59 protein-coding genes (1 of these 59 cut by a window edge) are annotated in these 55723 nt (G+C 63.1%); 26 read left to right on the forward strand and 33 right to left on the reverse strand.

The annotated features are described in order from the left end of the window. Positions 1-290: 290 nt before the first annotated feature. Both NKJ15_RS28770 and rplS read right to left on the reverse strand, forming a co-directional pair. Complete coding sequence (locus NKJ15_RS28770) at positions 291-1088, reverse strand: transporter substrate-binding domain-containing protein (RefSeq protein WP_031212709.1); 798 nt, start codon at positions 1086-1088, stop codon at positions 291-293. 262 nt (positions 1089-1350) lie between these two features. Then, on the reverse strand, positions 1351-1890 hold the full coding sequence (rplS, locus tag NKJ15_RS28775) for a 50S ribosomal protein L19 (protein WP_254817835.1): 540 nt from the start codon (positions 1888-1890) through the stop codon (positions 1351-1353). A 367-nt stretch (positions 1891-2257) separates the two neighbouring features. On the opposite strand from rplS, the gene NKJ15_RS28780 reads away from it, so the two are divergent. Next, positions 2258-3010: a sulfite exporter TauE/SafE family protein gene (locus NKJ15_RS28780; RefSeq protein ID WP_352819188.1), complete on the forward strand. Its 753-nt coding sequence runs from the start codon at positions 2258-2260 to the stop codon at positions 3008-3010. Here NKJ15_RS28780 and trmD read toward each other — a convergent pair. Together trmD and rimM are read right to left on the reverse strand one after the other, a co-directional pair. Next, positions 2992-3690 (reverse strand): tRNA (guanosine(37)-N1)-methyltransferase TrmD, encoded by a 699-nt coding sequence (gene trmD, locus NKJ15_RS28785; RefSeq protein ID WP_352685327.1) that lies wholly within the window; start codon positions 3688-3690, stop codon positions 2992-2994. The two genes, NKJ15_RS28780 and trmD, sit on opposite strands and share 19 nt — an antisense overlap. Continuing rightward, positions 3687-4286, reverse strand: coding sequence for a ribosome maturation factor RimM (gene rimM / locus NKJ15_RS28790; protein ID WP_352819189.1), 600 nt, complete (start codon positions 4284-4286; stop codon positions 3687-3689). Before rimM ends, trmD begins: the two co-directional genes overlap by 4 nt. A 115-nt stretch (positions 4287-4401) precedes the next feature. Between rimM and NKJ15_RS28795 the strand changes: the two genes are divergently transcribed. Then, positions 4402-5340, forward strand: coding sequence for a tyrosine recombinase XerC (locus NKJ15_RS28795; protein ID WP_352685329.1), 939 nt, complete (start codon positions 4402-4404; stop codon positions 5338-5340). An 85-nt stretch (positions 5341-5425) separates the two neighbouring features. Beyond that, positions 5426-6493, forward strand: coding sequence for a TraB/GumN family protein (locus tag NKJ15_RS28800; protein ID WP_352767378.1), 1068 nt, complete (start codon positions 5426-5428; stop codon positions 6491-6493). A 927-nt stretch (positions 6494-7420) separates the two neighbouring features. Here the strand turns inward: NKJ15_RS28800 and lpdA are convergent. From lpdA to mdh, 11 genes are all read right to left on the reverse strand, one after another. Next, entirely contained in the window at positions 7421-8827 is a 1407-nt protein-coding gene (gene lpdA, locus NKJ15_RS28805; protein WP_352819190.1) for a dihydrolipoyl dehydrogenase, read from the reverse strand. Between the two features lie 18 nt (positions 8828-8845). Beyond that, positions 8846-9601: an SDR family oxidoreductase gene (locus NKJ15_RS28810; protein WP_352819191.1), complete on the reverse strand. Its 756-nt coding sequence runs from the start codon at positions 9599-9601 to the stop codon at positions 8846-8848. Continuing rightward, a complete protein-coding gene (locus NKJ15_RS28815; RefSeq protein ID WP_352819192.1) occupies positions 9598-10125 on the reverse strand; it encodes a hypothetical protein in 528 nt (175 codons plus the stop codon). The genes NKJ15_RS28810 and NKJ15_RS28815 overlap by 4 nt, the downstream gene beginning before the upstream one ends. Positions 10126-10148: 23 nt before the next feature. Then, on the reverse strand, positions 10149-11450 hold the full coding sequence (gene odhB / locus NKJ15_RS28820; RefSeq protein ID WP_352470805.1) for a 2-oxoglutarate dehydrogenase complex dihydrolipoyllysine-residue succinyltransferase: 1302 nt from the start codon (positions 11448-11450) through the stop codon (positions 10149-10151). A 29-nt stretch (positions 11451-11479) separates the two neighbouring features. Then, positions 11480-14467 (reverse strand): 2-oxoglutarate dehydrogenase E1 component, encoded by a 2988-nt coding sequence (locus NKJ15_RS28825; protein WP_352470806.1) that lies wholly within the window; start codon positions 14465-14467, stop codon positions 11480-11482. A gap of 126 nt (positions 14468-14593) precedes the next feature. Continuing rightward, a complete protein-coding gene (gene sucD, locus NKJ15_RS28830) occupies positions 14594-15496 on the reverse strand; it encodes a succinate--CoA ligase subunit alpha (RefSeq protein WP_352450172.1) in 903 nt (300 codons plus the stop codon). A 12-nt stretch (positions 15497-15508) separates the two neighbouring features. Continuing rightward, positions 15509-16006, reverse strand: a complete 498-nt coding sequence (locus NKJ15_RS28835) for a DUF1579 family protein (RefSeq protein ID WP_352767366.1) — start codon at positions 16004-16006, stop codon at positions 15509-15511. 2 nt (positions 16007-16008) lie between these two features. Then, positions 16009-16380, reverse strand: coding sequence for a cupin domain-containing protein (locus NKJ15_RS28840; protein ID WP_352819194.1), 372 nt, complete (start codon positions 16378-16380; stop codon positions 16009-16011). A 55-nt stretch (positions 16381-16435) separates the two neighbouring features. Further along, a complete protein-coding gene (locus NKJ15_RS28845) occupies positions 16436-16996 on the reverse strand; it encodes a hypothetical protein (RefSeq protein ID WP_352819196.1) in 561 nt (186 codons plus the stop codon). Between the two features lie 10 nt (positions 16997-17006). After that, positions 17007-18200 (reverse strand): ADP-forming succinate--CoA ligase subunit beta, encoded by a 1194-nt coding sequence (gene sucC, locus NKJ15_RS28850; protein WP_352819198.1) that lies wholly within the window; start codon positions 18198-18200, stop codon positions 17007-17009. A 41-nt stretch (positions 18201-18241) separates the two neighbouring features. Next, entirely contained in the window at positions 18242-19210 is a 969-nt protein-coding gene (mdh, locus tag NKJ15_RS28855; protein WP_352456335.1) for a malate dehydrogenase, read from the reverse strand. Positions 19211-19442: 232 nt separating this feature from the next. Between mdh and NKJ15_RS28860 the strand changes: the two genes are divergently transcribed. Continuing rightward, complete coding sequence (locus NKJ15_RS28860) at positions 19443-19868, forward strand: GNAT family N-acetyltransferase (RefSeq protein WP_352819200.1); 426 nt, start codon at positions 19443-19445, stop codon at positions 19866-19868. A 34-nt stretch (positions 19869-19902) separates the two neighbouring features. Here the strand turns inward: NKJ15_RS28860 and zapE are convergent, their stop codons facing one another. Beyond that, positions 19903-21105 (reverse strand): cell division protein ZapE, encoded by a 1203-nt coding sequence (gene zapE / locus NKJ15_RS28865; RefSeq protein WP_352819202.1) that lies wholly within the window; start codon positions 21103-21105, stop codon positions 19903-19905. Positions 21106-21248: 143 nt separating this feature from the next. After that, a complete protein-coding gene (locus NKJ15_RS28870) occupies positions 21249-21788 on the reverse strand; it encodes a protease inhibitor Inh/omp19 family protein (protein WP_352450179.1) in 540 nt (179 codons plus the stop codon). 305 nt (positions 21789-22093) lie between these two features. On the opposite strand from NKJ15_RS28870, the gene NKJ15_RS28875 reads away from it, so the two are divergent. The 8 genes from NKJ15_RS28875 (at position 22094) to NKJ15_RS28910 (ending at position 29207) form a co-directional block, all read left to right on the forward strand. Further along, the gene (locus tag NKJ15_RS28875) at positions 22094-23104 is read left to right on the forward strand and encodes an MBL fold metallo-hydrolase (protein ID WP_352819204.1); all 1011 of its coding nucleotides are present in this window, start codon (positions 22094-22096) and stop codon (positions 23102-23104) included. Positions 23105-23174: 70 nt separating this feature from the next. Next, positions 23175-23336, forward strand: coding sequence for a DUF1328 family protein (locus NKJ15_RS28880; protein WP_031195454.1), 162 nt, complete (start codon positions 23175-23177; stop codon positions 23334-23336). Positions 23337-23410: 74 nt separating this feature from the next. Then, entirely contained in the window at positions 23411-24295 is an 885-nt protein-coding gene (gene dapF, locus NKJ15_RS28885; RefSeq protein ID WP_352819206.1) for a diaminopimelate epimerase, read from the forward strand. After that, a complete protein-coding gene (gene mtaB / locus NKJ15_RS28890; RefSeq protein ID WP_352615477.1) occupies positions 24295-25596 on the forward strand; it encodes a tRNA (N(6)-L-threonylcarbamoyladenosine(37)-C(2))-methylthiotransferase MtaB in 1302 nt (433 codons plus the stop codon). Before dapF ends, mtaB begins: the two co-directional genes overlap by 1 nt. 11 nt (positions 25597-25607) lie before the next feature. Further along, on the forward strand, positions 25608-27197 hold the full coding sequence (gene ftsY / locus NKJ15_RS28895; protein WP_352819208.1) for a signal recognition particle-docking protein FtsY: 1590 nt from the start codon (positions 25608-25610) through the stop codon (positions 27195-27197). A gap of 60 nt (positions 27198-27257) precedes the next feature. Next, entirely contained in the window at positions 27258-27923 is a 666-nt protein-coding gene (locus NKJ15_RS28900) for a septation protein A (RefSeq protein WP_352770463.1), read from the forward strand. Positions 27924-28013: 90 nt separating this feature from the next. After that, entirely contained in the window at positions 28014-28634 is a 621-nt protein-coding gene (locus NKJ15_RS28905; RefSeq protein WP_352819210.1) for a pyridoxamine 5'-phosphate oxidase family protein, read from the forward strand. 39 nt (positions 28635-28673) lie between these two features. Next, entirely contained in the window at positions 28674-29207 is a 534-nt protein-coding gene (locus NKJ15_RS28910) for an NADPH-dependent FMN reductase (protein ID WP_352819211.1), read from the forward strand. A gap of 107 nt (positions 29208-29314) precedes the next feature. On the opposite strand, the gene NKJ15_RS28915 is transcribed toward NKJ15_RS28910, so the two are convergent. After that, positions 29315-29524, reverse strand: coding sequence for a tautomerase family protein (locus NKJ15_RS28915; protein ID WP_352540817.1), 210 nt, complete (start codon positions 29522-29524; stop codon positions 29315-29317). Between the two features lie 32 nt (positions 29525-29556). Beyond that, positions 29557-30474, reverse strand: coding sequence for an SMP-30/gluconolactonase/LRE family protein (locus tag NKJ15_RS28920; RefSeq protein ID WP_352819212.1), 918 nt, complete (start codon positions 30472-30474; stop codon positions 29557-29559). A gap of 264 nt (positions 30475-30738) precedes the next feature. On the opposite strand from NKJ15_RS28920, the gene NKJ15_RS28925 reads away from it, so the two are divergent. Then, entirely contained in the window at positions 30739-30906 is a 168-nt protein-coding gene (locus NKJ15_RS28925; RefSeq protein WP_023721879.1) for a hypothetical protein, read from the forward strand. A gap of 16 nt (positions 30907-30922) precedes the next feature. Here the strand turns inward: NKJ15_RS28925 and NKJ15_RS28930 are convergent, their stop codons facing one another. The 6 genes from NKJ15_RS28930 to ccmA form a co-directional block, all read right to left on the reverse strand. Beyond that, positions 30923-31966, reverse strand: a complete 1044-nt coding sequence (locus NKJ15_RS28930) for a DUF2332 domain-containing protein (RefSeq protein WP_352491646.1) — start codon at positions 31964-31966, stop codon at positions 30923-30925. Between the two features lie 15 nt (positions 31967-31981). Continuing rightward, positions 31982-32557 (reverse strand): DsbE family thiol:disulfide interchange protein, encoded by a 576-nt coding sequence (locus NKJ15_RS28935; protein WP_352491647.1) that lies wholly within the window; start codon positions 32555-32557, stop codon positions 31982-31984. Next, positions 32554-32721 carry a heme exporter protein CcmD gene (gene ccmD, locus NKJ15_RS28940; protein ID WP_352456348.1) on the reverse strand — a complete coding sequence of 56 codons (168 nt, stop codon included), beginning with the start codon at positions 32719-32721 and terminating at the stop codon, positions 32554-32556. Before ccmD ends, NKJ15_RS28935 begins: the two co-directional genes overlap by 4 nt. Positions 32722-32823: 102 nt before the next feature. Next, entirely contained in the window at positions 32824-33201 is a 378-nt protein-coding gene (locus tag NKJ15_RS28945; protein WP_352470823.1) for an Imm50 family immunity protein, read from the reverse strand. Beyond that, positions 33201-33866, reverse strand: coding sequence for a heme exporter protein CcmB (gene ccmB / locus NKJ15_RS28950; protein ID WP_352470824.1), 666 nt, complete (start codon positions 33864-33866; stop codon positions 33201-33203). Before ccmB ends, NKJ15_RS28945 begins: the two co-directional genes overlap by 1 nt. Positions 33867-33903: 37 nt before the next feature. Further along, entirely contained in the window at positions 33904-34503 is a 600-nt protein-coding gene (ccmA, locus tag NKJ15_RS28955) for a heme ABC exporter ATP-binding protein CcmA (protein WP_352540815.1), read from the reverse strand. 282 nt (positions 34504-34785) lie between these two features. Between ccmA and acnA the strand changes: the two genes are divergently transcribed. Next, positions 34786-37476 carry an aconitate hydratase AcnA gene (gene acnA, locus NKJ15_RS28960; RefSeq protein WP_352500813.1) on the forward strand — a complete coding sequence of 897 codons (2691 nt, stop codon included), beginning with the start codon at positions 34786-34788 and terminating at the stop codon, positions 37474-37476. 84 nt (positions 37477-37560) lie between these two features. Here acnA and NKJ15_RS28965 read toward each other — a convergent pair whose 3' ends face one another. Next, positions 37561-38241, reverse strand: coding sequence for a ceramidase domain-containing protein (locus NKJ15_RS28965; protein ID WP_352470827.1), 681 nt, complete (start codon positions 38239-38241; stop codon positions 37561-37563). A 175-nt stretch (positions 38242-38416) separates the two neighbouring features. On the opposite strand from NKJ15_RS28965, the gene NKJ15_RS28970 reads away from it, so the two are divergent. Both NKJ15_RS28970 and NKJ15_RS28975 read left to right on the forward strand, forming a co-directional pair. After that, positions 38417-39166, forward strand: a complete 750-nt coding sequence (locus tag NKJ15_RS28970) for a DUF1223 domain-containing protein (RefSeq protein ID WP_352470828.1) — start codon at positions 38417-38419, stop codon at positions 39164-39166. Between the two features lie 475 nt (positions 39167-39641). Next, entirely contained in the window at positions 39642-40028 is a 387-nt protein-coding gene (locus tag NKJ15_RS28975; RefSeq protein WP_031212724.1) for a DUF2794 domain-containing protein, read from the forward strand. Between the two features lie 4 nt (positions 40029-40032). On the opposite strand, the gene NKJ15_RS28980 is transcribed toward NKJ15_RS28975, so the two are convergent. The 4 genes from NKJ15_RS28980 to NKJ15_RS28995 all read right to left on the reverse strand — a co-directional run bounded on the left by NKJ15_RS28980 (position 40033) and on the right by NKJ15_RS28995 (position 44971). Next, positions 40033-40602: a GNAT family N-acetyltransferase gene (locus tag NKJ15_RS28980; RefSeq protein WP_352470829.1), complete on the reverse strand. Its 570-nt coding sequence runs from the start codon at positions 40600-40602 to the stop codon at positions 40033-40035. 110 nt (positions 40603-40712) lie between these two features. After that, positions 40713-41492 carry a Bax inhibitor-1/YccA family protein gene (locus NKJ15_RS28985; protein ID WP_254817871.1) on the reverse strand — a complete coding sequence of 260 codons (780 nt, stop codon included), beginning with the start codon at positions 41490-41492 and terminating at the stop codon, positions 40713-40715. Between the two features lie 219 nt (positions 41493-41711). Next, positions 41712-44261, reverse strand: a complete 2550-nt coding sequence (locus NKJ15_RS28990) for an ABC transporter permease (protein ID WP_352701416.1) — start codon at positions 44259-44261, stop codon at positions 41712-41714. Next, a complete protein-coding gene (locus tag NKJ15_RS28995; protein WP_352819216.1) occupies positions 44261-44971 on the reverse strand; it encodes an ABC transporter ATP-binding protein in 711 nt (236 codons plus the stop codon). The genes NKJ15_RS28990 and NKJ15_RS28995 overlap by 1 nt, the downstream gene beginning before the upstream one ends. Positions 44972-45078: 107 nt before the next feature. Here NKJ15_RS28995 and NKJ15_RS29000 point away from each other — a divergent pair, with 107 nt between their 5' ends. From NKJ15_RS29000 to NKJ15_RS29015, 4 genes are all read left to right on the forward strand, one after another. Further along, on the forward strand, positions 45079-45723 hold the full coding sequence (locus tag NKJ15_RS29000; protein WP_352819217.1) for an arylesterase: 645 nt from the start codon (positions 45079-45081) through the stop codon (positions 45721-45723). 137 nt (positions 45724-45860) lie between these two features. Continuing rightward, complete coding sequence (thpR, locus tag NKJ15_RS29005; RefSeq protein WP_352719379.1) at positions 45861-46457, forward strand: RNA 2',3'-cyclic phosphodiesterase; 597 nt, start codon at positions 45861-45863, stop codon at positions 46455-46457. 6 nt (positions 46458-46463) lie between these two features. Then, entirely contained in the window at positions 46464-46760 is a 297-nt protein-coding gene (locus NKJ15_RS29010) for a 4a-hydroxytetrahydrobiopterin dehydratase (RefSeq protein ID WP_023679826.1), read from the forward strand. 92 nt (positions 46761-46852) lie between these two features. Continuing rightward, positions 46853-47215 (forward strand): YkvA family protein, encoded by a 363-nt coding sequence (locus NKJ15_RS29015; protein WP_352819219.1) that lies wholly within the window; start codon positions 46853-46855, stop codon positions 47213-47215. A 45-nt stretch (positions 47216-47260) separates the two neighbouring features. On the opposite strand, the gene NKJ15_RS29020 is transcribed toward NKJ15_RS29015, so the two are convergent. Beyond that, on the reverse strand, positions 47261-47869 hold the full coding sequence (locus tag NKJ15_RS29020) for a methyltransferase family protein (protein WP_352819221.1): 609 nt from the start codon (positions 47867-47869) through the stop codon (positions 47261-47263). Positions 47870-48229: 360 nt separating this feature from the next. On the opposite strand from NKJ15_RS29020, the gene NKJ15_RS29025 reads away from it, so the two are divergent. The 3 genes from NKJ15_RS29025 (at position 48230) to NKJ15_RS29035 (ending at position 50758) form a co-directional block, all read left to right on the forward strand. After that, complete coding sequence (locus NKJ15_RS29025) at positions 48230-48736, forward strand: invasion associated locus B family protein (protein ID WP_023721899.1); 507 nt, start codon at positions 48230-48232, stop codon at positions 48734-48736. A gap of 340 nt (positions 48737-49076) precedes the next feature. After that, entirely contained in the window at positions 49077-50309 is a 1233-nt protein-coding gene (rlmN, locus tag NKJ15_RS29030) for a dual-specificity RNA methyltransferase RlmN (protein WP_352615494.1), read from the forward strand. Continuing rightward, positions 50306-50758, forward strand: coding sequence for a hypothetical protein (locus NKJ15_RS29035; protein WP_352819223.1), 453 nt, complete (start codon positions 50306-50308; stop codon positions 50756-50758). The genes rlmN and NKJ15_RS29035 overlap by 4 nt, the downstream gene beginning before the upstream one ends. A gap of 56 nt (positions 50759-50814) precedes the next feature. On the opposite strand, the gene NKJ15_RS29040 is transcribed toward NKJ15_RS29035, so the two are convergent. Beyond that, positions 50815-51456 (reverse strand): LysE family translocator, encoded by a 642-nt coding sequence (locus tag NKJ15_RS29040; protein WP_352819225.1) that lies wholly within the window; start codon positions 51454-51456, stop codon positions 50815-50817. A 169-nt stretch (positions 51457-51625) separates the two neighbouring features. Between NKJ15_RS29040 and NKJ15_RS29045 the strand changes: the two genes are divergently transcribed. Next, a complete protein-coding gene (locus tag NKJ15_RS29045) occupies positions 51626-52849 on the forward strand; it encodes an argininosuccinate synthase (RefSeq protein ID WP_352540807.1) in 1224 nt (407 codons plus the stop codon). A 543-nt stretch (positions 52850-53392) separates the two neighbouring features. Here NKJ15_RS29045 and NKJ15_RS29050 read toward each other — a convergent pair. Then, the gene (locus tag NKJ15_RS29050) at positions 53393-54193 is read right to left on the reverse strand and encodes a lytic murein transglycosylase (protein WP_352817236.1); all 801 of its coding nucleotides are present in this window, start codon (positions 54191-54193) and stop codon (positions 53393-53395) included. A 292-nt stretch (positions 54194-54485) separates the two neighbouring features. Between NKJ15_RS29050 and NKJ15_RS29055 the strand changes: the two genes are divergently transcribed. Next, complete coding sequence (locus NKJ15_RS29055; RefSeq protein ID WP_352817233.1) at positions 54486-54611, forward strand: hypothetical protein; 126 nt, start codon at positions 54486-54488, stop codon at positions 54609-54611. Positions 54612-54698: 87 nt separating this feature from the next. After that, positions 54699-55723 carry the 5' portion of a zinc-binding metallopeptidase family protein gene (locus tag NKJ15_RS29060; protein WP_352819227.1) on the forward strand. It continues 70 nt past the right edge of the window, so 1025 of the gene's 1095 nt are visible here — the first part of the coding sequence; its start codon is at positions 54699-54701; its stop codon lies beyond the right edge, outside the window.

Below are 55723 nucleotides of genomic sequence, written 5' to 3' on the forward strand. Positions count from 1 at the left end.
ATCAGAAAATCCAAACCATCGACCTCAACCTCGTCGAGAGATAGCATGGAGCACTGTTCGCGATGTCCTCGCACACCTGTTCGCGATGTCTCCGGTCCAAACAGGGGGGAGATCGGCAGCTTTGACCTCGCGGCCCGTTCTGCAACACTGAAAATTGGCGAAAGCCGATGCGAAATCCGATCTCCCCCCTTGAGGGGGAGATGTCCGGCAGGACAGAGGGGGGTGTACGAGCGCAGAGTCAGCGCGAGTTCCCGCGCACAATCGTCATGAAATGCGCGCAACAAGCGGGCCTACTGCCCCATCTTGTAATCAAGGAACCACTTCTTGTTGAGCGCGTCGAGCGTACCGTCTGCCTTGAGCGCGGCGATTGCCGCGTTGACCGGCTTCACCAGGTCGGAGCCCTTGGGGAAGATGAAGCCGAAATCCTCGGTGCCGAGTGGGCCGCCGATCAGCTTAAGGCCGCCATTGGACGCATCGACATAGCCCTTGCCGGCAGTGCCGTCGGTGAGCACGACGTCGACGTCGCCGGCCTTCAGCGCCTGCACCGTCGCGCCGAATGTCTCGAACAGCTTGATGCGCGGGTTCTGCTCGTTGCCGTCGAGCACGCTGTAGACGGCGGTGTAGAAGGGCGTGGTGCCGGCCTGCGCGCCGATCAGCCCGTCCTTGAAGGCGGCGAACGTCTTTGCATCGGTGAAGCGCTTCTCGTCGCCGCGCACCAGCATGAACTGTTCCGAGCGCATATACGGATCGGAGAAATCGACCTTCTGCTTGCGGTCGTCCTTGATGGTGATGCCGGTCATGCCGATGTTGTACTGATTGTCGGAAACCGCCTGGATCATCGCGTCCCAGGAGGTATTCTGGTACTCGACCTTGAAATTCAGCCGTTTGGCGATCTCGTTCATCGCGTCATATTCCCAACCGATCTGCTTGCCGGTCTTGGCATCGATGAACTGCAGCGGCGGATAGGCGTTTTCGGTCACCACCACCACTTTCTTGCCGCCGAGGTCGGGCAGAGCCTGCGCCAGAGCCGCGACAGGCACGAGAAGGCAAGCCAGCAGGCCGGCCAGCAGCAGTTTCGAATTGATCATGACGATGCTCCCCAGGAACTGAACCGCCTCGATCGGCCGAGGCATGCAGGAAATCCGGCGCCGACTTTAGCTTTCCGCCGGCGCCTTGCAAGCCGCTCCGATGCGGCGTTCGGCACGAAAATGGATTTCAATGCTTTCAACGGCGGCATTACGGAACGATCCGTATCGATTGCGGCCGATGCAGCCCGGCAAAATAGAATCCGCCTCGCGAAACAAAAAGGCGGCCGAAGCCGCCTTTCCGAAAATACGTTCTTGAAGAGCCTTATTCGGCGGCAGCTGCTTCCGCGGCCTTGGCGGCCTCGTCGGCGGCCTTCTTCTCGGCGGCGTCCTGCGCGGCCTTCTCGGCGGCCAGCGCCTGGGCGGCGGCCACTTTCTCGGCCTCGATGCGCGCCTTCTCGGCGTTCAGCGCATCGCGCTCTTCGTCGTTCAGCTTGCGGGCGCGCACGCCGGTGTTTTCCGAAATGCGGGCCGATTTGCCGCGACGGTCACGCAAATAGTACAGCTTGGCGCGACGCACCTTGCCGCGGCGCACGATCTCGACGCCTTCGACCATCGGTGAATAGACCGGGAACACCCGCTCCACGCCTTCGCCGTAGGAGATCTTGCGGACGGTGAAGTTTTCCTGGAAGCCGGCGCCGGCGCGGGCGATGACGACGCCCTCATAGGCCTGGACGCGGGTGCGGGTGCCTTCGGTCACACGGACCTGGACGCGCACGGTATCGCCGGGCTGGAATTCGGGGAGCTTGCGCTTGGCTTCGATCTTGGCGGCCTGCTCGGCCTCGAGCTGACGGAGGATGTCCATCTCAATAATCCACTTCTTGTTCTTCCGACAGTCAGAGCGTCCGACACTCGCCTTGCAGTCGCATCGACCGCTCGGCTATGCCCTTCGTTCGAGAACTTCTGTTCGAGAACATCGGGCAGGGGCGACTACACCGTCATTGTTGACGGGCCAGAAGATCGCTCTTGGCATATTTTCTTCCGGTTCGGCGCGCACATACAGCTATTTCGGCGCTTTGTCACGCCTTCGCTGTTTCTTTTTTGGCGCTGTTTCTTTTTGGCTGAGGCCGCTGTGGCAATCCCGTGATCGCTTGTGGTCCAGGGGGTTGCGCCCACGCGTCAAGCTTCCTAAGCCGGAAGATAAGCATTTTCCTCCAGCGACGGCACCCCTCATGCCAATCTTGGACGCGGTCCTGCTCTTTCTCGCCGGTTTTCTATCAGGCGCGGTCAATGCCGTTGCCGGCGGCGGCACGTTCATAACCTTTGGCGCCATGACCCTGGCCGGCCTGCCGCCGATCGTCGCCAATGCGACATCGTCGGTGACGCAATTTCCTGGCTACATCACCTCGACGCTCGCCTATTGGCACGACATCAAGCATTTCTGGCGTGGCGCACTGCTGCTCAGCCTCATTTCGGCTCTCGGTGCGCTGTCTGGCGCGCTCATCCTTCTAGGGCTCGACAACCCGTCGTTCCGCGCCTTGGTGCCGTGGCTGCTGCTGGCGGCAACCGCATTGTTCGCTGCCGGGCCATGGCTGAAGCCGGCGCCCAAGCCGGAGCATGAGGCCGCGGTAGGTTCGCTGGTCGGGTCGCTGGCGCAGTTCGCCACCGCCGTCTATGGCGGCTTCTTCGGCGCCGGCATGGGCGTCATGATGCTGGCGACGCTCGGTCTCACCCAGTCCGGCGACTATCACCGGCTGAACGCATTGAAGAACATGCTGGCCGTGGTCATTGCTGCGGTTGCCATCCTCGTCTTCGTCTCGGGCGGCGTCATTGCCTGGCTGCAGGCGATCATCATGATCCCGGGTGGCGCGCTGGGTGGCTATGCCGGCGTCTGGATCGCCAGGCGCGTGCCGCAGAACGCGGTGTGCGGCTTCGTCATCGCCGTCGGCCTGTTCCTGGCTTTCTACTATTTCGATAAGGGCTGAGCGGCTGACAGATCCGGGCGTCGCTCCTTCGTCAGCCTCTCCGCTTCGGCCCGCCGCCACGCCGCGATCTTCCTGTGATTGCCCGAAATCAGCACTTCGGGGATCGGCCGCCCCTCGAATTCCTGCGGCCGTGTGTAATGCGGATGTTCGAGCAGGCCGTTTTCAAAGCTCTCTTCCTCGCCCGATTCCGCATTGCCCATGACGCCGGGCAGCAGGCGCACCACGGCGTCGAGCAGCACCAGTGCCGCCGGCTCGCCGCCGGACAGGATGAAGTCGCCGATCGAAACTTCTTCGAGGCCGCGCGCCTCGATGACCCGCTGGTCGACGCCTTCGAAGCGGCCGCAGACGATCACCGCACCCGGCCCAGCGGCGAGTTCGCGCACGCGTGCCTGGTTCAGCGGCTTGCCGCGCGGGCTCATCAGCAGGCGCGGACGTGGATCGGCTGCCGGCGAGGCATGGTCAATGGCGCTGGCCAGCACGTCTGCCCGCATCACCATGCCGGCGCCGCCGCCGGCCGGCGTGTCATCGACGGTACGGTGACGATCGCTGGCAAAGTCGCGGATCTGGATCGTTTCGAGCGACCAAATGCCGGTCTCGAGGGCGCGGCCGGCCAGCGACAGGCCAAGCGCGCCGGGAAACATCTCGGGATAGAGCGTCAGCACCGAAGCCGAAAAACTCACCGGTTGCCTCCGGCGTCCCTCGGCCCGCGCGGCCTGCCCCTGGGGTCGAAACCGTCGTCAGCGGGAGGCTCGCCGTCCTCATCCTCGACCAAACCTGCGGCGGCTGGATCAACGCGGACAAAGCCGCCGGCGATCGACACTTCCGGAACGGCGGCCTGCGTGAACGGGATGAGCACGCCCTTGCGCCCCGCCAGCGTCACGTCGAGAATGTCGCCGCCGCCGAAATTGTGCACGGCGACGACCTTGCCGACGACCGCACCGGTGTCGTCCTTGACCTCCAGTCCGACGAGGTCGGCATGGTAGAATTCATCCTCTTCGCCCTCATCGGGCAACACCGAACGATCGACGAACAATTCGGTGCCGGCCAGCGCCTCGGCGGCATTGCGGTCGTTGACGCCTTTGAAGCGCACCACCACCACGGTGTTGGCGGGCCTGATGTCAACGATCTGGAAGGCGCGGCCGTCCTTGGCGTAGAGGGGACCGTAATCGGCCAGCGCCAGCGGGTCGCCGGTAAAGCTCTTGACGCGCAATTCGCCCTTGATGCCGTGCGCGGCACCGATCACGGCCATCTGGACGGGGTTTTGCGGCTTGCTCATCTGCGGAAAATCCTTTGCTTTGCTCTAACCCCAGCCCGTCGTCATTTCAATGACGCCGCTCTTCACCGCTTCCTAACCCGCGTGCCGGAAGATGGCGGGGAACTGGAAGAGTGCAATGCAGGAATTCCTCATATCGGCAAAACCCGACCTGCAGGCGGCGCGCGAGGCCTGGCTGAAGATGCTGGCGCGCGAACGCCGGCTGTCGCCCGAAACCGTCGAGGCTTATGAGCGCGACACACGCCAGTTCCTGCATTTCCTGACCGGCCATTGCGGCGGCTCGCCCGGCATTTCCGACATCGCCGATCTGCGCCCCGCCGATTTGCGCGGCTTTCTCGCTGCCCGCCGTGCCGAGGGCGCCGGCGCCCGTACGCTCGGGCGCGGGCTGGCCGGCATCCGCTCGCTGTTGCGTTTCCTGGAAAGGCGCGGCCTCGCCAATGCGGCAGGTGCGACAGCCTTGCGCGCGCCGCGGCAGCCGAAATCGCTGCCCAAGCCGCTGACCGCAAGCGATGCAAAACACGTCGTCTCGGTGGAAGGCCAACTGGCGGAGGAGCCGTGGATTGCCGCGCGCAACGCCGCCGTGCTGACCCTGCTCTATGGGTCCGGTTTGCGGATTTCCGAGGCGCTCGGCCTGTCGGGCGCCGATCTTTCCTCACCTGGTGATACCGTGCTGCGCGTCACCGGCAAGGGTGGCAAGACCCGGCTGGTGCCGGTGCTGCCGGTGGCGCTGCGGGCGATTGCCGAATACCGCCGCTTGTGTCCCTGGCATCTCGATCCCAAGGGCCTGCTGTTTCGCGGTGCCCGCGGCGGCCCACTCAACCCGGCAATCGTCCAGCGCGACATGGCCAAGCTGCGCTCGGCGCTCAACCTGCCCGACACGGCGACGCCGCATGCGCTGCGCCATTCCTTCGCCACGCATCTGCTAGGGCGCGGCGGCGACCTGCGCACCATCCAGGAGTTGCTCGGCCACGCCAGCCTGTCGACAACCCAGATATACACCGGCGTCGACACCGCCAGGCTGCTCGAGATTTACGAAGCAGCTCATCCTCGTGCGTGATCGATGCATGTGTCGGTGGCCATCTCGCAACAATTTTGATGCGCCGGTTAACCGTTTTGCCGCTTTTTGCGCCTAGAACCGCAGCATGAAACGCCTCATCGCCATCGCCGACCGCGCGACCCATGTGTCGCTGAAGCTGCTCGTCGCGCTGAACGCCCTGTTTTTCCTCTCTTTCCTCATCGTCGCGCTGCTCGCGGCGGGCAAGGCACGCGCCGAGACTTCGGCCTGCACCGGTAGCGATATGCTGAGCGCGCTGCAAAAGGACGACCCGGCTGCCTACCGCAAGATCGAGGCGGAGGCGGCAGCGACGCCGAACGGCAAGGGCCTGCTGTGGAAGCTCGAAAAATCGGGCGAAAAACCGTCCTTCCTGTTCGGCACCATGCACGTTACCGACCCGCGCGTCACCACGCTGCCACCCGCCGCGCAGAAGGCATTCGATGCGGCTGGCACCGTCATCATCGAGACCACCGAAGTGCTCGACAAGCAGAAGATGATGGCAGCAATGCTGAAAGAGCCGGATCTGATGATGTTCACCGACAAGACGACGCTTTCGTCGCTGCTGTCGCCGGAGGATGCGGCGGTGGTCAACAAGGCGCTCGATGCGCGTGGCATCCCGCCAGCGACCGTCGCCAAGATGAAACCCTGGTTGCTGTCGGCGATGGTGGCGCTACCTGCATGCGAAGTAGCCCGCCAGGCTGGCGGTGCGCCGGTGCTCGACGTCAAGCTTGCCAAGGACGCCGAGGCTTCGGGCAAATCGGTCGAGGGGCTGGAGACAATCGCCGACCAGCTGCGCGCCATGGCTTCGCTGCCGATCGCCTTTCACCTGAAGGGGCTGGTCGATACGCTGAAGCTTGGCGACAAGGTGAACGACGTCAACGAAACCATGATCGTGCTTTACCGGCGTGGCGACACTGGCATGTATGTACCGCTGTTTCGGGCTGTCGTCCCCGAACAGGTCGACGACCAATCGGGTTACGCCGAATTCGAGCAGACCATGATCACCAGCCGCAACAAGGTGATGGTCGATCGTGCAGCGCCGATCCTCGCCCACGGCAATGTCTTCATGGCGGTCGGCGCCATGCACCTTCCCGGAGCGCAAGGCTTGGTCGAGGGTTTCCGCAAGACCGGCTATACGGTGACCGCCGTCAACTGAACGACACGGCGGAGTTGCACACCGAATCATTGCCGAGGCGGGATCAGCCCTTACGCGTGGCGCGCCGGCGGATCAGCCGCGCTTCGTGCCAAGAAACCGAAAAAGGTTCGGTTTGGCTCGATCGAACCCATTTTGCGGTGGAAATGCATGCCTGCGAGCGATTCCGGATCAGAATTGCCCTGTTTTCGGCGTTTTCAACGCCTAATGTGAAACCGATTCAACGATTGTACGTTGATGGCTATTACTTGATGTTTTTCATCCACGGAGGACACTTTTATGGCGAACACACCCAATCCGAACGACCCATTCACCTCGCCGGGCTCCGCACGGCCAAGCGGCGGCGGCAGCGGCTGGCTGATTGCCCTGGTCGTCGTTATCCTGGCAATTGTCGCCTATTATGTTTTTGGAAGACGTAGCGAGGCACCTGCGCCTGCCGAACCGCCCGCAGCCAGCACACCAGCTCCGGCCCCAGCGCCCGCCGAGCCGATGAAACCAGCCGAACCGGCTCCTGCGCCAGCTCCGGCAACACCCGCTCCGGCTCCGGCTCCGGCCCCGGCAACACCGGCTCCGGCCCCTGCGCCAGCCCCGGCACCAGCACCAGCGCCGGCACCGGCACCGGCTCAGTAATCAGACTGCTGATTTAATATATGAACGGTCCGCTGAAAGGCGGGCCGTTTTTTTGGGGAGCAGCCGTCGATGCTCTGAGCTGCGATTAGCCATGGGCCAACTTCATCTTCGTCATCCAGCGCGGAGCAGGAGCGAAGCGACATCGCGGAGACCCTGGAATCCATCTGCGGTTGAGAATGGAAGCCGTCTGTGGTGATCCTTCGCGCCCCTCTCTGTCCTGCCGGACATCTCCCCACTTGGGGCCACTTGGGGGAGATTGGCTATTTCGCCAATCGCCACCGTCGCCTGCGATTCAACCGCTCAGATATGGATCGGCTTGAAGAACGTCGCCAATGCCGCCTCCTTTACCGCTTCCGACATTGTCGGATGGGCGTGACAGGTGCGGGCTAGGTCTTCCGACGAGCCGCCAAATTCCATCAGCACGGCCGCCTCGTGGATCATCTCGCCGGCGCCGAAGCCGACGATGTGGACGCCGAGTACACGGTCGCTGGCCTTGTCGGCCAGGATTTTCACAAAGCCGTCGGTGTGCAGCATGGCGCGCGCGCGGCCATTGGCGCTGAACGGGAATTTTCCGGCCTTGTAGTCGATGCCGGCTTTCTTCAATTCTTCTTCGGTCTTGCCGATCGTGGCGATTTCCGGCGTGGTGTAGACGACGCTCGGAATCACGTCATAGTTCACATGACCGGCCTGGCCGGCGATGGTCTCGGCCACCGCCACGCCCTCGTCTTCGGCCTTGTGGGCAAGCATCGGCCCGGCGATGACATCGCCGATGGCGTAGATGCCGGGCACGTTGGTCCTGAGATGGCCGTCGGTCTTGACCCGGCCGCGCTCGTCGACGTCGACGCCGGCCTCCTTCAGCCCGAGAGCGTCCGAATAGGCCCGTCGTCCCGTCGCAATCAGCACCGCGTCCGCCTCGATCGTCTCGGCTGCTCCGCCCTTGACCGGCTCGAAGGTAACCGTCGCCCCCTTCTTGGCCTTGGCGACGCCGGTCACCTTGGCGCCCAGCCTGAATTCAAAGCCCTGCTTCGACAGCAGGCGCTGGAACTGCTTGGAGACCTCGCCATCCATGCCGCCCAGGATGGTGTCGAGGAACTCGACCACGGTGACCTTGGCGCCGAGCCGCGCCCATACCGAGCCGAGCTCCAGACCGATGACACCACCGCCGACCACCACCAGATGGCCCGGCACCTTGTCCAGCGACAGCGCGCCGGTCGACGAGACGATCACCTTCTCATCGAAATCGACCTTGACGCCGGGAATGCCGGCGACGTCGGAGCCGGTGGCGATGACGATGTTCTTGGTCTCGATCTCCTCGACCTTGCCGTCATCGGAGGTCACCGACACCTTGCCGGCCGCAACCACCTTGCCGGTGGCACGAAAACTGTCGATCTTGTTCTTCTTGAACAGGAAGGCGACGCCATTGACGTTGGCCGTCACCGTCGCATCCTTGTGTGCCATCATCTTCCCAAGGTTGAGCTTGGGCGCGCCGATCTCGACGCCGAGCGCCTCGAAGGAATGGCCGGCCTCGGCAAACATCTCGGACGCATGCAGCAGCGCCTTTGACGGGATGCAGCCGATGTTGAGGCAGGTACCGCCGAAGGTCGGGTTCTTTTCGACCACCGCCGTCTTCAGACCGAGCTGCGCCGCCTTGATAGCACAGACATAGCCGCCTGGTCCCGATCCGATGATAACGACGTCATAGGCCATGATACTGTCCCTTTTGCTTTAGCGGCCGCCGCCGATTTCCAGATTGGCGCCGGTTGTGTAGGACGCCTCGTCCGACAGCAGCCAGAGAATTGCGGCTGCGACTTCCTCGGCGGTGCCGACGCGCTGCATGGGCACCACCTTGCGCATTCTCTCGGCCCGATCCGGCTGACCGCCGGAGGCATGAATTTCGGTGTCGATGATGCCCGGGCTGACCGCGTTGACACGAATGCCTTCGCCGGCCACTTCGCGGGCAAGCCCGACGGTGAAGGAATCAACCGCGCCCTTGGAGGCGGCGTAGTCGACATATTGACCCGGCCCGCCAAGCCTTGCCGCGATCGAAGAAACATTGGCGATGGCACCACCCTTGCCGCCATGCCTGGTCGACATCCGCTTCACCGCCTCGCGGGCGCAAAGCATCGGCGCGATCACATTGATGCGTATCATGCGCTCCAGCCTCGCAGCGCTCAGCTCGTCGACGCGCGCGCTCTGGTCGACCACGCCGGCATTGTTGACGAGCGCGTCGAGCCGACCGAAACGGGCATCGACAGCCTCGAACATGGCCAACACGTCCGTCTCGCTGCCGACATCGCCCTTGACCGCAAAGGCTTCTCCGCCAGCAGCCTCGATGTCGGCGACCACCGTTTCGGCGGCTTTTGCATTCGACATGTAATTGACCGCAATGCGATAGCCGGCCCTGGCGGCAAGCCTGCATGTAGCGGCGCCGATGCCGCGGCTGCCGCCGGTCACCAGCAGGATCTTTCCGCTCGCGCTCATTCCTGACATCCTTTCAGGGCAAAGACGTCCCAGGGCACCTTGGAAAAGCCGTTGGCGCCGTAGGCCGCCGACATCTGCAACGACGCTCCCAGATCGGGCAGGATCAGCTTCTTCGGCGCATCCTTTCCTTCGCCCGGCAGCAACGCGATATTGCCCTGGTCGTCGGCAGTGTAGATGACGCCCTCCCACACGGTGCAGGCGGCGAGCTCGTCGCCGGTGACGTCGCCGGCCGGGCATTTGTACATCAGCGTGCCATGCGGCCGCGCCGCGCTCTCGGTCCACATGACGATGCCGTCGAGCACGACGCCGTTGTCGAGCACCATCTTGAAGCTGTTGGTGACGGCGGCCAACTCGCCGGTCGGCCTGAAATCGATCTCGGCGGCGTTCTCAGGATCGCCATGGACGGCGAGCTCGAGCGGGCAGGCGGCGAGGGCCGCGGAGACCGTCTGCACGCCGAGTGCGCAGATTGTGACAAACAAACCGGACCGGAAACGAGACGAACTCATCCGGCGGCGCAGATCCATGCTCCGGCTCACGTCGGCCGCCCCTAGAGGTCGAGCACCAGCCGCTCAGGATCCTCCAGGCTTTCCTTGACCCGCACCAGGAAGGTCACCGCTTCCTTGCCGTCGACGATGCGGTGGTCGTAGGACAGCGCCAGATACATCATCGGCCGGATGACGATCTGGCCGCCGACCACCACCGGCCGCTCCTGGATCTTGTGCATGCCCAAAATGCCCGACTGCGGCGCATTGAGGATCGGCGTCGACATCAGCGACCCGTAAACGCCACCGTTGGAAATCGTGAACGTGCCGCCTTGCATATCGGCGACCGACAGCTTGCCGTCGCGCGCCGCAAGCCCCAGCCTGCCGATGTCCTTCTCGATTTCGGCGATCGACATCTGGTCGGCATTGCGCACAACCGGCACGACAAGGCCTTTCTCTGTACCGACGGCAACGCCGATATGAGCGTAGTTCTTGAAGATGATATCGGTGCCGTCGATCTCGGCATTGACCGACGGGATCTCCTTCAGCGCATGGGTGACGGCCTTGGTGAAGAAGCCCATGAAGCCGAGCTTCACGCCGTGCTTCTTCTCGAACACGTCCTTGTATTTGCCCCTCAGCGCCATCACCGCGCTCATGTCGACCTCGTTGAATGTGGTCAGCATGGCGGCGGTCGATTGCGCTTCCTTGAGGCGGCGCGCGATCGTCTGGCGCAGCTTGGTCATGCGCACGCGCTCCTCGCGCGACGCATCGTCGGCCGGGGACGGCGCGCGCGCGGCAACGGGTGCCGGTACAGGCGCTGCCTTCGGCATTTCGGCCGGCTGCGACGGCGCGCCCCTGGCGATAAGGTCGAGCACGTCGCCTTTCAGCACCTGGCCGCGCTTGCCCGAGCCCGACACCTGGTCGACCGCGAGATTGTGCTCGGCCAGCAGCTTTGCCGCCGACGGCGCCGGCGGCATTGTGCGCGTCTCGATCGCGCCGGCGTCGCCGGCGATCTTGGCCGTCTCGGCAGCGGCCTGCTTGACGCTCGAGGCTGCGGTGGGAGCCGAGGCCTGCGATACCGCATCCTGTTTGTCCGCCGGAGCGGCGGCGGCATTGGCTGCCGCGCCGGCGCCCGCCGAAATCGTGCCGAGCAGTGCGCCGACGCCGACCGTCTCGCCTTCCTTGACGGCGATCTCGGCGAGCGTGCCCGCGGCGGCGGCCGGCACTTCCACCGTCACCTTGTCGGTTTCGAGTTCGACCAGCGGCTCATCGGCGGCGATCGCGTCGCCGACCTTCTTGAACCATTTGCCGATGGTCGCCTCGGTGACGGATTCACCAAGTGTCGGGACGCGGATTTCGGTTGCCATTGTGCCTGTCCGTTTCTTTCGGTTCTGTTCTATTCACCAAGCGCGTCGTCGAGCAAGGCGGCAAGCTGGGCGAGATGCTTCGACATCAATCCGGTCGCCGGCGAGGCGGCGGCTGGCCGGCCGGTATAGCGCACCCGCTGATGCTTGGCGTCGATATGCGCCAGCACCCATTCGAGATACGGGTCGATGAACGACCATGCGCCCATGTTCTTGGGCTCCTCCTGGCACCACACCATCTCGGCATTGCGAAAGCGCGACAGTTCGGTGATCAGCGCCTTGGCCGGGAACGGATAGAGCTGCTCGACGCGCAGCAAATAGATGTCGTTGATGCCGCGCTTCTCGCGCTCTTCGTAGAGGTCGTAATAGACCTTGCCCGAACAGAGCACGACACGGCGGATTTTCGAATCCTTGGTGAGCTTGATGGCCTGGCCTGACAGCAGCTGCGCGTCGTCCCACAACAGCCGGTGAAAGGCGCTTTCGCCCGACATTTCCGGCAGCGTCGATACCGCCCGCTTGTGGCGCAGCAGCGACTTCGGCGTCATCAGGATCAGCGGCTTACGGAAGTCCCGCTTCAATTGCCGGCGCAAGATGTGGAAGTAATTGGCCGGCGTCGTGACGTTGGCGACCTGCATGTTGTCTTCGGCACAAAGCTGCAGGAAGCGCTCGAGCCGGGCCGACGAATGCTCCGGCCCCTGGCCTTCATAGCCATGCGGCAGCAGGCAGACGAGGCCCGACATTCTGAGCCATTTGCGCTCGCCCGACGAGATGAACTGGTCGAACACCACCTGGGCGCCGTTGGCGAAGTCGCCGAACTGCGCTTCCCACAGCGTCAGCGCCTTCGGCTCGGCCAGCGAGTAGCCATATTCGAAGCCGAGCACGGCCTCTTCCGACAGCATCGAGTTGATGACCTCGAAGCCGGCCTGCGCCGCCGACAGATTGTTGAGCGGAATGTAGCGTGTCTCGTCGCGCTGGTCGTAGAGCACGGAATGGCGCTGCGAGAAGGTGCCGCGCTCCGAATCCTGTCCGGACAGCCGGATCGGATTGCCGTCGAGCAGGATGGCGCCGAAGGCCAGCGCCTCGGCCGTCGACCAGTCGATGCCTTCGCCGGACTCGATCGCCTGGCGGCGGTTGTCGAGGAAGCGGATGATCGTCCTGTGCGCCTCGAAATCCTTCGGCACCTCGGTCAGTTTCTTGCCGATCTCCTTCAGCATCTTGACCGGCACGGCGGTCTTGCCGCGCCGCTGTTCGTCCTGGTTGTCGGCCGAGCGCAGGCCGGACCACGCGCCGTCCAGCCAGTCCGCCTTGTTCGGCTTGTAATGCTGGCCCACCTCGAATTCCTGCTCGAGATGCGCCCGCCAATCGGCCTTCATCTTTTCGAACTCGGCCTGGGTGATGTGGCCTTCGGAAATCAGCCGGTCGGCATAGATCTGCACCGTCGTCTTCTGGTTGCGGATCTTGCGATACATGATCGGTTGGGTGAAGGCGGGCTCGTCGCCCTCATTGTGGCCGAAGCGGCGGTAGCAGAACATGTCCACCACGACAGGCTTGTGGAACTTCATGCGGAATTCGATCGCCACCTTGGTCGCATGGACCACGGCTTCCGGATCGTCGCCATTGACGTGGAAGATCGGCGCCTCGATCATCTTGGCCACGTCGGACGGATAGGGCGACGAGCGCGAGAAGCGCGGGTTGGTGGTGAAGCCGATCTGGTTGTTGATGATGAAATGCAGCGTGCCGGCGACGCGGTGGCCGCGCAGGCCCGACAGGCCGAGGATTTCGGCAATCACGCCCTGGCCGGCAAAGGCGGCGTCGCCATGCAGCAGCAAGGGCAGCACCTTAGCACGCTCTTCCAGCGGCACGATCTCCTCGCGGCTGCGGCCGAACAGATAATCCTGTTTGGCGCGCGCCTTGCCCATCACCACCGGGTCGACGATTTCCAGATGCGAGGGATTGGCGGTCAGCGACAGATGCACCTTGTTGCCGTCGAACTCGCGATCCGACGAGGCACCGAGATGGTACTTCACGTCGCCCGAGCCCTCGACCTCGTCGGGCGCGGCGGAGCCGCCCTTGAACTCATGGAAAATGGCGCGGTGCGGCTTGGCCATCACCTGCGACAGCACGTTCAGCCGGCCGCGATGCGCCATTCCGAGCACGATCTCCTTCATGCCGAGCTGGCCGCCGCGCTTGATGATCTGCTCCAGCGCCGGGATCAGCGACTCGCCGCCATCGAGGCCGAAGCGCTTGGTGCCCTTGTACTTGACGTCGATGAACTGCTCGAAGCCTTCCGCCTCGACCAGCTTCTGCAGGATCGCCTTCTTGCCGGCTGCGGTGAAGGAGATCTCCTTGTCGGTGCCCTCGATGCGCGCCTGGATCCAGGCCTTCTCCTCGGGATCGGAAATATGCATGAATTCGACGCCGAGCGTCGAGCAATAGGTCCGGGTCAGGATATCGAGCATCTGCCGGATGGTGCCGAATTCCAGCCCGAGCACATTGTCGAGGAAGATCGGCCGGTCGTAGTCGGCTTCGGTGAAGCCGTAATTCTCCGGCGACAGCTCGTTGTAATCCTCCAGCGGCTTGGCAATGCCCAGCGGATCGAGATTGGCGTGCAGGTGGCCGCGCATGCGGAAGGCGCGGATCATCATGATGGCGCGAACGGAATCGCGCGTCGCCTGATGCACGTCGGCGTCGGAAAGCGCTGCGCCGTTGCCGGCCGCCCTGTCCTTGACCTTCTTTTCGATGTGCTTTTCGACCAGGCCCCAATTGCCGTCCAGCGCCGAGACCAGCTCGCCATTGGCCTGCATCGGCCAGGAGGGCTTGGCCCAAGAGGCGCCCTTGGCGTTCCTGCGCACGTCGCCGGCGTCATCCTTCAGCGCCGCGAAGAAGTCCTGCCATTCGGGATCGACCGAAGCGGGATCGTCCTCATAGGCGGCATAGAGCGCGTCGATATAATCGGCATTGCCGCCATAGAGGAAAGAGGTAAGCGAAAATTGGTCGTTGGCCTGATCTTGTCTTGCCATGTCACTGTCGAAGCCTTTGCTTCGTCTCCTTTGTTGGAGGGGAGTAAGGGAATAGGGGAGTAAGTGAGTAGGGCAAATGCCCTCGTCTTGTTCCCTACTCCCCTATTCCCGTACTCCCTTACTCCCCTAACCCTTGATCGCCTCGACCAGCGTCGTGCCGAGCCGGGCCGGCGACGGCGAAACCTTGATGCCGGCCGATTCCATCGCCGCGATCTTGTCTTCCGCGCCGCCCTTGCCGCCGGAGATGACCGCGCCCGCATGGCCCATGGTGCGGCCCGCCGGCGCGGTGCGCCCGGCGATGAAGCCGGCCATCGGCTTGCTGCGGCCGCGCTTTGCCTCGTCCTTGAGGAATTGCGCGGCGTCTTCCTCGGCCGAACCGCCGATTTCACCGATCATGATGATCGACTTGGTCTCGTCGTCGGCGAGGAACATCTCCAGCACGTCGATGAACTCCGTGCCTTTGACCGGGTCGCCGCCGATGCCGACGGCGGTGGTCTGGCCGAGGCCGACATTGGTGGTCTGGAACACCGCCTCATAGGTAAGCGTTCCCGAGCGGGAAACAACGCCGACCGAGCCCTTGCGGAAGATGTTGCCGGGCATGATGCCTATCTTGCATTCGTCGGGGGTCAGCACGCCGGGGCAGTTCGGCCCGATCAGCCGCGACGTCGAACGGTCGAGCCTCGCCTTGACCTTGATCATGTCCATCACCGGTATGCCCTCGGTGATGCAGACGATCAGCGGGATCTCGGCCTCGATCGCTTCCAGGATCGCTTCGGCAGCACCCGCCGGCGGCACGTAGACGACCGAAGCGTTGGCGCCGGTCCTGGCCTTGCCTTCGGCTACGGTGGCGAAGATCGGAAGCGCCTCGCCCTTGGCGCCGGTCCAGGTTTCGCCGCCCTTCTTGGGGTGGATGCCGCCGACCATCTTTGTGCCGTGATAGGCGAGCGCCTGTTCAGTGTGAAACGTGCCGGTCTTGCCGGTCAGGCCCTGCACCAGCACCTTGGTGTTCTTGTCGACGAGAATGGACATCGGAGCCCTTTTCTAAAAACCGTTGATCGAGGAAGGCGAGACGCGCCGGTAGACGCCGCTCACCATGTCTTGCCAGCCATCGCCGCCGGCAGGTTTGAAATGCAGTCGCATGCGGAAGGCATCGGCATTGTCGAAAATATAAGTCACACGCGCGGAGCCGCGCTGCGACGACCGCTCCAGAACCAGCTCCGTGCCGTTCCAGCTGCCTTTGGCCGGCGACATCGGCACGAAACCCATCGAATCGAACTGGTGCATGGTGACGATTTTGTTTTGCTGGTCGAAGCCGAACACGCTGTACGCGCCGAACGAAACCGTGCCGTCGCGGCGCTGGCGATAGCGCTGTACTACGAACAGGCCGCCGAACTGTGCCTCTGCCAGTATTTCCGAACTCGCTGTTCCGCCATCGGCCCATTTCGTGGCCGACACCTCTTCCTCGCCGCGCCACGCTCCGACCAGCGCCCGCAGGCGCTGGTGATCGGCCGAGAGTGAGGAGAAGGGCGCAGCGTTCATGGTCAGAGCCGCTTGAGATCGGCGACGGTGAGGTCGCTCTTAGCGTTGCCGGTGTTGAGCGTCGTCGCCGGCTCGAACATCAGCACGACAGGTTCCTCGCTCAGTGAGCGCGGCCGGTGCTCGACCGCCCGCGGCACGACGATGAAGTCGCCGCTGCCGAGTTCCACCGTGCCGTCGCGGAAATCGATGGCGATGCGGCCGCGCAGCACCAGGAAGGCCTCGTCCTCATTGTCATGCGCGTGCCAATCGAAGACCTCGCCGAACTTGGCGATCTTGACCTGGCTGTCGTTCACGTCGCCGGCGATATGCGGATCGAAGACCTTCTTGATCTTCTGATCCGCCGCCTCGACGAGGTTTATCTTGTGCGGAGGCACAGGCTCATTCCTTCACGCTGAGGGCCGTCATCCTCGCTCGAAATTTGCTCGCGGGTCATTCCGGACTGACCCCATGATGCGGAGAATTAGACCCGAAACGAAAAACTCCTGTCAGCTTACCATCCAGCGGCTGGTCGCTTATCGTTCCGACAAAACGGCACTTTCCGTCGTTTTGAACCGAAGTCTCACATTCTTTGCTTACGAAAAACCGCATCAAGGTTTGGTCCGGCAGATCGTCAATAATTTGTTCTTTTGGTATTTCGACCAAACCTTGCGATCGGACATAGTTATCGAACTCTGATATCCGAGTCGTAGTTCCAAAAACCTCGCAAACATCTATCGCAGGACCACTTCCATCTGTTCTCGCAGACCTCAGGGTCACAAAAGGCCTAGAGAGGTTTCCGGATCGGTCGCGAACATAGGTTTTTATGCCGAAATCGTTCGAACGGATTGAAAACCCATTCTCTAGAGCCAATTGCTCGCTTCTCATCAAATCACCGTCAGACGCTATGCAAATATTCTCATAGAGCACGACTGCATCCGAAATCTCTTCTGATTGCGATGGAACGGCCAGACAGCCGAACCCAATTGCGCACAGAAGTCGGGTCGAAATCATCGACTGCCCTTTACCCCTTCACGGCCGCGACAATCTTCTTGGCCGCGTCATCAAGATCGTCGGCCGACACAACATTTAGCCCGCTGTCGTTGATGATCTTCTTGCCGAGCTCGGCATTGGTGCCTTCCAGCCGCACCACCAGCGGCACTTGCAGGCCGACTTCCTTGACCGCGGCGATGACGCCCTCGGCGATGATGTCGCACTTCATGATGCCGCCGAAGATGTTGATCAGAATGCCTTTGACCGCCGGATCCTTGGTGATGATCTTGAACGCCGCCGTCACCTTTTCTTTCGACGCGCCGCCGCCGACATCGAGGAAGTTGGCGGGTTCGGCGCCATAAAGCTTGATGATGTCCATCGTTGCCATGGCGAGGCCGGCGCCGTTGACCATGCAGCCGATATTGCCGTCGAGCGCGACATAGGCGAGGTCGTATTTCGACGCCTCGATCTCCTTCTCGTCCTCTTCGGTGGTGTCGCGCAATTCAAGCACGTCCGGGTGACGAAAGAGCGCATTGTTGTCGAACGACACTTTGGCGTCGAGAACGCGCAGCCGGCCGTTCTTCATGACGATCAAAGGGTTGACCTCGAGCAGGCTCATGTCCTTCTCGACAAACGCCTTGTAGAGGATCGGAAACAGGGTCGCGCCATCCCTGGCGGCGTCGCCGTCGAGTCTCAGTGCGGCGTTGAGTTTCTTCACATCGTCGGCCGTCACGCCCTTTTCCGGGTCGATGGCGACGGTAATGATCTTTTCCGGCGTGTCGTGGGCGACCGCCTCGATGTCCATGCCGCCCTCGGTCGAGACGACGAAGGCGACGCGGCCGACCGAGCGGTCGACCAGGATCGACAGATAGAGCTCGCGGTCGATGTCGGCGCCGTCCTCGACGTAGAGCCGGTTGACCTGCTTGCCGGCCGGGCCGGTCTGCTTGGTGACCAGCGTATGGCCGAGCATCTCCTCGGCGTTGGCGACGACCTCGGCCACCGACTTTGCCAGCCTGACACCGCCCTTGGCATTGGGGCCGAGCTCGTTGAACTTGCCCTTGCCGCGGCCGCCGGCATGGATCTGGCTCTTGACCACATAGAGCGGGCCTGGCAGCGCCTTGGCGGCAGCTTCCGCCTCGCTCGCCTTGAACACCGGCACGCCCTCGGCCACGGGTGCGCCAAAGCCTTTCAGCAGCGCCTTGCCCTGATACTCATGGATGTTCATGCGCTATGTCTCCAGCTTGCTTGGCGGGCTTGGTTACCGGCTTACTTGGCCGCGAGATGCGGAGCGATCTTGACGCAGGCGTCGCACAGGCCCTGCACCGCCGCGACCGAATTGTCGAACATCTTCTGCTCGCTCTTCGCGAGCTCGATCTCGATGATCCGCTCGACGCCGCCGGCCCCGATTACCACGGGAACGCCGACATAGGTGTTCTTGACGCCATATTGGCCGGAGAGGTACGCCGCACAGGGCAGCACCCGCTTCTTGTCCTTGAGATAGGCTTCGGCCATGGCGATGGCCGAGGCGGCCGGCGCATAAAAGGCAGAGCCGGTCTTGAGCAGGCCGACGATCTCGGCGCCGCCGTCGCGGGTGCGCTGCACGATCTGATCGAGCCGCTCTTTCGAGGTCCAGCCCATCTTGATGAGGTCGGGCAGCGGGATGCCGGCAACCGTCGAATAGCGGATCATCGGCACCATGGAATCGCCATGGCCGCCGAGCACGAAGGCGGTGACGTCCTCGACCGAGACCTTGAATTCCTCGGCCAGGAAATAACGAAAGCGCGAACTGTCGAGCACGCCGGCCATGCCGACGACATGGCTCTTGGGCAGGCCGGAAAACTTCTGCAGCGCCCAGACCATGGCGTCGAGCGGATTGGTGATGCAGATGACGAAGGCTTTCGGCGCGTATTTCTTGAGGCCGGCGCCGACCTGCTCCATCACCTTCAGATTGATGCCTAGAAGATCGTCGCGGCTCATGCCGGGCTTACGCGGCACGCCGGCGGTGACGATGCAGACATCGGCGCCCTCGATGCCGGCATAGTCGTTGACGCCGGTCAGCCTCGAGTCGAACCCATCGACCGGCGACGACTGCGCGATGTCCAGTCCCTTGCCTTGCGGGATGCCTTCGGCGATATCGAACAGCACGACGTCGCCGAGATCCTTGAGGCCGACCATGTGGGCGAGGGTGCCGCCGATCATGCCCGAGCCGATGAGCGCTATCTTGTTGCGTGCCATGTCAGGATGTTTTCCCTTTGACTATGACGGCGCCCAAATCCTTGACGATTTGATGACGGCGTCGGAGGAAGAGGCCGGAATGCTGCGGAACCGCGAAATTCGCCGCACGCAATAGCCCCGGCCGCACAAAAATTCAAACGATTATTTTGGAGTGAGTAATTTCAATCGGTTAGAAACAATGGGAGTTACGTAAACGTCAAAATTCTGAAGCCGACTAGAGGAATTCTACACAATGGCACTGGAAATCAGAAGGCTGTTTCCTGACGATGACGCCCTTGTGATGCGGGTTGCCGACGAAGTCTTCGACGAGCCGGTCAGGCCGGATCGGCTCTCCGCCTATCTCGCGGAGCCCGGTCATTTCATGGTCGTGGCCCTCGCCGACGGCATCGTCGTTGGCCAATGCGCAGCCGTCATCCACCGCCACCCGGACAAGGTGAGCGAACTCTACGTAGACGAGGTCGGCGTGGCGCCGGCCTTTCAACGCCAGGGCATTGCGACGAGGATGCTCGGCGCCATGTTCGCACTCGGTCGCGAGCATTGTGAGGAGGCGTGGGTCGGCACCGAGCCGGACAATGTTGCTGCTCGCGCACTTTACGAGTCGCGAAAAGAGCCGCATGGGCCGGCGGAGGGGTTCGTCATGTATGTTTATCGATTATAGGCGCTGGCGGCAGCGCCCCCTTCGGTACTATCCCTCACGCCTGTGCCTGCCGTGCCTCCGTCGATGATCCCTGCGCTCTCTGCCTCTTCGCCCAGTCCTCCAGCCAGTCGTGGCTCTGCATCTCGATCAGCCGCGATGCGGTGCGCTCGAACTCGAAGACTTCGTTGCCGCGCTTGGCCGTATAGAGCTGCGCCGGCGGTGCCGCGGCGCTCATCACCAGCCGTACATGATGATCGTAGAGCGTATCGACCAGCAGGATGAAGCGCTTGGCTTCGTTGCGCTTGCCTTCGCCGAGCACCGGCACATGGTCGATGAAGATGGTCGAGAAGCGGGCGGCAATGGCAAGATAGTCGCGGGCGCCGAGCGGCCTCTCGCAGAGATCGGCGAAGGAAAACCGCGCAGCCTCCCCTGCAGCCCGCGGCACCATGACGTGCCGGCCCTTCACCGTCAGCATCGTCTCGGCCGTCGGCCTGCCATGTGTCATCACCGCCCACGCGTCGTCGAGCGCATGGTCGGCGGCGGCATCGGCCGGGGTGACGTAGACCGGCATGCGGCTGAGCTTGTCGAGGCGGTAATCCTTGTCGGCGTCAAGCGCCAGCACCTGCGCGTGGCGCTCCAGGATAGCGACAAACGGCAAAAACAACTGACGGTTCAGGCCGTCGCGGTAGAGATCCTGCGGCGCAACATTGGAAGTGGCAACCAGCACCACGCCATTGGCAAACAACGCCGAAAACAACCTTGACAGGATCATCGCATCGGCGATGTCGGTGACGGAGAACTCGTCGAAGCATAGCACCCAGGCTTCCTCGGCCAGCGCGCGCGCCACCGGCGGGATCGGATCGTCCTCCTTGGCCGTGCCGTTCTTGCGAGCCTGTCGGTGCTTCTGGATGCGGTCCTGCACGTCGGCCATGAAGTCGTTGAAATGCACCCGGCGCTTGCGCCGCACCGGCAGCAGCTCGAAAAACATGTCCATCAGCATGGTCTTGCCGCGGCCGACGCCGCCATGGATATAAAGGCCCTTGACCGCCTCGTGCACCTCGCGCTTGCGGGCGAACAACCACCCCAGCGCGCTTGATTTCTGCGCCAGCCGCTTTGCCGATATCTCTTCGATCAGCCGGTCGAGCGCAGCGGCGATCCGCTCCTGCGCCGGATCGCGCCCGATGGCGCCCGTCTCGACCAGATGGTCATAGCGCTGCTTGACGGTCGCATGGGTCTGGAGGCCGTCACGCAGATGCATTGGTCACGTCGTTCCGGAGCAATTCCAAGAAAAGTGTGCAGCGGTTTTCTGTCCGGAATTGCGTAAAAAACAAAAGAGGCAATTCCAGGAAAAGTGTGTAACGGTTTTCCGTCCGGAATTGCGTAACAATGGGGGCCGTTCTCTTACCTTGTAAGCGAGATCGGCAGGCCGTTGGAAGTCTGGCCGTCGAATTTCTCGCCGCCCGAAGAATAGAGCCGTGCCAGCGTGCCGCCATTCTCGTCAAAGAGCGTCAGCTGTTTGCCGGCGACGTTCCACGATTTGATGCCATCGAGCGGCGCCGGGCAATGCAGCGGTCCGGCGCGGTAGCCCGAACCGAATTTGGTCTGCGGCGTCGCCACCTGACAGCTCTGGCCGGACACGCTTGCCTTCCACACGCCGGCGACGCTGGACGCGGTAAGGTCGGCCGCACCGGCAGGCGCCGTCCCGTCCGGCGGCAGCGAGGCGACCTGGGTGTTCTGCGGCGCGGTAGGAAATTTCGACGGATCGGCCGGGCCGGGTGTCGCCGGCGGCGGCAGCTGGTTTGCGGTCACCTTGCCGGCGGGCGCAGCTTCCAGCGGCGCCGGCTGCTGCTCGTCCATCGATGTGAACCGTGAGGTTGAACAGCCGCTCGCAACGAGCGCGGCCAGCGATACGGCCAGCAGGCCGGTTTTCGAAAATTTCATTCTTCAACCTCCGTCGGATCGGGCTGGGGGTGCCGTCCGCGCAATGTCCCCCTCACCAAGATGGAGAAGGTGGCGAAATTTCAACCCGATATGGTTAAAATACGGTTTGCGCCGGTAATGTTGCAAATTTGTCGCAAAATGCACATTGTCTGAAATTGCGTTACGCCTTGGCCGTTTGGCCGACACCTCCGGTTGATTCGATACGGCGCGCTGGCGCCAAATCCCTGGCGTTCACCTCAAATGCTTGTGCGGGCCGGCGCCGGCATTATCTCTTGGCGATCAGCAAACTGCAGGGAGCCGATTTCTTGGCCGCGAGAAAGAGAGCCGCCAACCGCTATTACAGCGGGCCGCCCAGCGATCATTTCGACGGCACCTTGTTCTTCAATCCCGACGGACGGCCGCCGGGTCGCTTTGCCGATCTGTTGAAATGGCAATTGAGCCGCGAGCGCTCGAAATGGCCGGCGGCGGATCCGAGCCCGTTTCCACCGGCAAGACCGGTCGAGCGCATCGATGGTTCTGCGCTGCGCCTCACCATGGTCGGTCATTCCTCGCTGCTCGTCCAGACAGCCGGCCTGAACATCCTGACCGACCCAGTCTGGTCGCGACGCGTCTCGCCGCTTTCCTTCGCCGGTCCGAAACGCGTCAATCCGCCGGGCATCGCGTTTTCGCATTTGCCGCCGATCGACCTCGTGCTGGTCAGCCACAACCATTACGACCATCTCGACCTCGCCACGCTGAAGCGCCTGAAGACAAGACACGACCCGCTGCTGCTGACGCCGCTCGGCAACGACACGATCATCGGCGCTGCCGTGCCCCGTATGAGGCTTTCCGCGCATGACTGGGGCGACCGGGTCGATATCGGCGATGGCGTCGCCGTCCATGTCGAGCCGGTGCACCACTGGTCGGCCCGCGGTACTCGCGACCGGCGCATGGCGCTGTGGGCGGGTTTCGTCCTCGAGACACCCGACGCAAAGATCTATTTCGCCGGCGATACCGGCTTCCACAGTGGCATCAATTACCGGCTGATGGCGCAAAAGCACGGCGGCTTCCGCCTCGCCATCCTGCCGATCGGCGCCTACGAGCCGCGCTGGTTCATGGCGCCACATCACCAGGATCCGGAGGAGGCGGTGCAAGGCATGCTTTTGTGCAACGCCGCCTATGCAGCCGGCTGTCACTGGGGCACGTTCCGGCTCACCAACGAGCCGATCGACGAGCCGCCCAGAAAGCTCGGCGAAGCGCTCGATGCTGCCGGCCTGCCGCGGCAACGTTTTCGCGCCTTGCGGCCGGGCGAAGTCTGGGACGTGCCGGCGGTCTAGCGCGGCGGAACCTAAGGCATCACATAGACGTTTGTAGGTGTTCAAACCTGTCGGCTGCGAGGTGTCTCTCATGATCAGGTGGATCATCATTCTTTTGATTATCGCGGCCGCGGCGAGCCTGCTCGGCATGCCGGCACTGGCCGGAGCCGCCGCCACCGGCGCGCGCATCCTCATCGGCATCGTGCTGATCATCTTCCTGCTGATCGTGCTTGGCGTCTTCGCGGTGACTTGAAAATCACGCCGCGCTGGTAATTTCTGCCGCTATCCGCCATATAGGCGCCAAACCGGCAAGAGACCTTTCGATCGATGGCAAGCGCGGCCCCTTTCGCCAAGATGAACGGCATCGGCAACGAAATCATCGTTGCCGATATGCGTGGCCGTGCCGATCGCGTGGCGCCTGCGGCAGCCGTCGCGCTTAATGCCGATGCGGCGACCAGGTTCGACCAGATCATGGCGATCCACGACCCCAGGACGCCGGGCACCGCCTTTTTCATCGACATCTTGAATTCCGACGGAACCAGGGCGCAAGCCTGCGGCAACGGCATGCGTTGTGTCGTCCAGGCGCTCGCCGCCGAGACCGGCCAGAAGACATTTGCCTTTGAAACAGTCGCCGGCATCCTCAATGCCGAGGAACATGCCGACGGAATGATCTCGGTCGACCTGGGCAGGCCGCGCTTTGGCTGGCAGGACATCCCGCTGGCCGAGGAATTCCGCGACACCCGCATGATCGAGCTGCAGATCGGCCCGATCGATGCTCCGGTGCTGCATTCGCCGTCGGTCGTCTCGATGGGCAATCCGCACGCCATCTTCTGGGTCGACCGCGACGTCTGGTCGTACGAGCTCGAGCGCTTCGGCCCGCTGCTCGAAAACCATCCGATCTTCCCCGAGCGCGCCAACATCACCATCGCGCAGGTGACCTCGCCGGAGACCATGGCCATCCGCACCTGGGAGCGCGGCGCCGGTCTGACCAAGGCCTGCGGCACGGCTGCTTGCGCCGCTGTGGTCGCCGCGTCCCGCACCCGGCGTACCGGCCGCGGCGTCACGCTGATGACGCCCGGCGGCGGCTCGCTGCATGTTTTGTGGCGCGACGACGACCACGTCATCCTCACCGGTGCCGCCGAATGGGAATTTTCCGGCAGCTTCGATCCGTCGACCGGGGCGTGGGCGCGCGACACCGAAAGCGCCGCCTGATGGCTCCTCTTGGCAACAAGGGTATCGAGGTCGTCACCTTCGGCTGCCGGCTGAACACCTATGAATCCGAGGTGATGCGGCGTGAAGCCGAAAGTGCGGGCCTCGGCGGCCTCGAAGGCGGTGCCATCATCTTCAACACCTGCGCCGTCACCGGCGAGGCTGTACGCCAGGCCAAGCAGTCGATCAGAAAAGCCCGCCGTGAGAACCCGGCCGCCCGCATCATCGTCACCGGCTGCGCCGCGCAGACCGGCCCGCAGGATTTCGTCGCCATGGACGAGGTCGATCTCGTCCTCGGCAATGAGGAAAAGCTGAAGGCGCATTCCTATCGCGCGCTGCCGGATTTCGGCATCAACGACACTGAGAAGGCGCGCGTCAACGATATCTTTTCGGTGCGCGAGACGGCCGCCCACATGGTCGACGCCATCGAGGGCCGGGCGCGCGCTTTTGTCCAGGTGCAGAACGGCTGCGACCACCGCTGCACCTTCTGCATCATTCCGTACGGTCGCGGCAATTCGCGCTCGGTGCCGATGGGCGCCGTGGTCGAGCAGATCAAGCGACTCGTCGGCAATGGTTATGCCGAGATCGTGCTGACGGGCGTCGACATGACCAGTTTTGGCGCCGATCTGCCGGGCGCACCGAAGCTCGGCAAATTGGTCAAGACCATCCTGAAGCAGGTGCCAGACGTGAAACGCCTGCGGCTTTCCTCGATCGACTCGATCGAAGCCGACGACGATCTGCTGGACGCCATCGCCACCGAGCCGAGGCTGATGCCGCATCTGCATCTGTCGCTGCAATCGGGTGACGACATGATCCTGAAGCGGATGAAGCGCCGGCACAGCCGCGACCAGTCGATCCGCTTTTGCGAGGATGTGCGCAAACTGCGCCCCGGCATTGTTTTCGGCGCCGACATCATCGCCGGCTTCCCGACCGAGACGGACGCCATGTTCGAAAACTCGCTGGAGATCGTCGAGGAATGCGGCCTGACGCATCTCCACGTCTTCCCGTTTTCGCCGCGCCAGGGCACGCCCGCCGCGCGCATGCCGCAGCTCCGCCGCGACGTCGTCAAGCAACGCGCGGCACGCCTGCGCGCCGCCGGCGAGGCCGCCTATCGCCGCCATCTTGCCTCGCTCGCTGGAACGCATCAGTCGATCCTGGTCGAGCGTGACGGCCTTGGCCGCACCGAAGGGTTTACGCTGGCCGCGGTCTCTGCCGGCGCTCCGGGCGACATTGTCGAGGCTGATATCGCCGGCCATGACGGTATCCGACTGATCGCCGCGCCGCTTGCCGCCCGCGCCGCCTGAGAGCGCAAGACATGGCTGGGTTTTTCAAGAAGATATTTTCGTTCGGCAAGAAGGAAGTCGTCGAGGAGCGGCCCGACGAGGCCGCGCCGCTGCCGCCGATCAAATGGGACGAACTGGAGGCGCTGAAACCGGCCGCCGAGCAGGCCGTCCCGGAGTTTTTGAAACGCGAAGAATCGCGGCCCGAAGTCGAAGCCGTACCTCCACCGCCAGTCGAACCAGAGTTGCCTCCGGCACCGCAACCGGCGCCGGAAGAGCAGAAGCCTGAGCCGCCGCCGACCATTCCACCCGAGCCGGAAACGCCTGCTGAGGAACCGGAGGAGATCCGGGCCGAGCCGCAGCAGCCAGAAATCGTCCCCTCCCAGCCGGAACCTGCACCCGTCGAAGTGCCGGTAGTGCCCACCGAGGCTCCCTCAGCAGCGCCAGTGCACGAAGTCCCGCCCGCCGAAATACCGCCCCCGATCCGCCAGCCAGCGCCGGTCGAGACGAAACCGATCTTGACCGAGATCGCGCCCGAACCGGAGGTCCTGCCGGCGCCCCACCCTCCCATCGAGGGGGAGGTAAAGCCCGAGCCGGAAGCCGTTCCGCAACCAGCGCTGGAGCCAAAGCCCGCCCCCGGCAAAGTCACCGTAACCAAGAAGGTCGAGCAGAAAGCCGAGCCGCAGAAGGCGCCCGAACCGGCGCCGAGGCGTTCCTGGTTCCAGCGCATGCGAGACGGGCTTGCCCGGTCTTCCCGGGAGTTGTCCGGCAACATCGCCGGCGTCTTCACCAAGCGGAAGCTTGACGAGGATACGCTGCAGGACCTGGAGGATGTGCTGATCCGCGCCGATCTCGGCATGGAGACGGCTTTGCGCGTTACCGACGCGCTCTCCGCCAGCCGCTACGGCAAGGACGTCTCCGACACCGAAGTCCGCGCCATCATGGCGGCCGAGGTGGAGAAGGTACTGACCCATGTCGCCATGCCGCTAGAACTCGATCTCAGCCACAAGCCGCATGTCATCCTGGTCGTCGGTGTCAACGGCACCGGCAAGACCACAACCATCGGCAAGCTGGCGGCAAAGCTGACCGATGGCGGCCTCTCGGTGATGCTCGCCGCCGGCGACACTTTTCGCGCCGCCGCGATCGAGCAGCTGAAGATCTGGGGCGAGCGTACCAACTCGCCGGTCATTGCCTCGAAGCTCGGCGCCGATGCCGCCGGCCTCGCCTACGATGCATTCGAGCGCGCGAAGGAGGCCGGCTCCGACGTGCTGATCATCGACACCGCCGGGCGGCTGCAGAACAAGACCGAACTGATGGCGGAACTGGAAAAGATCGTCCGGGTGCTGGGCAAGCTCGATCCGGAAGCGCCGCATACCGTGCTGCAGACGGTCGATGCCACCACCGGCCAGAATGCGCTCAACCAGGTCGAGATCTTCCGCAATGTCGCCGGCGTCAACGGCCTGGTAATGACCAAGCTGGACGGCACGGCGCGCGGCGGTATTCTGGTGGCGATCGCGGCAAAGCACAAATTGCCGGTCTATTTCATCGGCGTCGGCGAACAGGTCGACGACCTCGAACCCTTTTCCGCAAGCGAATTCGCCAGAGCGATCGCTGGAGTGGCTTGACGAGCATGATTCCGAAAAGTTGCAGGCTCTTTGGATTGGATCATGCGTAAGAAGGACGCTATGAACCCACCCATCCTCGAAGGCGACCCGTCCGATCCGCGACGCAGGGCGTTGAACCCCGGCCTGAAATTCCTGCTCGAACTCGGGCCTGGCCTGGTGTTCTTTTTCACCACCATCCGCGGCGCGTGGCTTGTCGGGAAGTTTCCGATCCTCGGCCATATCGGCGAGCCTATCCTGATTGCCACAGCGTTCTTTATGGTGGCGACGGCGCTATCGCTCAGCGTTTCGTGGATTTTGACGCGCAGCTGGCCGATCATGCCGTTGGTCTCGGCCATCGTGGTGTTTGTGTTTGGCGCGCTGGCGCTGTGGCTGCAGGACAAGACCTTCGCTTTCATGAAGCCGACAATCATCAACAGCCTGTTCGGCATCACGTTGCTTGGCGGGTTGGCGTTTGGCAGATCGCTGTTGGGCTATGTCTTTGATTCCGCCTTCAATCTCGACGCCGAAGGCTGGCGCAAGCTCACTTTCCGATGGGGACTCTTCTTCCTTTTTCTGGCTGCGCTGAACGAGATCGTGTGGCGCAACTTTTCTGAGGAAGCCTGGCTTTATTTCAAGGTCTGGGGCACGATTCCCATTACCCTTGTCTTCACGTTAAGCCAAATGCGGTTGATCCTGCGCCATTCGCTCGAGGACAAGGCCGGCAAGGAAGAGAAGGCCGGCAAATAGAGCAATTCCAGGAAAGTGTGTAGCGGTTTTCCCGGGAAAAGCGCGTAGCGTTTTCCCTAGGGAATTGCATCAGAATAAGGGGAGAGGGGCATGGAATTCATCACCACGCGCGACGAGTTGAGGACGATCTACAAGACGCCTCGGCTGACCGACGGCTCGATCCGCAAGGAATTGAAGACATTGGATGGCCACTGCCGTTCATTCATCGGCAAGAGCCCGTTCGTGCTGATCGGCTCGTCCGACGGCGCCGGCAATGCCGATGTGACGCCCAAGGGCGACAGGCCGGGTTTTGTGGCAGTGCTCGACGAGAAGACCATCGCCATCCCCGACCGGCCGGGCAACAACCGGCTCGACACGCTGGAGAACATCCTTCTCAATCCCTCGGTCGGGCTGCTCTTCCTCATTCCCGGCATGAACGAGACGCTGCGTGTCAACGGCGATGCCCGCATCACCGTCGATGCGGCGTTACGCGAGCGGCTGGCGGTCGACGGCAAGGCGCCGCAAAGCGTCGTCGTGGTGACGGTCAAGGCCGCCTATATGCATTGCGCCAAGGCCTTCATGCGCTCCGAACTGTGGAAGCCGGAGAGCTGGTACGACTGCGCGACGCTGCCGACGCTCGGCCAGATCCTGCGCGACCAGCTGGCGCTCGCCGATTCGGCCGAGGCGACCGACCGCTGGCTGGATGAGGAATACAGGGAGACCATGTGGTAGCGTGCCCGGCAACGAATCGCCCAAGCCGGTCTCCATTCCTTGCTGAACATCCTCGCCATCTCCGGCAGCCTGCGCGCCGCCTCGACCAATTCGGCCCTGGTCGCGGCACTCGCGCAAAACGCGCCGCCGGACTGTCGCGTCTCCGTCTATGATGGGCTTGGCCGGCTGCCGATCTTCAACCCCGACGACGAAGGCGAGCGGACGCCGCCGCAAGCAGCAGTGCTGATCGATGCGGTCACCGCCGCTGACGGCGTCATCGTCTCCTGCCCGGAATATGCCCACGGTGTGCCAGGCGGCCTGAAGAACGCGCTTGACTGGCTGGTGTCGCGCGATGCCGCCGTTGGCAAGCCAGCCATGCTGGTGCATGCCTCGCCGCGCTCGCTGTTTGCCCGCGCCGCACTGGTCGAGATCATGCGGACAATGTCTTTTGCGCTCCATGAGGAAGCAGCGCTCGAAATAGCGCTGCTCGGCAAGAAGCCGCCGGAGGTGGAGGATATCTTGTCGCAGCCGGAAAACCGGCTGACGATGCGCGATGCCCTATCCGCCTTCGCGGAGTTCATCCGCTCGCGGTGAACGCCGGACCGTGCTTTCGCCATCCCAGGGTCTCCGCGACGGAGTTTCGCTCCTGCTCCGCCCCCGGGATGACGACGCTAGGAGCTGCGGCCAATCTGTGCCGGGAACTATCCCTTGCTCCTCCGCGTCTCGACGTCGGTCCCGCCGACGAACCAGTCGCGTGCAGCGACCTCCTCGAAAACCACCCAGACATCGTTGTTGGTCAGGCCGGTGACGCCGGTGATGGCCGCCGTCACCTGGGCGGCGATCGCGGCCTTTTTGCCGGCCGGGTCGTCGGCAATCACCTCCTTGACCAGGCGGATATTCACGAATGGCATGGTTCCCTCCCTTGCATATGCTTGGCGGCCGCTCAGTAGGTTTTGGCGCCGTTGACCATGAGCCGGACCATGTAGAGCGAGGTCGTGCCGGCGATGTAGAGGCAGTTCAGCTTGTTGCCGCCGAACACGCAATTAGCAACGACTTCCGGTACCTTGACCTTGCCGATCAGCGTCCCGTCTGGATCGTAGCAATGGACCCCGTCGGCGGCACTGGTCCAGATGCGGCCGTCCGCATCCAGCCTGAAACCGTCGAACAGGCCGGCGGTGCAGTCGGCAAAGACCTTTTCGCCTGAGACCGTCTTGCCGCCCTGGCCGACATTGAACACCCGGATGTGTGCCGGATTTTGCGCACCATGCGTGCGGCCGGTATCCGCGACATAGAGTTGGCGCTCGTCGAGCGAGAAGGCGAGCCCGTTGGGCCTGACCATGTCGGTGATCACCGCCTCGGTCTCGCTGGTGCCGGGATCGACCCGGTAGACATGGCAGGCGCCGATTTCGCTTTCGGCCTTGTCGCCCTCGTAATCGGTATCGATGCCGTAGCTCGGATCGGTGAACCAGATCGAGCCATCGGACTTGACCACCGCGTCATTGGGCGAGTTCAGCCGCTTGCCGCGCCATTTGTCGGTGATGGTGATGACCGAGCCGTCATGCTCGGTGCGGCTGACGCGGCGGCCGGAATGCTCGCAAGTAACCAGCCGGCCTTGCCGGTCGACGGTGTTGCCGTTGGAATTGCCGGACGGCTGACGGAACACGCTGACGCTGCCGTCGGTCTCGTCGTACCGCAGCATGCGATTGTTCGGGATGTCGGACCAGACCACATAGCGCCCGGCCGCGAACCAGGCCGGTCCTTCCGCCCATCGGCAGCCGGTAAACAGCCTGTCGACCTGTGCATTGCCGTTGAACAGCCGCGAAAAGCGCGGATCGAGAACTTCGTAGAATTCGCTGGCCATGGTTCCTCCCGGTAGCAGTCGCTTGGCAAGGCGCGATCAAGCCAGCCCACGATCGATATGGCAAGATCGATGATGCGTCAGAGGCATTATGGAATGCGAATGCTGGCCCGGACGGCAGGTCACATCCCGTTAACCGGCTATGCGCCCAGTGCAATGGTGCATTGCAACATCTTATTTTTGCAACGCACCATAACTATGTCATGCTCCGTATAGATCAAGGGAGGAACAACTGGCCGCGAAATGCGGCGCAAAAGGAAACTCGCTATGATCATCGACAGCCTCATGAGCCGCGCTCGCGCCAGCATCGCCAAGCGCCGGCATTACAACCGCCTCGTCGCCGAAATCGACAGCTTCAGCAGCCGCGACCTCGCCGACATGCGCGCCGACCGCTCAGAAATGCTCTACCAGGTCCACAAGCAGATCTACGGCTGAGTGAATGGGATCGGGCTTAGCCCACCCATTCGATCCAGCGGCCGTGGTAATCGCAATGGGCCAGGCGGTGCGTCTCGCCGCCCGGCCATAAAGTCAGGCTGAGTACCGCCCAATTGTTTGTGGGATCGCGCGGCTCCATCCTCAGCCTTGCGATAGGCGCAGCGGCCGTGGCCTGTCTGCCCGCCTGCTCCAGGGCGACGATGATCGCATCCTTGGTCGCCCGCGGCAGGTATTGCCACATGATCGAATGATAGAGCACAAAAGCGCCACCCTCCTGCCGCGCGGCCAGCGCCTTCCCGACAAAATCCGCCGCGTCCGCTTTGACAAGTGGCGGTCGAAACTTTTCGGCAAGTGACAGCGCAGCGTCGAGCCGGGCCAGCCGCGTAGCCTGATCGGCCCAGACGTAAGACCGAAGCCGTAACCGTGTGGCTGCGTCGGCGACATCTACCGGCGCGATGTCACAGCCGGCGCGGTGGCGGACGTCGATCGCTCCACCAAGCGGAACAGCGAGTCCGCGCACCTCCGGCGCCAACCGAACGGTGGAGGTCCGGTCGCCCCACTCGGCATCGCCGTAGCGGTAGTGAAAGCTGTCGAACAGGAGATTGAGCCCAGCGCTGGCGCCAATCTCGCACAAGTCCAGCGGCAGGCCGGTTTCCCGCGCGACCGTCAGAAATCCAGGCAGCAGCATCGCCGACCGGGCGATTTCATTGGTCTGCGGCGCACCGGCGAGGCCGGCGACGATCCGCTCGTCGGATCGCGCAATTGCCTCCGGCAGCACCGCCGCGATCTCGGATTCGCTTGTCTGGTTGGGCGGATAGATCAGTGCCAATCGCTCATTGGCACCCGTCAGGACCAACCCATGCAGCGCGCCGCAAAGCCGCAATGCGAGGGCGTCGGCGCGCGCGTCGCCCGGCCAACCGAGCACCGCCTGCCCGGTCCTGGTGTTTGCGTCGAGAACCTTAGCGAGCGCACGGCATAAATTCGCGGTGAAAGGCGAGCCAAGTCCATCGCAGGCTTTCGCCTGTGCCAGAAAATGATCGCGGATGTCTCGTTCGTCCATCGCGTTTCAGGTGTCTCAGCCCGGAGCCGCGAGCGCCTTCTCGATTTCGGGTAACAGCAGCGTCCGCGCCGAGTCCGGCGTCAGCGGCCCGACATGCTTATAGGCGATCTTGCCATCCTTGCCGATGACGAAGGTTTCCGGCACGCCGTAGACACCCCAGTCGATCGCCGTGCGTCCGGCTTGGTCGACGCCGATCGCCTGGAATGGATTGCCGAGATCGCCAAGGAACCGACGGGCGTTTTCCGGCTGGTCCTTGTAGTTCAGCGCCGCCATGACGAAGCGTCTGTCCTGCGACAGCGCCAGCAGCACCGGATGCTCTTCGCGGCACGGCGCGCACCAGGACGCGAAGACGTTGACCAGCGTCACCTTGCCGGCGAACTGTTTTGAATCGAGGCCCGGCAAATTGGTGCCTTCGAGCGCCGGCAGGTTGGTCTGCGGCGCCGGCAGGCCGATCAGCGCTGACGGCACTTCCGACACGTCGCGCCCGGACAAAAGCTGCGCCAGGAACAATCCCGCCAGCCCGAGAAAGACCACCAGCGGCAGCAGCACGATCAGGCGGCGGCGCGCCGGTGTTTGGGTTTCCGTGCTCATGATTTTACTGCCTTATCGGAGCGCCGGCGCACGCCGGATGCCTCCAGCTCGGCAAGCTCTCGCTTGCGGCCGCGCTGGTCGAGCAGAATCCAGCCGATCAGCCCACCCAGCACCACGGCCGTGATCGCATAGGCGGCGGTGACATAAAGGGCGTGAACGCTCATTTTCCCGATCCAAGGCTTCTCACGGCGGAATTCATAGCCTCACCGGCTGTTTGTCGCAATGAACGGGTCTGCGGCAGATTTGCGGTTATCGCAAGCCGAAGGTCACTGCGAACGCAAAACACCTGATATGTTTTTGATACGCATGTATTGGCACGTCAGAGACAGCCTGACAGCCCCTTCGCAGGTAAGCAGGATTCTACCGGCGTCATCCCACATCCTGATTGCACTCCAGCCATGGCTCCGGAACTTGCGAAGGCTAATCGATTCGACCGCGATGAACTCAAGCCCGAAAGACACGGCATTGAACGCCGCCCATTTGGCGGGGGGCCGGTAGGGGAGGACGGTCGAGATGAAGGAAAGGTACATGCTAGGCCCTTCACGATTGATTTCGGCCTTGGTTACCTCGACGGAAGACAGGTCCGGATAGTTGCCGTAGATTGTCTGGAGAAAGATCGGGTTCTCTATGCGCAGCGGCCACATCAATCCGTTCCGTGCCGAAGCGCCAGCGCCGCCGCCACCGGCCCGAGCACGGCAAGGAACAGGGTCAGCGCGGCGAGAATGAGGAAGGGCTGCAGAAAAGGATCGGGGTTCGCCACCGCGCCATAGCTTGCTGATACGCCGAAGATCAGCACGGGAATGGTTAGCGGCAGCACCAGCACCGAGATCAGCAGGCCCCCGCGCGGCAGCGCCACCGCCACCGCGGCACCGGCGGCACCGATGAAGGTGATCGCCGGCGTACCGACCAGAAGCGTCAGCGCCGTCGCACCGATGCCGATGGGCTCCATGTTCATGAACAGGCCGAGCAAGGGAGCGGCGATGACCAGCGGCAGCACGCTTCCCGCCCAATGCGCCAGGCATTTCGTCAGAACGGTCAAGGCCAGCATGTGCCGGTCGTTGCCAAGCACCAGAAGATCGAGCGAGCCGTCCTCGCGGTCGGCCTGGAACAGCCGGTCGAGGCCGAGCAAGCAGGCCAGCAATGCGGCGATCCACAGGATCGCCGGGCCGATGCGGGCCAGCAGCTTCAGCTCGGGACCGACGCCGAAGGGGATGGTCGCGATAACGGCGAGAAAGAAAATCACGCCGGTAAGCGCCCCGCCGCCGGCGCGGATACTCAGGCGGATGTCGCGCAGGAAGAGGGCTAGCATGATGTGAGATGCTTTCGCCCGTGAAGGAATGCCAACATCAGCCGGTCATCCTCAATTCCTTTCCCTCGATCCCAAGCGGCAAATGCGTCGCCGCAACCACGATCCCCCCACTCTCGAGGTGCTTCCCCATCAATTCGCCGAATCTCTCCTCCGAAGCGTTGTCCAGTCCTGCCGTCGGCTCATCGAGCAGCCACAATGGCCGGTGGCTTACCAGCAGTTTTGCAATCGCCGCGCGGCGGCGTTGCCCGGTCGAGAGATAGCCGAAAGGCAGATGGCCGATGCCGCCCAGCCCGACGGTTTCCAGCGCCTCTCCAACACCCGCGGAACCGGCGCCCGAAAAATCGCGCCAGAAGCACAGGTTTTCCGTAACGCTCAGCGCCGTCTTCATCGCGTTGAGGTGGCCGAGATAGTGGCACGCCGAGGCCGCCGACGCAAAGTCTTCGCCACCATCTTCGAACCGCACACGGCCTGCCGCCACCGGCAACAGTCCGGCGACGATCCTGAGCAGCGTCGATTTGCCGGCGCCGTTCGGCCCGGTGACGACCAGAGCCTGGCCATCCCCCAGCGCGAATTCGATGCCGGAAAATACCGTCTCGCCGCCGCGTTCGCCGCCCAGATTTTCGGCGATCAGCCGCATCCGTCCCCCTTCGCCGAAAGTTCAGGCGCGGCTTCGGTGCGCCGCAGCAAAAATGGCGATTCCGTGTCTAGAACTATTCCAGAAAATTCTCTATATCCGCATCATCCGTGCCAGCGGTCGGCACGGGAACCGAATTTGCGCCGAACCAGCGCGCGTGCCGCCTTGAACGGCCCGGACGCTTGGGAACGGATAGCGGAAATGGCCGTACCCGCACCTTTGCGCGTGATTTGCATGCCCACTGGCGTCCGTTCCCTTCCGGCAACCGACAGTTAGGGATCGCACGTGTCCAAATCACTCGACAGCTTCAATTGCCGCCGCACGCTGACCGCCAGCGGCACCGAGTACATTTACTATGACCTTGTCGAGGCCGAAAAGAACGGCCTCACCGGTATTGCCCAATTGCCCTATTCGATGAAGGTGCTGCTGGAGAATCTGCTGCGCAACGAGGACGGCCGTTCCGTTACCAAGGAGAGCATCCAGGCGGTCGCCGGCTGGCTGACTGACCGGGGCACCGCCGGCGTCGAGATCGCCTATCGCCCGGCTCGCGTGCTGATGCAGGATTTCACCGGCGTTCCAGCCGTGGTCGACCTTGCCGCCATGCGCGACGCCATGGCCTCGCTCGGCGGCGATCCGCAAAAGATCAATCCGCTGGTGCCGGTCGATCTGGTCATCGACCACTCGGTCATCGTCGACGAATTCGGCACGCCGTTGGCTTTCGCCCGCAATGTCGAGCTTGAATATGAGCGCAACGAGGAACGCTACAAGTTCCTGAAATGGGGCCAGCAGGCGTTCCGCAATTTCCGCGTCGTGCCGCCCGGCACCGGCATCTGCCATCAGGTCAATCTCGAATATCTCGGCCAGGTCGTGTGGACCAACAGCGAAGACGGCGAGACCACCGCCTATCCCGACACCTGCGTCGGCACCGATTCACATACCACGATGATCAACGGCCTCGGCGTGCTCGGCTGGGGCGTCGGCGGCATCGAGGCGGAGGCCGCGATGCTTGGCCAGCCGGTCTCCATGCTGCTGCCTGAAGTCATCGGCTTCCGGCTCACCGGCAGGCTGAGGGAAGGCGTCACCGCCACCGACCTGGTGCTCACCGTCACCCAGATGCTGCGCAAGAAGGGCGTCGTCGGCAAGTTCGTCGAATTCTTCGGGCCGGGCCTGTCCAACATGACGCTGGCCGACCGCGCCACCATCGGCAACATGGCGCCGGAATATGGCGCCACCTGCGGCTTCTTCCCGGTCGACAGCGAAACCATCCGCTATCTGACAATGTCCGGTCGCGACGAAAGCCGCATCGCCCTGGTCGAGGCTTATTCGAAGGCGCAAGGCTTGTGGCGCGATGCCGGCTCGGCCGATCCGGTCTTCACCGACCTGCTGGAGCTCGATCTCGGCAGTGTCGTCCCGTCGATGGCCGGCCCGAAGCGGCCGGAAGGCCGGGTCGCACTTGAAGACATTCCGGCTGGCTTCGCCAAGGCCATGGAGTCCGAATACAGGAAGGCCGCCGAAATCGACAAGCGCTATGCCGTCGAGGGCACGAGCTACGATCTTGGCCATGGCGATGTGGTCATCGCCGCCATCACCTCCTGCACCAACACATCGAACCCGAGCGTGCTGATCGGCGCCGGGCTGTTGGCGCGCAATGCCAACCGGCTCGGCCTCAAGCAGAAGCCGTGGGTCAAGACCTCATTGGCGCCGGGCAGCCAGGTCGTCGCCGAATATCTCGAGAAATCCGGCCTGCAGAAGGAGCTCGACCAGATCGGCTTCAACCTGGTCGGCTTCGGCTGCACCACCTGCATCGGCAATTCCGGCCCATTGCCGGCGCCGATCTCCAAGACCATCAACGATAAGGGCTTGATTGCTGCGGCAGTCTTGTCCGGCAACCGCAATTTCGAAGGCCGCGTCTCGCCCGACGTGCAAGCGAACTATCTCGCCTCGCCGCCACTGGTCGTCGCCCACGCGCTGGCCGGGACCGTGACCAAGGATCTGACCACCGAACCGCTCGGCGAGGATCGCAACGGCAATCCGGTCTATCTCAAGGATATCTGGCCGAGTTCGGTCGAGATCCAGGAATTCATCGAGAAGAACGTCACGCGCGAATTGTTCGCCCGCAAATATGCAGACGTCTTCAAGGGCGACGAGTACTGGCAGAACGTCAAGGCGCCGGAAGGCCAGACCTATGCCTGGGACGACAATTCCACCTATGTGCAGAACCCGCCCTATTTCGCCGGCATGACGTCGGGCTTCGGCAAGATCGGCGATATCAAGGGCGCGCGTGTGCTCGGTCTGTTCGGCGACAAGATCACCACCGACCACATTTCGCCTGCCGGTTCGATCAAGGCGGCCTCGCCGGCCGGCAAGTACCTCACCGACCACGGCGTCGGCGTCGCCGATTTCAACCAGTACGGCACGCGCCGCGGCAATCATGAGGTAATGATGCGCGGCACCTTCGCCAACATCCGCATCCGCAACCACATGCTGGGCGAGAACGGCCGCGAGGGCGGCTACACCATCCATTACCCGTCGAAAGAAGAGGAATCGATCTACGACGCCGCCATGCGATACAAGAAGGAAGGCGTGCCGCTGGTCATCTTCGCCGGCGTCGAATATGGCAACGGCTCGTCGCGTGACTGGGCGGCCAAGGGCACCAATTTGCTGGGCGTCCGCGCGGTCATCGCCCAGTCCTTCGAGCGCATCCACCGCTCCAATTTGGTCGGCATGGGCGTGATCCCCTTCGTCTTCGAGGAAGGCACCTCATGGGCCTCGCTCAACCTCAAGGGCGACGAACTGGTCGAGATCGACGGACTGGGCAACATCAAGCCGCGGCAGAAGATGATCGCCAGGATCACCTACGGCGACGGCAGCGTCAAAGAGGTTCCGATCATCTGCCGCATCGATACGCTGGACGAGCTCGACTACTTCAAGAATGGCGGCATCCTGCAATACGTGCTGCGCGATCTGGCCGCTTAAGGGAGTAGGGCAATAAGGGAGTAGGGCAGTAGGGTGAAGCAAGGAGAAGCGACTTATCCCCTACTGCCCTACTGCCCTACTGCCCTACTGCCCTACTGCCCTAATTCCCGGCTTTCCGAACCGCGCTGTCGCCGCCAGCAGCACGCCGAGCATCAGCCCGTTGAATATGTGCCACAGGAAATGCGTGCCGAGCGGAAAGCCGCCGCAGACCAGCGGATCGATCATCCGGCAGATGACCGACACGACGAAGATCGCCGAGCCCGCCAGATTGTACCAGCCGGCACGGTTGCCGCTGGCCGCCACCATGGCGCCGAAGAAGGCGAGCGCCAGGAAGGGCGGCAGATAGCCGGTCGTCCCGTTCGACGCCTGGCGCAGCCAGTCGGGCACGGCAAAGGTCACCAGCCCGGCGACGGCATAGAAGGCGACGAAAATGGCGATCGCCTTGCCCCATTTCATGCCGAGAAAACGCCGCAGGTTGAACAGCGTGTAGGCCAGCGTGAACCCGGCGATCGGCAGCACGTCGGCCCAGACCGTGCCACGGTTGGCAAAGGTGTGGAACAGCGACGAGCCGACGCCGATCGCCACCACCCACCAGGCCAGCACTTCGGCGAAGGTGCCGGTGCCGCGCTTGCGCACCTGCCAGACACCCCATAGCCCGGCGGCAAAAAAAGCCAGATTGCTCAGCGCATTGAGCGGCTCGGCCCAGAATTCCGGCCCCGTCCGTTCGCAATAGAGGTCGACCGGCGCCAGGAGAGATTGCCACATGCTGATTGCCGCCCGAATCGCTTCCATCGTAAAGTGCAAGTCCACCTATTGCGCCCTTGCCAGCGGTTGCAACGGCAAAATTTCACCGCAACGTGACTTCCCGTTGACTGCCGCTTCTGCCACATATTTCGACAACCAGAACAAAGCCGGCGTCACCGGCGGGATCGGAACGGCTATGCCATCTCGAAGACCATTGCGGCTTGCGGCCCTTGCGCTGGCCCTCTCGGCGTTTGCCGGCAGGGCCCTTGCCGAGCCAACCGACAAGCCATTAGGCGTCGTCGAGCTCTTCACCAGCCAGGGATGCAACTCCTGTCCGCCGGCAGATGAATTCTTCGCCGAGCTCGCCGCCAAAGAGGACATCGTCGCGCTCGCCTATCATGTCGATTATTGGGATTACCTCGGCTGGCAGGACACGCTGAGCCGCAAGGAAAATACCGAGCGGCAATACGAGTATATGCGCGCCTTCGGCAGTCGTTCCGTCTACACCCCGCAAGCCGTCATAAACGGCCGCAGCCATGTCAACGGCGCCAGCCGCAAGGAAGTCGACGGCGCGCTGGCCCGCATGGAGAGGGTCGGCGAAGGCATGCGCGTCGGCATCAAGGTCAGCCGGACCAGCGATCGCGTCATGATCGATGCCGGCGACGCTGTGACCGGCCCAACCGACGCGCATGTCGTCATCGTCTATTTCAATCCGCCGCAGACGATAAAGATCGGCAAGGGCGAAAACAGCGGCCGCAGCATGACCTACTGGAACGCCGTCTCCAGCATCCAGACCGCCGGCATGTGGCACGGCAAGGCGCAGCGCTACGAACTGCCGATGAGCGAGATCGCCAAGAAGGGCGGCTGCGCCGTGCTGCTGCAGTCGGTCGGCAAGGACGGCATGCCCGGGCCGATCCTGGGCGCAGCCTTTATCCGCAAGCCTTAGATAGGGCGCCCCCCGTTCTCCCCTTGTTGTGGGAGAAGGGATAACCGCGCTCAAGCCTCCGACGACAGCCTATCTGGATGGATCGCATCGCCACGGCTAATAAAAAACCGGCGTCAGCTTGCTTCTGACGCCGGTCATTTAGGTTTTGGGATCGTCGCACCCGATCTTTCCAAGGAAAAACCGAGGTTGGTTCGATCCGACGCAGACCCGTGGGCGGGGGGCTTGGGGTTTACGAGCCGGTGCCGGACCGAACCGTCTCAGGCAACGCCGGTAAATTCGTCGGACATTGGGGCATGAGCACGGATAAAAAAAGGCAGGATTGTGGCAAAGCATCACCAATTTCAACAGGCGTTTCGCAAACGTGACTGGACGCTGGAGAAACCGCGCGGTGCTGCCGTTGCCCGGCCGGGCCTTGCAATTCGGCAACGAAAGCGCCAACTTTGGTCGGCGTACGATTCATTGCGAGGATCCAGGCATGACTGATCGCAGCAGCGGGACGGAGGATGGGGACGCATCCGCAATATTGATCCCGCTGCATGAGGCAAGACGCGAACGCCTCGACCAGCCGGTGCGGTTCGACCGGCGCGAACTGGACCAGATCCTCAGGCTCTACGGCCGTATGGTTGCCGCCAATGAGTGGCGCGACTATGCCATCGACCATCTCGCCGACCGCGCCGTTTTTTCCGTCTTCCGCCGCACCAGCGAAGTGCCGCTTTTCCAGATCGTCAAGGATCCGAAGCTGGCGCGCCGGCAAGGCGCGTTCGCCGTCATCGCCGCCGGCGGGCGCATCCTCAAGCGCGGCCAGGAACTCGGCCGGGTGCTTGGCGTGTTCGACCGAACACTGAAGCTGGTCGAGGCGTAACCCTTTATTTTTGCAGGCGGAACTTGCGCTCGGGCAGCGATTGCGGATCAGGCGGGATGGACGCCCCGCCGTTGATCGGCAGCTGCATGAAAACCGTGTCCAGCCAGCGTCCGTGCTTATAGCCTGAGCCTTCCAGGCGGCCGGAATGACGAAAGCCGAGCTTCTCGTGCAACCTTACCGAGGCGCTGTCGGGCCGGCCGTCGCCGATCACCGCGATGATCTGGCGAAAACCCGCCGCCTTGGCCGCTTCGATCAGCCCTTGCATCAAGAGCAGCCCGACGCCTTGCCCTTTGGCCTCGGGCGCGACATAGACGGAATCCTCGACGACGAAGCGGTAGGCCGGGCGCGGCCGGAACGCCCCGGCATAGGCATAGCCGAGCACGGCGCCGGCCTTTTCCGCAACGAGATAGGGAAAGCCGCCCGCCATCAGAGTGTCGAAGCGCGTGCCCATCTCGGCGCGGCTCGGCGGTTCGAGTTCGTAGCTCGCCGTGCCGTTTATCACCGCGTCGGCATAGATTTCCGTGATCTGGTCAAGGTCGGCCAATGTCGCGGCGCGTATCGTGATGCTGCTCATAATTTAGGCACGTCGTTCATCTGCCCTATATCACAGCAAAAGCCGGGACAAAAGAAAAGGGCGGCCATTGGGCCGCCCTTTCCAAACTCGCTGGTCCAGGAAAACCGTACTTAGCGACGGTCGCCCATGAACTGCAGCAGAAACATAAACAGGTTGATGAAGTCGAGATAGAGCCTCAATGCGCCCATGATCGCCTTGCGGCCGGCGACATCGGTCTCGTCGCCCTCGAAGTACATCTCCTTGATGTTCTGCGTGTCGTAGGCGGTGAGGCCAGCGAAGATCAGCACGCCGATCGCCGAAACGGCGAAGGAAAGCGCCGACGACTGCAGGAAGATGTTGATCACCATCGCGATGATCAGGCCGACCAGGCCCATGACCAGGAACGACCCGAACGCCGAGAGATCGCGCTTGGTCGTGTAGCCGTAGAGCGACAGCCCGCCAAAGGCGGCGGCGGTGGCGAAGAAGGTCTGCGAGATGCTGGCGGTGGTGTAGACCAGGAAGATCGACGACAGCGACAGGCCGACGAGGCCGGCGTAGACCCAGAATGTCGTCTGCGCGGCCGAAACGCTCATCGACTGGACGCGGAACGACAGGAACATCACCGCTGCCAGCGGGGCGAAGATCACCAGCCATTTCAGCGGCGAGCCGAAGATCGCGTAGCCGAACGAGGTCAGCATCTCGCCGCTTGGCAACGTCGCGACCGCCGAGGCGGGATCGCTGGTAGTGGCCAGCATGATTGTGCCGACCGCGGCAAGGCCGGTGATGAGGAGGCCAAGCCCCATCAGATTGTAGACCTTAATCATGTAGGCCCGCAGGCCCTGGTCGATGGCAGCATCGACGCCGGCGCCGGGCACGGCGCGCGTCTGATAATTGCGAACGGGATCAGCCATGGAAATCCTCATATTGCTTCTGCCCCGTCCGGTGTCAGGTCCTTTTGAACCCAGGCGCCGCTGGCGGGGCTCCAGCATGCCTGCGCCGAAATATGATGGTTCTTGGCGTAAAGGACAAGACCGTAACCAAGCGTAATGCTCCGTGAAGTGCCGGAGATACGGTTTTATTGGCCTTCCCGCCCGGAACATTACCGAGATTTAATCGAAACCGGCTCTGGCTCAAAGATTCCGCAGCACCGGCGCCGCCTTGTGGCCCAGCACCCGCCACGTGCCGGCAAGGCCGATGCCGACCGTGACCACCAGCGAAAAGCCGATGGTCGCCACCGCCACCTCGGGCATGAAGTGCGATGGCAGCGTCATGATGCGCGCGACGACGAACCATGCCGCCACAGCGCCCGCCGCCAGCGCGAAGATCGCGGTAGCAAGGCCGATCAGCATGTATTCCAGCGAAAACGCGGCGATCAGCGTTTTTCTGGTCGCACCCAGGGTCTTCAGCACCACCGCGTCGTGAATGCGAGCCCGGTTGCCGGCGGCGAGCGCCCCGGCCAGCACCAGCACCGAGGCGATCAACGCCACCCCCGCTGCTGCCCTGATTGCTGTGCCGAGCTGCGCCACCAGCCGGTTGACGATTTCGAGCGCGTCCTTGACCCTGACCGTCGTCACCGCGGGAAAGGCACGCGTGACGGCGTTGAGAAGATGCGCATCGTCGGCTGCCGACGCATTCGTCTCGGTCAGCGTCGCCAACCAGCCATGCGGCGCACCGGCGAACGTGTTGGGCGAGAACACCATGACGAAATTGATGCCTATGGTTTCCCATTCGACCTGGCGGAAATTGGCGATCTTGGCCGTGATGTTGCGGCCGAGCACGTTGACGGTGATGGTGTCGCCGAGCTTCAGCCCGATCTCTTTGCCTTCCTCGGCGGAAAACGAGACCAGCGGCTCGCCGGCATAGTTCTCCGGCCACCAGCTGCCCTCGGTCAGCGTCGCATTCTCCGGCAGCTTTGCGTCATAGGTCAGGCCACGGTCGCCGCGCAGTACCCAGGCGCCTTCGGCCGGAACCTTGACCTTGTCGACATTGACGCCGTTGAGCGCCATCACCCGGCCGCGCAACATCGGCACCTTGATCAGCCTGCCTTGCGGTGCCTCTTTGCCGACCAGCGCGGAGAAGGCATCGACGTCACTGCTCTGGATATCGACGAAGAAGAAGTTCGGTGCCCTTTCCGGCAGGCTGCCCGAAATCTGCCGCCTGAGATTGCCGTCGATCAACGCCAGCGTCACCAGCAGCGTCAGCCCGAGTCCCAACGACAGCACCACGGACGGCGTCAAGGCGCCAGGCCGATGGATGTTGCCGATGGCGAGCCTGAGCGCGGTCGAGCGCACGCGCGGGCTTTTCTTCGCCGCCCACTGCACCAGCGAGCCGACCACACGCAGCACCAGGAACGAAAAGATCGTGGCGCCAACGAAGATCGAGGCAATACGGCGGTCGCCGGAAAACAGGATCGCCAGTACCGCGAGCAACAGCGCGATGCCCAATGCCGCGGCGATATAGAGCGGGCGGGGAAAACCGCGGCCCTCGAAACCCATTTCGCGAAACAGCGCCGTTGCCGGCACGTCGCGGGCGCGGCCGAGCGGCAGCAAGGCGAAAGCCAGCGTCACCAGCAGCCCGAACAGCGCTGCCATGCCGAGGGCGCCGGGATAGAACCCACCTTCCGCCGGCACTGGAATGACCGATTGGAGTGCGGCGCTGGCCGCGAACGGCATCAGCGCGCCAAGCACAAGGCCTAGCGTGATGCCGAGGGCGGCGATCATCAGGATCTGCACCAGATAGACGGCAAAGACGAAGCCGCCCGAAGCCCCCAGGCTCTTGAAGGTGGCGATGACGCCGCGCTTGCCGTCGAGATAGGCACGCACCGCATTGGCCACGCCGACGCCGCCGACCACCAGCGCCGTCAACCCAACCAGAGTCAGGAATTGCGAAAACCGTTCGATATTCGAGGACAGCGCCGGTGCTGCGTTGCTGCGGGTGCGGATCGACCAGCCGGCCTGCGGGAACTGGTTTGCCGCCTGCTCCTGGATCGCCTTGATCAGTGCCTCAGTGGTGCCGCCGGGCAGGCGGACCTTATAGGCGTTCTCGACCAGGCTGCCCGGCTGGATCAGGCCGGAAGCGGCAAGCCCGTCGGTCGACACCATCAGCCGCGGCGCAAAACCGAAGCCATCCGACACTGCATCCGGCTCGTTGACCAGCCTGGCACGCAGCTCGAACGTCGCGCTGCCGAGCTTCAGCCGGTCACCGATGCCAAGGTTCAGCCGCTCGAACAAGAGGTCCGGCGCGGCGGCGCCGAAGACCCCGGATTTTTCGCCGAACAGATCTTCTCGCGACAGCACCGGCTCGGTCTCCAGCGCGCCGTAGAGCGGATAGGCGCCGTCGACCGCCTTGGCCTCGACCAGCGCCTGGTCGGAGCCGTCCTCGAGCCTCGCCATCGAGCGCATATTGGCACTGTGCGAAACCGTGCCAAGCCGGTCGAGGAAGCTGCGTTCGGCTCTGGTCGGATCGCGTTGGTTGAGCTGGAAGCGGAGATCACCGCCGAGCAGCGTCTGGCCCTGGTCGGCAACACCGGCGGAAATAGCCTGCGCCACCGAATTGACGCCGCCGATCGCAGCGACGCCGAGCGCGATGCAGGCAAGGAAGATCAGGAAGCCGGACAGCCCGCCACGCATTTCTCGCAGCGAAAACCGAAAGGCGAGCCTCAGCGTGCGCGCCAGCGGCATCATGCGGTCACCCTGCCAGCCCTGGTGGCCGGCTTAGGCGCGTCTTCGATCAGCCCCGACCGCATCGACACCTGGCGCGAGCAGCGCGCCGCGAGTACCGGGTCATGCGTGACCAGCACCAGCGTCATGCCGCGTTCGGCCGCCTTGGCAAACAGCAGGTCGGCGACGTGCCGCCCCGTTGCCTGGTCGAGATTGCCGGTCGGCTCGTCGGCGATCAGGATGCGCGGCGACGGCGCCAGCGCCCGGGCGATCGCCACGCGCTGCTGCTCGCCGCCAGACAATTCGCCGGGGTAATGGGTGACGCGATCGCTCAAGCCCACCGCCGCCAGCTCGCGTGCCGCTACGTCGAACGGATCGACATGGCCGGCAAGCTCCAGCGGGACCGCAACGTTTTCCAGCGCCGTCATATTGGGGATGAGATGGAACGACTGGAACACGATGCCGATGTTTCGTCCCCGAAACGATGCGATCTGATCTTCGCTTTTGCCGTTGAGCAGCTCGCCGGCAATTCGGACCGTGCCCGAATCGACCCTTTCAAGCCCGGCCAAAACCATCAGCAATGTCGACTTTCCCGAACCTGAAGGTCCAACGATGCCGGTCGCTTCGCCGCCCGCCACATCGAGGCTGACGCCCTTCAGCACATGGACCGAGGATGCACCTTCGCCGAGCGTCAGCGATACGTCTTTCAGCGAAATGACGGCTTCTTCCAAAATCAAATCGTCCTATATGGGGGATGAAGGCTAGAGCATCCGATGCTCGACAAAGACGAAAACCTGCCTTCGCCAACAGATGTTCCTGGTCATATGGGGCCTGCCGCATGGCTTTCAAACACACCTTTGCCGCAGCGTTCGCCCTTTTCCTCGCCATTTGCGGCGCCATTTCGTCGGCGCGCGCCGAACCGTTCACCATTGTCGGTTTCGGCGACAGCTTGATGGCGGGTTATGGCCTCGGGCCAGGTCAGGGCTTCACCGAGAAGCTGCAGGCGGCGCTGCGCGCCAAGGGCTACGATGTCACGGTCGCCAACGCCGGCGTCTCCGGCGATACGACGAGCGGCGGCCTGTCGAGGCTCGACTGGTCGGTGCCGGACGGCACGCAACTCGTCATCCTGGAGCTCGGCGCCAACGACATGCTGCGCGGCGTTTCGCCCGCCATAGCGGAAAAGAACCTGGACGCCATGCTGGCAAAACTGAAGCAGCGCAAGATCGCCGTTTTGCTTGCCGGAATGCGCGCGGCGCCCAATCTTGGCGCCAACTACCAGAACGCGTTCGACGCAATCTTTCCGCGATTGGCTGAAAAATACGGCGTGCCGCTCTATCCTTTCTTTCTCGAGGGCATCGCCGGTCAATCCGTCCTGCAACTCGAGGACGGCCTTCATCCAAACGCCCGAGGCGTCGACCGCATCGTCGAGGGTATCCTGCCCAGTGTGGAAAAGATCATTGAAGCGGTCCGGGGCAATTCCTGAAGGCGAGGGTTCGCCGTCGCAATACCTTCCGTTGGGGAAGCTTTTAGGCAGGCCTGCGACCAACAAACCCCTTGCCCCGTTTGAATATCGATGATTCGCTAGGGGCAAGAGTTCGATTCGAGGACAGGAGGCTTCCCATGCCGCGTCTTTTTACCGCCCTCGAGATACCGCGTGATGCCGCTCTTTCGCTGTCCCTGCTCAGGGGCGGCCTGCCCGGAGCCCGCTGGATCGACGTCGAAAACTATCATCTGACGCTGCGCTTTATCGGCGATGTCGAGGGCCATGTCGCCGACGAAATCGCCAATGCGCTTGACCGTGTTCACCGCCCGTCCTTCCCGCTGACGCTGTCCGGCGTCGGCGCCTTCGGCCAGAAGAAGCCGCATGCGGTGTGGGCCGGGGTCGCCGCTTCGCCCGATCTTTCCGCATTGCAGGCCGAGATCGAGCGCATCTGCCAGCGGCTCGGCATCCCGGCCGACCCGCGCAAGTTCATGCCGCATGTGACGCTGGCTCGCCTGCGCAACTCGAGCCCGCTCGACGTTGCCCAGTACCTGTCGGCGCGCGGCAATTTTTCGACGCTGCCGTTCCGGGTCGGCCGCTTCGTGCTGATGTCGTCGCGCGATTCGGTCGGCGGCGGCCCTTACGTCGTCGAGGAGGCCTGGCCGCTTTCAGGTGCCGACAGCCGGGTCGCCAGCCGTTTGGTCGGCGCCGCCGACGCTTCGCGGATCATGCGGTAGACGGACATGGCCAGGGAGAAACTAGCAAAAGAGGCGATCCGCGCCGAACTTGCCGGCCTCGACGGCTGGTCGCTGGCCAAGGATGGTGGCTCGATCACCCGCAGCTTCACCTTCAAGAATTTCTCCGAAGCCTTTGCCTTCATGACCCGCGTTGCCCTGGCCGCGGAGAAGATGGACCACCATCCCGACTGGTCGAACGTCTATAAGACGGTAAACGTGACGCTCAACACGCACGACGCCGGCGGCCTGACCGCGCTGGATTTCGATCTGGCCAGGAAAATGAACCGCTATTTCGGCGGCTGAGCCTATCTGCACCTTGCAGCGAGGTTCGGCTTTCACCACATTTTGCCTCGCGGTCACGCGTGAAGTCACGCGACGGCCGCAAGGAGAGGTTGATGGCGCAAAAATCCGGTTTTGATTTCTTCGGCCTCGGCAGCAAGCCGGGCAACGAGAGCGAAGTGCGCGAAAAGTTCTGGCGTACGGCGAAGAAGGCCGCCCGGCATATCCCGTTTATGGAAGAGGTGGTCGCCGCCTATTACTGTGCCATGGACAAGAAGACGCCGCTTCGCGCCAAGGGCACCTTGCTTGCTGCGCTCGGCTATTTCGTGCTGCCGACGGACGTCATCCCCGATTTCATCCTTGGGCTAGGCTTCACCGACGACATCGCCGTGCTGACCGCCGCGATTACCGCCGTCAGCGCCCACATCACGCCGGCGCACCGGCTCGCCGCCAGGCAGGCCATCGCCGACAAGAGCTGAGCCGGTGCGGCGCAAAAAATCGCGTGAGAAGCGACTTTCCGGCCGTCAAACCCACCGCCGCACCCGCGCCTTGTAGGCGCGATAGACATCTCCGAACTTCCGCTCGAGGTAGCGCTCTTCCGGCGCGATGACGCCGGTATTGATCACCCACAGCAGGGGGACGACGAGCGCGATAGCCCAAAGACTTCCGGCCGCGACGCCGAGGCCCAAATAGATGAGGGTCGCTCCCAGATAGAACGGGTTCCTGGTCCGCCGATAGATACCGTCGACGACCAGCGCCGTCGTTGGCAAGGTCGGTGGTATGTTGGTTCCAGCGGCCTGAAAGCGGCCCGCTGCCATAAAGATGAACACGAAGCCGCACACCGCGAGCACGGCGCCGGTCAGATAGCGGGCGAGCGCCTGCCCGGCCATGACCGGGAGCGGCACGAGCACCTCGAGCACGGTTGCCGCCACCAGGAAGCCGAGGAAGATCAAAGGTGGCAGCGCAATGACCCCGGCCACGTCGGGGGCGCCCGATCCGCCCGCCGCCTCCCCGCCATCCGACCGGGGCACCGCGCCACCGGCCGCCACGCGGACGGCGACACGAACGCCGAACACGATCGCCAGGACGACTGTGCCGCCCGCCAGGATCAGAACTGTCTCGGAAATGGCCATGGCCAAATCTCCCGTAAGCCGCCAGGGAGGGCACCCTGGCCGAGCGCCGTGGCGGCGAACGCAGACATGGTACCGCCTGCAGGGAAATTCGTCACGCACCTCAAAAAGCGAGAATCGCCGCAAGACCTAGCTGCTTGAAAAGTCAAACTCTTGCCGTTTTCGTGGCCTCCAAGTCGCGGCAGGGACATTGCGCCAGCCGCTTTTTCGAGCGGCAGCGCGAAGACGGCGGCGGTTTCCTGGCGTGAACATCCTTTTCTAAGGGGAAATTCACCGTTTGGTAACCCAGATTAAATCAAAATGAAGCGACGGGCAGGACGCCGAGCCGGCCTGCCGCCGCACCAGTGGAATACGGGAAAAGCGATGCGCGGATTGATTGCTATAGTTTCCAGCCTGGCCCTGGTGGCCTTGACGGCGCCCGCGCTGGCGCAGTCGGCAACCAAGATCGGCCAGCATAATGCCTGGGGCACCTACAGTTATCAGGCGTCGGGCGGCGGCAAGGTCTGCTATGTCCTGACGGTGCCAACCGACAAGCAGCCGCCGACGCTCGATCACGGCGACATGTTCTTCTTCGTCAGCCAGCGGCCGGGGCAGCAAGTGTCCTACGAGCCGCAATTCATTGCCGGCTATACCTTCCAGGAAGGTTCCAAGGCCACCGTCACCATCGACAAGAAGTCTTTTTCGATGTTCACGCGCGGCAAGTCGGCCTGGGTCGAGAACGCCGCCGAGGAGCCGGTGCTGATCGCCGCGATGAAGACCGGCACCGACATGAAGGTGTCGGCCAAGTCCGGCCGCGGCAACACCACCACCTACGTCTTCTCGCTGAAGGGCATCTCGGCGGCGCTGGCCTCGATCGCCAAGTGCAAGTAGGTAGAGCCGGAAGAACAACGAACCTTTTAGGCGTTGAGGCCGCCCTCAGTGCCCTGCCGGGCATTTCTCCCCGTATGGTGACGCGGAGAAGAGCGCCGCATGGAAGCTTTCGCCAATTGCCGGCGTTGCAGGAACGGCGCTGGCGTCGCCGTCGGATGAGGGCAGCGCCGAGGTCGCCAATTTGGTTGTCTCCAACGTAAAACTGGACGCCAGCCTTTTCTGAAGCCCTGCCCTTGCTTGCGCGCCCGGCATGACTCCGCCGCTAACCTGTGCTATGCGCCGCGCTTCATTTCGGGCACGATGCTGTATTCGGCCGCAAATCGCTTATATTGGCGCAACAATGACCCTTTCATTCGATCTTACCGTCGAAGGCGCGCGTGACGCGTTGCGCACGCGCACGACGCCTGAAAAACCGTCGCTGATCGGCTTGACGCGCGCCGAACTCGGGGCCGCCCTCGTCGCCGCCGGCATCGTGCCGGAGCGCCAGGCGAAAATGCGCGCCCAACAGCTCTGGCATTGGATCTATGTGCGCGGCGTTTCCGACTTCGCCGGCATGTTCAACATCTCCAAGGATCTGCGCGCCGCGCTCGACAGGCATTTCACCGTCGCCAGGCCCGAGATCGTCGAGGAGCAGATTTCCTCCGACGGAACCCGCAAATGGCTGTTCCGCTTTCCGCCGCGCGGCGCCGGCCGGCCGGTCGAGATCGAGACCGTCTACATTCCCGAAGAAGGCCGCGGCACGCTCTGCATCTCTTCGCAAGTCGGCTGCACCCTGACCTGCTCCTTCTGCCACACCGGCACGCAGAAACTGGTGCGCAACCTGACCGCCGAGGAAATCCTCGCCCAGCTCTTGACCGCCCGGGACCGGCTTGGCGATTTCCCCGACCGCGACACGCCCGACGGCGCCATCGTGCCGGCCGAGGGGCGGAAAGTGTCCAACGTCGTCATGATGGGCATGGGCGAGCCGCTCTACAATTTCGAGGCGGTGAAGAAGGCCCTGCTTATCGCATCCGACGGCGACGGGCTTTCCCTGTCGAAGAGGCGCATCACGCTCTCGACCTCAGGCGTGGTGCCCGAGATCTTCCGCACCGGTGAGGAGATCGGCGTCATGCTGGCGATCTCGCTGCACGCCACCAACGACGATCTGCGCGACCTTTTGGTGCCTATCAACAAGAAGTATCCGCTGAACGAACTGATCGCTGCCTGCCGTGCCTATCCCGGCCTGTCCAACGCCAAGCGGATCACCTTCGAATATGTCATGCTGAAGGACGTCAACGATTCGATCGAGGACGCCAAGGCGCTGGTCAAGCTGCTCAAGGGCATCCCCGCCAAGATCAATCTGATCCCGTTCAATCCGTGGCCGGGCACCAACTACCAGTGCTCGGACTGGGAGACGATCGAGAAATTCGCCGACTACATCAACAATGCCGGCTATGCCTCGCCGATCCGCACGCCGCGCGGCCGCGACATCCTAGCCGCCTGCGGCCAGCTCAAGTCGGACTCCGAGCGCATGCGCAAGGTCGACCGGCTGGCGCTGGAAGCGATGATGATCGCGGGGCATGGCGAGGCGTGAACCGCCTCGTCGCCTATCTGATCCGCTTCGCCGTCATCCTTGTCGGCTATGGCGTTGCTTCGCTAGCGGCAAGCGCCTTCCTTAACATCATGTTCCTGGCGTCTCTTGGGCTGATGACGGACGAGACGCAACCGGCGGCGCAGGCCTCGCTGTGGTTTTCAATCCCCTTCGTCGGGCTGTTCGTCGCCTATTTCGCTTTCATGCCGGCCGTCATCGCCATCCTCGCCTCCGAGATCCTTGGCCGACGTGACTGGCTGTTCTATGCGCTGGCGGGTGCTGTGGTGGCAGCGGTCTTCCTTGGCTTCGTCCACCAGACGGCCGATGCCAATTTCGAGGTTACCAATACCAGCGTCATGCTGGCGGTGATCGGCTGCGGCATGGTCGGCGGTATTTTCTACTGGCTGAGCGCCGGGCGCTCGGCCGGAAGCTGGCGTCAGATTGGACCATGATCCCGAAAAGTGGAGGCCGGTTTTCGGAAAAGATCATGGTCAAGTAAGAATAGACCCTATTTCGCCTGGGCCGTCAGGATCTTGAGCGCGAAGGCCGAAAAAACGCCGGCAAAGAGATAGTCGACGACGCGCGTCACGCGCGGGCTGGATTTCATCGCGGCCGAGAATTTTTCCGCCGCCAGCACCATCGGCGCCGTCACCGGGATCGCCAGCACGACGAACATCGCGCCTAGGAAGAACAGTTTTCCCGGCGCGTTGCGATCATGCGCGGAGACGAATTGCGGCAGGAAGGTCATGAAGAACAGGATGATCTTCGGGTTGAGCAGATTGACCCCAAGCCCCGCCGCCCAGCTGCGGAACAGCGAGATCTGCGGCCCGCTCTTCTTCTCCGGTGAAAACGCCGACCCTTTTGTGATCGCCTGCCATGCCAGGAAGACCAGATAGCCGGCGCCAAAAATCTTCAGCACGAAGAACGCCATCGGCGAGGCGACGATCAGCGCCGAGACGCCGACCACCACCAGCGTGGTGTGGATCAGCGTGCCGCACAAGGCGCCGGCCATCGAGGCAAAGCCGGTGGCACGGCCCTGGCTCAGCGTGCGCGACACGAACAGCGTCATGTCAGGCCCGGGCGTGATCGCCAGGATGAAGGTGGCGATGGAGAACTGGATAAGCGTCGTACCATCGGGGATGAAGGACATGGTTCGTCTCGTAGCGGCAAAAAGACGGCGCAGCCATACCGCAAGAGCCGTATTCTCGCCAGCCTCTGGGCGATACAGCATCTGGTCCAGGCATCGTTCGTCCCTTGCGCTGGCCTAAAACGCCGTGATACCTCGCCCGCGAAGAACCCCTGTCGCGGAACCGCCCACCATGTCGAAAGCAAAAGCCGTCAAGAAAGTCGTGCTCGCCTATTCCGGCGGCCTTGATACCTCGATCATCCTGAAATGGCTGCAGACCGAGCTCGGCGCCGAGGTCGTCACCTTCACCGCCGATCTAGGCCAGGGTGGCGAGCTGGAGCCGGCCAGGCGCAAGGCCGAGATGATGGGCATCAAGGACATCCGCATCGTCGATGTCCGCGAGGAGTTCGTATCCGATTTCGTCTTTCCGATGTTCCGCGCCAACGCCGTCTATGAAGGCACCTATCTGCTCGGCACCTCGATCGCCCGGCCGCTGATTTCGAAACATCTTGTCGAGATCGCAAAAGAGACCGGCGCCGATGCCATCGCGCATGGCGCCACCGGCAAGGGTAACGACCAGGTTCGTTTCGAGCTCTCAGCCTATGCGCTCAACCCCGACATCAAGGTTATCGCGCCCTGGCGCGACTGGTCGTTCAAGTCGCGCACCGATCTCATCAATTTCGCCGAGCAGCACCAGATCCCGGTGCCGAAGGACAAGAAGGGCGACGCGCCGTTTTCCGTCGACGCTAACCTGCTGCACTCCTCCTCCGAGGGCAAGGTGCTGGAGGACCCGTGGAGCGAGCCGCCGGAATTCGTCCACCAGCGCACCATCTCGCCGATGGATGCGCCGGATGAGGTCACCGAGATCGAGATCGAATTCCTCAAGGGCGATCCGATCGCGCTCGACGGCAAGAAACTCTCGCCGGCGACGATGCTGGCGGCGCTGAACGATCTCGGCCGTGACAATGGCATCGGCCGGCTCGACCTGGTCGAGAACCGTTTCGTCGGCATGAAATCACGCGGTGTCTACGAGACCCCCGGCGGCACCATCCTGATCGCCGCCCATCGGGCGATCGAATCGATTACGCTCGACCGTGGTGCGGCCCACCTCAAGGACGAGTTCATGCCGCGCTATGCCGAGCTGATCTACAACGGCTTCTGGTTCGCGCCCGAGCGGCTGATGCTGCAGGCAATGATCGACAAGAGCCAGGAAGACGTCGAAGGCACGGTGCGGCTGAAGCTCTACAAGGGCAACGTGATTGTCACCGGCCGCAAGTCGAGGAAGACGCTCTATTCCGACGCGCTGGTCACCTTCGAGGACGACCGCGGCGCCTATGATCAGAAGGACGCAGAAGGTTTCATCCGCCTCAACGCGCTCAGGCTGAGGACACTGGCGGCGCGTAACCGTAGAAAATAGCCAGTTTCTCTGGACAGTGATTTTGACGGGTTGGAAGCGGCAGCAACCGTCGATAGTTCTGTCAGCGGCCAATTTCAGCTGCAAATCGCAACCTCGGAGATTTGCTGAGACACCCCTCGACTTCGTCATCCCAGGCCGGAGCAAGGAGCGAAGCGACGCGGCGCAGACCCTGGGATGACGAAGATGTGGTGGCTTATCGCTAATCGCAAACCTTGGCGATTGGCAGCCCGATCGGCAGGCTCCCATCCACAGCCCTTTCAGGCTCTGTCAAGGAACCAAAACCTCTGTGCAGAGGAACCAGTACTGTTGCAGCGTAATTTTGCCGGCAAACGGCAACCTTGAGATTGGCCGAAGCCTCCCTCGCTTCGTCATCCCAGGGCGGAGCAGAAGCGAAGCGACGTTGCGAAGACCCAAGTATCCATGCCGTTACCCTCGCGGCAGGGGCCCCGGCGGGATTCAATCCGGCCGTGAAATGCTCTGGATAGACCACCCGCAAAAAAGCCCGGCGCATGGCCGGGCTTTCTGTCGAATAGAGATTTTCTATCAGTCGGCATCGATCGCCGTGGCCATGCGGGCGATGGCCTGTTGATAGACGCTCGCCGAATTCCAGCCAGCAATTGCGCCCATATTCGCCTGCGCGCTCGCGCCGGCCCGCCAACCATGACTCTTGAGGAAGTTGGCGGTAGAAGCCAACGCAGTGGCCTTGTCACGCAGGTTTTTGTTTCCGACACCATACGTCAAAACATTTCCGGGCAGGAACTGCGTGTGGCCAATCTCGCCATGCGCGGCACCGACCGACGAGGCGCTCAACGCTCCGCGATCAACCAGCTTCAGGGCCGCAATGGCATGCGGGTAGAAGAACTCCGGACGGCGGCAGTCATAGGCCAGCGTTAAAATGGCGGAGACCGTATTCTGGTTGCCCATGGCGGAACCGAAGCCGGTCTCCATACCCCAGATGGCGAGCAACACGCCCGGCGACACGCCGTAATTCCGTTCGATCTTGTCGAACAGCGCAGCATTGGCCTTCTTCAGCGCACGGCCCCTGGCAATGATCGCGGACGCGCCACGGCGCTTCATGAAAGCTTCCACCGAGCCGCTGAAAGCCTTATGGATGGCGCGGTCGACGGAGATCGTCTTTGTCGCGTAGGTTGCGCGAGCCAGAGCGGCCAGACCTTTCGAGCCGACACCGTCGGCCTTCGCCTCCGCGGCGAACTCCGGTTTCCATGCCTCGAAGCCGGCGCCGCTCTTGCCACAGCTGGCCGCCGCCTGCGCGCCCGTCGCCAGCGCAAGCACCGCCACCACCGTGGCCACTACAAACATCTTCCCCTTGGCAAGAAATGCCATGCTGCTCTCCTGGTTGCCTGAATCACGTTCCCAATTGCGAACTTGCCTGCGAAACACCTGCTTGTCACTGCCCCGGCGCCACGCCGATGCACTCAATACAGCAGGAACCTCAAATCCACCACACTGGCGGACGCCCGGGAATTTGCCTACGATCAAGTAATTATTGTGGCGGGGACAGAATAAGCGTGGAAGACGTTGATGTCGTGATCATCGGCGGGGCGCTGAGCGGTTGTGTGCTATGCGGCGGCGGCGGCCCGGCCGCTCGCAAGCGCGCGCCACGCTGATGCAGCCCGTGGCGGAAAAGATCTTCTTCGCCGGCGAGCACTTGGCCGGTCCGCTGATGCAGACCTGCGGCGGCGCCAGATTGTCGGGCGAGGCAGTGGCCAAGGAGGTCGTCGCCCAGCTTGCGGCAAAATAGCATCTGCCGGCAGGAACGTCGGCAGCTGACAGGCGTTTGGCGTTCTCCTGCTATCGTCCTCCGCATTTCGAATGATTTGAGACGCCAATGAAGCTTTTCGACTGCCCGCATTGCGGCCACCGTCTCTATTTCGAGAACGCGCAATGCCTGAACTGCGCCAGCCTCGTGCTCTACGATCCCGAGCATGCGCGCTTCGCGCTGTCCGGCGCCGAGGTCTTCTATTGCACCAATGCCGACGAATGCGCCTGCAACTGGATGGCGGAGCCCGGCCACGCCTTCTGCCGCGCCTGTGCGCTGAACCAGCTGATCCCGGATCTGTCGGTCGACGGCAACCGCCGCCGCTGGATCCGTGTCGAGGCGGCAAAGAAGCGTGCCGTCTATTCGCTGCTCGCCTTCGGCCTGCCGGTCGCACCCAAGCAGGACGTTGGCGACGAGATCGGTCTCGCTTTCGATTTTCTTGCCGATCCGATCGGCGGCGGTCCGGGCGGCGAACGTATCCTGACCGGTCATGACAACGGCCGGATCACGCTCAACGTCGCCGAAGCGGATTCGGCAGAGCGCGAACGGCGGCGCGTCGAGATGGGCGAGAACTACCGCACGCTGCTCGGCCATTTCCGCCATGAACTCGGCCATTATTACTGGGACCGCCTGATCCGCGACGATTCGCAAAAGCTTGCCGGTTTTCGCGCTTTGTTCGGCGACGAGCGCGCCGGCTACGAACAGGCGCTGAAGACCTATTATGCCGATGGCGCGCCGCCCGACTGGCAGCAGCGCCATATCTCGGCCTATGCGACGTCGCACCCATGGGAGGACTGGGCCGAGACATGGGCGCATCACATGCACATCACTGACACGCTGGAGATGGTGCATGCCCTGAATTTCCCGCTCGGCCGGCTGGAAACCGTTGAAGCCAACGAGCTGCCGCGCGCCGATACCGGCGGCAAGTTGCAGCCGGCACCATCGGAACCCGCCGCCAGCCCAGAGCCCTTCGAAAGGATTCTCGACCGCTGGCTGGTGCTGTCGGAGGCGTCCAACTCGATCAACCGCTGCATGGGCCTGCCCGATCTCTATCCCTTCGTCATCTCGGACGTGGCGGCGCAAAAACTTGCTTT

The organism is Mesorhizobium sp. M0207, assembly GCF_040321995.1.
GTDB lineage: Bacteria > Pseudomonadota > Alphaproteobacteria > Rhizobiales > Rhizobiaceae > Mesorhizobium.

Bases quoted from the DNA above. Each gene is read 5' to 3' on its own strand.
- NKJ15_RS28770 (WP_031212709.1), bottom strand. From the start codon at position 1,088: ATGATCAATTCGAAACTGCTGCTGGCCGGCCTGCTGGCTTGCCTTCTC.
- rplS (WP_254817835.1), bottom strand. From the start codon at position 1,890: ATGGACATCCTCCGTCAGCTCGAGGCCGAGCAGGCCGCCAAGATCGAA.
- NKJ15_RS28780 (WP_352819188.1), top strand. From the start codon at position 2,258: ATGCCAATCTTGGACGCGGTCCTGCTCTTTCTCGCCGGTTTTCTATCA.
- rimM (WP_352819189.1), bottom strand. From the start codon at position 4,286: ATGAGCAAGCCGCAAAACCCCGTCCAGATGGCCGTGATCGGTGCCGCG.
- NKJ15_RS28795 (WP_352685329.1), top strand. From the start codon at position 4,402: ATGCAGGAATTCCTCATATCGGCAAAACCCGACCTGCAGGCGGCGCGC.
- NKJ15_RS28800 (WP_352767378.1), top strand. From the start codon at position 5,426: ATGAAACGCCTCATCGCCATCGCCGACCGCGCGACCCATGTGTCGCTG.
- lpdA (WP_352819190.1), bottom strand. From the start codon at position 8,827: ATGGCCTATGACGTCGTTATCATCGGATCGGGACCAGGCGGCTATGTC.
- NKJ15_RS28810 (WP_352819191.1), bottom strand. From the start codon at position 9,601: ATGAGCGCGAGCGGAAAGATCCTGCTGGTGACCGGCGGCAGCCGCGGC.
- NKJ15_RS28815 (WP_352819192.1), bottom strand. From the start codon at position 10,125: ATGGATCTGCGCCGCCGGATGAGTTCGTCTCGTTTCCGGTCCGGTTTG.
- odhB (WP_352470805.1), bottom strand. From the start codon at position 11,450: ATGGCAACCGAAATCCGCGTCCCGACACTTGGTGAATCCGTCACCGAG.
- NKJ15_RS28825 (WP_352470806.1), bottom strand. From the start codon at position 14,467: ATGGCAAGACAAGATCAGGCCAACGACCAATTTTCGCTTACCTCTTTC.
- sucD (WP_352450172.1), bottom strand. From the start codon at position 15,496: ATGTCCATTCTCGTCGACAAGAACACCAAGGTGCTGGTGCAGGGCCTG.
- NKJ15_RS28835 (WP_352767366.1), bottom strand. From the start codon at position 16,006: ATGAACGCTGCGCCCTTCTCCTCACTCTCGGCCGATCACCAGCGCCTG.
- NKJ15_RS28845 (WP_352819196.1), bottom strand. From the start codon at position 16,996: ATGATTTCGACCCGACTTCTGTGCGCAATTGGGTTCGGCTGTCTGGCC.
- sucC (WP_352819198.1), bottom strand. From the start codon at position 18,200: ATGAACATCCATGAGTATCAGGGCAAGGCGCTGCTGAAAGGCTTTGGC.
- mdh (WP_352456335.1), bottom strand. From the start codon at position 19,210: ATGGCACGCAACAAGATAGCGCTCATCGGCTCGGGCATGATCGGCGGC.
- NKJ15_RS28860 (WP_352819200.1), top strand. From the start codon at position 19,443: ATGGCACTGGAAATCAGAAGGCTGTTTCCTGACGATGACGCCCTTGTG.
- zapE (WP_352819202.1), bottom strand. From the start codon at position 21,105: ATGCATCTGCGTGACGGCCTCCAGACCCATGCGACCGTCAAGCAGCGC.
- NKJ15_RS28870 (WP_352450179.1), bottom strand. From the start codon at position 21,788: ATGAAATTTTCGAAAACCGGCCTGCTGGCCGTATCGCTGGCCGCGCTC.
- NKJ15_RS28880 (WP_031195454.1), top strand. From the start codon at position 23,175: ATGATCAGGTGGATCATCATTCTTTTGATTATCGCGGCCGCGGCGAGC.
- dapF (WP_352819206.1), top strand. From the start codon at position 23,411: ATGGCAAGCGCGGCCCCTTTCGCCAAGATGAACGGCATCGGCAACGAA.
- mtaB (WP_352615477.1), top strand. From the start codon at position 24,295: ATGGCTCCTCTTGGCAACAAGGGTATCGAGGTCGTCACCTTCGGCTGC.
- ftsY (WP_352819208.1), top strand. From the start codon at position 25,608: ATGGCTGGGTTTTTCAAGAAGATATTTTCGTTCGGCAAGAAGGAAGTC.
- NKJ15_RS28900 (WP_352770463.1), top strand. From the start codon at position 27,258: ATGAACCCACCCATCCTCGAAGGCGACCCGTCCGATCCGCGACGCAGG.
- NKJ15_RS28905 (WP_352819210.1), top strand. From the start codon at position 28,014: ATGGAATTCATCACCACGCGCGACGAGTTGAGGACGATCTACAAGACG.
- NKJ15_RS28915 (WP_352540817.1), bottom strand. From the start codon at position 29,524: ATGCCATTCGTGAATATCCGCCTGGTCAAGGAGGTGATTGCCGACGAC.
- NKJ15_RS28920 (WP_352819212.1), bottom strand. From the start codon at position 30,474: ATGGCCAGCGAATTCTACGAAGTTCTCGATCCGCGCTTTTCGCGGCTG.
- NKJ15_RS28925 (WP_023721879.1), top strand. From the start codon at position 30,739: ATGATCATCGACAGCCTCATGAGCCGCGCTCGCGCCAGCATCGCCAAG.
- NKJ15_RS28930 (WP_352491646.1), bottom strand. From the start codon at position 31,966: ATGGACGAACGAGACATCCGCGATCATTTTCTGGCACAGGCGAAAGCC.
- NKJ15_RS28935 (WP_352491647.1), bottom strand. From the start codon at position 32,557: ATGAGCACGGAAACCCAAACACCGGCGCGCCGCCGCCTGATCGTGCTG.
- ccmD (WP_352456348.1), bottom strand. From the start codon at position 32,721: ATGAGCGTTCACGCCCTTTATGTCACCGCCGCCTATGCGATCACGGCC.
- NKJ15_RS28945 (WP_352470823.1), bottom strand. From the start codon at position 33,201: ATGTGGCCGCTGCGCATAGAGAACCCGATCTTTCTCCAGACAATCTAC.
- ccmB (WP_352470824.1), bottom strand. From the start codon at position 33,866: ATGCTAGCCCTCTTCCTGCGCGACATCCGCCTGAGTATCCGCGCCGGC.
- ccmA (WP_352540815.1), bottom strand. From the start codon at position 34,503: ATGCGGCTGATCGCCGAAAATCTGGGCGGCGAACGCGGCGGCGAGACG.
- NKJ15_RS28965 (WP_352470827.1), bottom strand. From the start codon at position 38,241: ATGTGGCAATCTCTCCTGGCGCCGGTCGACCTCTATTGCGAACGGACG.
- NKJ15_RS28970 (WP_352470828.1), top strand. From the start codon at position 38,417: ATGCCATCTCGAAGACCATTGCGGCTTGCGGCCCTTGCGCTGGCCCTC.
- NKJ15_RS28975 (WP_031212724.1), top strand. From the start codon at position 39,642: ATGACTGATCGCAGCAGCGGGACGGAGGATGGGGACGCATCCGCAATA.
- NKJ15_RS28980 (WP_352470829.1), bottom strand. From the start codon at position 40,602: ATGAGCAGCATCACGATACGCGCCGCGACATTGGCCGACCTTGACCAG.
- NKJ15_RS28985 (WP_254817871.1), bottom strand. From the start codon at position 41,492: ATGGCTGATCCCGTTCGCAATTATCAGACGCGCGCCGTGCCCGGCGCC.
- NKJ15_RS28990 (WP_352701416.1), bottom strand. From the start codon at position 44,261: ATGCCGCTGGCGCGCACGCTGAGGCTCGCCTTTCGGTTTTCGCTGCGA.
- NKJ15_RS29000 (WP_352819217.1), top strand. From the start codon at position 45,079: ATGGCTTTCAAACACACCTTTGCCGCAGCGTTCGCCCTTTTCCTCGCC.
- thpR (WP_352719379.1), top strand. From the start codon at position 45,861: ATGCCGCGTCTTTTTACCGCCCTCGAGATACCGCGTGATGCCGCTCTT.
- NKJ15_RS29010 (WP_023679826.1), top strand. From the start codon at position 46,464: ATGGCCAGGGAGAAACTAGCAAAAGAGGCGATCCGCGCCGAACTTGCC.
- NKJ15_RS29015 (WP_352819219.1), top strand. From the start codon at position 46,853: ATGGCGCAAAAATCCGGTTTTGATTTCTTCGGCCTCGGCAGCAAGCCG.
- NKJ15_RS29020 (WP_352819221.1), bottom strand. From the start codon at position 47,869: ATGGCCATTTCCGAGACAGTTCTGATCCTGGCGGGCGGCACAGTCGTC.
- NKJ15_RS29025 (WP_023721899.1), top strand. From the start codon at position 48,230: ATGCGCGGATTGATTGCTATAGTTTCCAGCCTGGCCCTGGTGGCCTTG.
- rlmN (WP_352615494.1), top strand. From the start codon at position 49,077: ATGACCCTTTCATTCGATCTTACCGTCGAAGGCGCGCGTGACGCGTTG.
- NKJ15_RS29040 (WP_352819225.1), bottom strand. From the start codon at position 51,456: ATGTCCTTCATCCCCGATGGTACGACGCTTATCCAGTTCTCCATCGCC.
- NKJ15_RS29045 (WP_352540807.1), top strand. From the start codon at position 51,626: ATGTCGAAAGCAAAAGCCGTCAAGAAAGTCGTGCTCGCCTATTCCGGC.
- NKJ15_RS29050 (WP_352817236.1), bottom strand. From the start codon at position 54,193: ATGGCATTTCTTGCCAAGGGGAAGATGTTTGTAGTGGCCACGGTGGTG.